A 57,671-nucleotide genomic window follows, 5' to 3' on the forward strand; every position below is an offset into this window, starting at 1 on the left:
CCATGTCTTTTAAAATTGTTAGTTGTCTTTTTAAAGCTGCGGTATTTACCGCTGTCCCTAAAGGACCTAAATCATGATGTAAACAAACTCCTTTAAATTTAGTTATTTTACCGTTTAAACTAAATCCTTTTTTAGGTTCATATTTTATTTCTCTAATTCCAAAATTTGTTGTTATTTCATCTTTTAATTGATTTTTTACATAAAGCTTTGTGACTGCTTTGTATAAATATGGATTTTCTGGACTCCATAAAATAGGGTTTTTTACTTTTATGTTTTGATCGAATTCATTGTTAAAATGAATATCAGATTTGAGTTGATTTACCACATTTCCATTTGCGTCAAAAATTGTAGTTGTTAATGCACCAGACTCATTAGATATTTTTGTTTTTATATTAACTTTAGCTTCACTTTTACTAACAAAAGGAGTTGTAATAAAAGTTCCCCATTGATTAATGCTTTCTTTTTCTTTTATGATTAGACTTACTTTTCTATACAAACCTGCTCCTGGGTACCAACGTGAAGCGTACTCTTTGTTGGTTAATTTTACGGCTAAAGTGTTTTCTCCTGCAATTAAATCTTTAGAAATATTAAAGTAAAAGTAACTATAGCCGTAAGCCCATTCGCCAATTTTTTTTCCATTTAAAAATACTTGAGGCTCACTCATTGCGCCTTCAAACAATAAAATTATTTTTTTGTTGATGTCGGTTTCAGAAATATTAAATTTATTTCTGTACCAAGCAGTTCCTGTGTGTGGTAAAGAACCAGTTCTACCTGTTTTTTCTGTAGCTTCCTTTTCTCTGTTTTGAGTAATTGCGATAACTTGTTTGTCTATTTCTTTATCAAAGGGACCGTATATTGCCCAATCATGAGGAACTGTTACTTTTTGCCAGTTTTTATCATTAAAATTTATTTTTTCGGCATTTTTATTTTCACCTTTATTAAAAGTCCAGTTTTCTGAAAGTTCTATAGTTTTTCTTGTTTGACTAATAATATTAGAGGAAATTAATAATGTCAGTAAAAATATTTTAGACGTTTTTTTAAAGTTCATTTTATTGTTTTATAATTTTGAATAGCAAAACGGAAATCTAATTTTTCAATTTACTTTCGCTCTTTCATGGTAGTTGTGTTGGCGTGGTTAATATAAATAAAAAATACTTTATTTTTAATTGTGAACGTTTCGTTTTTGATAAGTCTATGGTTTGTTTTTTAAGAAGATGTGAAGCTTCTGTTATTACCTGTTTTACTTAATTCTGATTTAAGTAAAAAAAAAAGCATCAAAATTAATTGATGCTTTTATATAATATATTTTAACTGTAAATTGTTTACTTAATAATTACTCTCCATCCGTAAGGATCTTCAGCTTGGTTTGTTTGTATATCAGTAATTGCTTTCTTTAGAATTCCAGCAAAAGGAACTTCTAATTCGGGTAAATCATAATCAGAACCTTGGTATCCAAAACCTGCAATAGGAGAAATCACTGCAGCAGTTCCTGCTCCAAACATTTCTTTTAAACTACCGCTTTGCGCAGCAGCAATTACTTCAGAAACTGTAATTTTTCTAACTTCTACATCAATATTCATGTCCTCTGCAATCTGAATAACACTTTTACGTGTAATTCCGTCTAAGATTCTATCACTTGTAGGGCTTGTGATTAAAGTATCATTAATTCTAATGAAAATATTCATTGCTCCAGCTTCCTCAATATATTCGTGCGTATTATCATCCGTCCAAATAACTTGATTGTAACCTTTGTCTATGGCTAATTGTGTAGGGTAAAACTGAGCAGCATAATTACCACCAGCTTTCGCAAAACCAACACCGCCATTTGCTGCACGAGCATATTTTTCTTCTATTAAAACTTTTACTTTACCAGAAAAATACGCACCAGAAGGAGCAGTACAAATAATAAATTTATATGCATTTGCAGGAGAAGCGTGAAAACCTATTCCAGAAGCAAACATAAAAGGTCTTATGTATAAAGAGCTTCCTTCATTTGTAGGAATCCATTTGTTATCAACTTCTAATAATTTTTTTAAACCTTCCATAAAAACATCTTCAGGAACAGCTGGAATAACCAAACGTTCTGCAGATTTATTTAAGCGCTTCCAGTTTTCTAAAGGTCTAAATAACATGGTGTTATTGTCTGCGTCTTTGTAGGCTTTCATACCTTCAAAAATAGATTGTCCGTAGTGGAAAATCTTTGCAGCTGGGTCTAATGAGATAGGTGCATAAGGTTTAATAACAGGTGTTTGCCACTCGCCATCTATAAAATCACACTCTAACATGTGGTCAGAATATACACTACCAAATGGTAGATTGTTAAAATCTACAGAATCTATCTTCGATTTTTCTATACGTTGAATTTCTATATCAGATTTCATTCTTTTTGATTGAATTATTAGACAAATGTACATAAAATATTCATCGGACGATATAACTAATCATTGCTTTTACTCATTAAAATATGTACTTTTGTTCGATACTCAATAAATTTAGAAAATATGAAATATGTAATATCCTTTTGTTTGGTTATTTTACTTGGTTTTACGGCATGTAAAGAGGGCAAGAAAGCAAACAATGAAACATCAGAACCAAAACAAGAAGTGGTTTATGAATCTTTCGGAGAAAAAATTGAATTAGATAATGCAATTACTTCAGAAGAGTTATTAGCTAAATTTAAAACCATGAAAGCTGGTGATACTATTAATGTGAAATTTGCATCTAGTATTAAAGAAGTTTGTTCTAAAAAAGGATGTTGGATGAAGTTGCCTTTAAGCGAAGAAACAGAAACAATGGTTCGTTTTAAAGATTATGGTTTTTTTATGCCTTTAGATTCTCAAGGAAAAGAAGTAGTTTTAAATGGTAAAGCATTTGTACAAGAAACATCTGTAGAAGAATTGCAACATTACGCAGAAGATGCAGGGAAAACTAAAGAAGAAATAGCACAAATTACCGAGCCTAAAAAAGAATTTACTTTTGAGGCAGATGGTGTTTTAATGAAAAAATAAGAAATTAGTTTCAATAAGTAATAAGTCTACATATTTTGAAAAGAGAAATTCTAATAACTTCCGATGGTTCTACAACCATTAATCTACCTGATTTAAATGAACAATATCATTCTAAAAACGGTTCCATTAATGAGTCTTACCATGTTTTTATTAATAGCGGATTAAAGTTAGTTGCAGCAGAAGAAGTATCTATCTTAGAGATTGGTTTTGGTACAGGTTTAAACTGTTTTATTACTTATTTAGAAGCAAAAAGAAATATAAACTATGTTGGTGTAGAGGCATATCCTGTTACTGCAGGAGAGGTAGAGAATATGAATTTTATTTCTGTTTTAAAAGCAGAAAAAGAAAGTGCTTTGTTCGATAAAATGCACGCTGTTTCTTGGGAAGAAAAGCATCAGATTTCAGATCGTTTTTCGCTAACAAAAAGAAAACAATTTTTTGAAGATATCGAAGATAAAGATGCGTTTAATTTAATTTATTTTGATGCTTTTGGTGCTCGTGTTCAGCCTCAATTATGGACAGTAGAGATTTTTCGTAAAATGTTTGAAGCATTAAAAGAAAACGGAGTTTTAGTAACTTATTCGGCAAAAGGAAGCGTTAGAAGAGCTATGCAAGAAGTTGGTTTAACAGTAGAGCGTTTGCCAGGACCTCCAGGAAAAAGGGAAATGTTAAGAGCAACTAAAATAACTACCAAAACTAACGACTAAAAAAAATAAGATGGAATTCAAAAGAAAATTTGGAAGACAAAAGCAATCAAAACCTACAAAAGGGCTTTTTTTAATTGCTGTTTTAGCTTTCGTTTTAATTCTTTGGTTCAAAGCCGAAGATATTATGAATGCATTATTTTAATTTTATTTAGAAGCTATTTCCTGCTTTTCGCACTCGCTTTTTTTATCCTGAAAAAGGATAAAAAAGAGCTCAGACAATTGCTGCAATCAGGGCTAAACCTGTTTGCAGGCAATATTCATTTACCTAAAGTAGAAATTATTTTTTAAAACGTCTTCCTTTCCAATTGTATTTAAAAAAGAGAGATTTAAAAATAACCAGAAGGCTAAAAAAAGGATATAAAAAACTCGCAAAAAGATACCATTTATAAAAATGTTTTTCCTGTTTAAAAAACTGAATTGTTGGTAAGAATAAAAACAAATCAATAATCAATTTTAAGACAAAAGGGATAAAAAGTGTTTCTAAGTTTCCAAGCAATAAATAGTAAACAACAACAAAGTTGGTCAGTAAAACTAGCAAACCAATTAACTTTACTTTTAAAGAACTAAAATTACCCGTTTTTGCAGCCCATCGTGTTCTTTGGTTTACTAAATCACTCCATGTTTTTACGGGAAATGTAGTAACAATAGCTTCTTTAGATTTTAAATAAAACACACTTTTTTTATCAGCAATTATAAATTTTTCAAACAGAAAAACATCATCTCCGCTGGCAATATTGTTGTTACCTTCAAAACCGTTTAGTTGCAGAAAAGTATCTTTTCTGTAAGCAAAGTTTGCTCCATTACACAAAAAAGGAAAATCCATTCCAAAACCACCAATGGTAGTTCCTTGCATGCTCATAAAATCTAATAATTGAAACTGTTCTAAAAAGTTGTTTTTAGCTTTGTAGTTTACAGGAGCAACTACCATTTTTGCATTATTATTCTGAATAAAGCTATCTAAGCTTTTTAACCAATTTTTAGGTAAAATACAATCTGCGTCTGTGGTAACAATCCAATTGTTTTTTGAAAGAGAAATTGCGGTAGTAATAGCGTCTTTTTTTGGTGAGTTGGAAGTTCTATTGTTTTTTATGATGCGAATGTCAGTTCTAGTGATTTCACTTTTTTGCGAAATTGTATCGAGATCTTCTTGGACTCCTGAGATTTCTCCTTGTTCCTTGTTCGAAATGACAAATTGTTGAATTATTTTAACAGAGTTATCCGTAGAAGCATCGTCAACCAAAATAAACTCTACCAATTCTTTTGGGTAATTCAACTCTGCGATTGATTTTAATAAAATAGGTATGTTTTCAGCTTCATTTCTAAAAGGAATAATTACTGAAAATGAGGTTTTATTTACTGATGCTGTTTTTTTTAATTCTTTAACTTTTTTAAAGCCAATTGCTAACCAAAGAATTAGAATAGCATAAAAAGTAAATATGAAAATTAGTAGCCAAATCATTTTGTAAAACTAGGTTTAAAAGTTAACACAAAATAACTACCAATAATTGCAGGTAAAACAAAATTTAAAACCCACATTAAAGTGGTTGTAGATAGAATTATAAGAGGTTCTATGTTGAAAAACGAAAACATCCAAATAGCTACAGATCCTTTTAAAACAACATCAAATAAAGATAACATTGGTATTGTAGAAGCAATTAAGTATACAGAGGTAATTGACGAAATTGCATCAACATAAGAAATATCAACATTAAAAATGAGTAATAAATAGTAAAACTGATTTGAGAAAACCAAGAATCTAAACATTGATAAAACAGCAACTTTTATATTTAGTGCTAAAGGTATGTTTTTTATAAAACTTCTTGCTTTTTCAAAAGTAAAACCCTTAAAATTAAGTCTTTTGAGTAGAAATAATAAGAAATATATTACAATAAATACTAAGAGTAAAACTTTTAAAATTTGATAAAGATCAACATCAATTTTATGACTAAGAACAAAATAACAGAAACCTATACTTCCAAAAAATAAGGTCATAAGCATTTGATAAAAGTTACCTACTAAATTTAAACCTAATATTTGCTTTCTATGTTGCTTTTTAAAATACAGTGCTTTTGCCCCGTATTCCCCAATTCTGTTGGGTGTAATTAAAGAAGTTGTTAATGAAGCTAAGGATTGCTTTGTGGCTTCAATAAAAGAGATTTGTTTTACATGATCGACAAGTGATCTCCATTTCAAGATTTCTAAAAACCAATTCAATAATGTGAAAACAGATAGAAAAAATATGTTTTTGATGGAAAAAATATCATTTTCTATTAATTTTTTATAAAAAACAGCAAATTTTAGCTGCTCGTTATCAATTAGTTTTGTGTAAATAAAATATCCGCAACCAATTACAATCGATAGTTTTATTATCAACCAAAAGAATTGTTTAGATTTGTATGAAAGCGAATTATACATGGTTTGCAAAGTAACAAATAATCATCAGTAAGTTTGGTGATAAAAACAAAAACAATCTACCACTTTGGCGATAGAAAAAATTATTTTAGGTATTGACCCTGGAACTACAATTATGGGTTTTGGTGTGATAAAAATTGTTGGTAAAAAGATGGAGTTTATTCAAATGAATGAATTAATCTTAAAAAAATACGATGACCATTACCTGAAATTAAAGCTTATTTTTGAGCGTACAATTGAACTGATCGACACATATCATCCAGATGAAATTGCAATTGAAGCTCCTTTTTTTGGGAAGAATGTACAATCGATGTTAAAGTTAGGACGCGCACAAGGTGTTGCGATGGCTGCAGGTTTATCTCGTGAAATTCCGATTACAGAATATTTGCCGAAGAAAATAAAAATGGCAGTTACAGGAAGTGGAAGTGCTAGTAAAGAACAAGTTGCTTTGATGTTAAAATCACTTTTAAACTTAAAAACATTGCCAAAGAATTTAGATGCAACGGATGGTTTGGCAGCTGCAGTTTGCCATTTCTATAATTCAGGAAGGGTAGTTGGAGGAAAGAATTATACAGGTTGGGCGAGTTTTGTGAAACAGAATGAAAAGAGAGTTAAAAAATAATGTCCGGAATCTACATTCACATACCGTTCTGTAAACAAGCATGTTTTTATTGCGACTTTCATTTTTCTACTTCATTGAAGAAAAAAGAAGATATGATTTTGTCTTTAATTAATGAGATTGAAATTAGAAAAGACGAGTTGAAAAATACCATTATAGAAAGCATTTATTTTGGAGGCGGAACTCCGTCTGTTTTAAATACAGATGAAATTCAAGTACTGATTGATGCGGTTTATAGAAATCATACAGTAATTGAGAACCCAGAAATTACGTTAGAAGCAAATCCGGATGATTTATCCGAAGAAAAAATAATAGAACTTTCTAAAACACCAATAAATAGATTAAGTATTGGCGTGCAATCGTTTTTTGAAAAAGATTTAAAACTCATGAACCGTGCGCATAATTCTGACGAAGCTAAAAAATGTCTTGAAATTGCAACTCGCTACTTTAGCAATATTTCTGTCGATTTAATTTATGGAATTCCAGATTGTACAAATGATGAGTGGAGAGATAATATACGAACTGCATTGAGTTTCGGAATTCCACATATATCTAGTTACGCCTTAACGGTCGAGCCAAAAACGGCACTAGCAACATTAATTAAAAAGGGAGAAATTAAAAATGTGGATGATGAAAAAGCAGAGGAACAATTCCATATTTTAATTGAAGAATTAAAGAAAGTAGATTTTGTGCATTACGAGTTGTCTAACTTCGGAAAAGAAGGCTTTTTTAGTCAGAATAATTCTTCTTATTGGCTAGGGAAACCATATTTAGGTATTGGTCCTTCGGCACATTCGTTTAATGGAATCCAACGAAGTTGGAATGTAAGAAATAATGCAAAATATATAAAAGCTATTCAAGAAAATACACTTCCTATAGAAAGAGAAACACTCACAAAAACGGATGGTTATAATGAATATATTATGACAGGTTTAAGGACCATTTGGGGAGTTTCTATAGAGAAAATAGAAAAAGATTTTGGCGGTAAATATGTAAAGTATTTAGAAAAACAAGCCAAAAAACATTTAGAACAAGAATTATTGATTATTGAAAACCGAGTTTTAAGAACCACTCCAAAAGGGAAGTTTTTATCAGACGGAATTTCTTCAGATTTATTTATGGTCAATTAGTTTTTTATTAATGTTAAATGTTTAGATTATATCTAACATAAAGAAAGAAAACTTATATTTGAGTTTGAAGTAAAAACTAAAAATTACGCAAATAAGGTCGGCAAAATATGAAAGCGGTAATAGAGTACAATTCAAGAAAAATAGAAATAAACGTTTCGGAACCTTTAGATATTTCAATTCCTATTGATATGAATAAAGGAAAAGTAAATGCTTGGGGAATTGATGACCCTAAAATTGAAGTAGAAAAATTTGATGATTATGAAGTAAGTGTAGCAAATGGTGCTGTGGTTAACTTTAATAGCATCCAGTTTAACCCGCATTCTCACATAACTCATACAGAATGTGTTGGGCATATTACCAAAGAAGTACACTCTGTAAATCAACATTTAAAATATTTTATTTTTTTAGCAGAAGTAGTTACTATTGCTCCTTTGTTTCATAATGGAGATTTTTTAATTGGAGTGAAGCAATTAAAACATGCTTTACGAAATAAGAAAAGAGATGCTATTGTAATTCGTACTTTACCTAATTTAGATGAAAAAAAGAGTATGAAATACTTTAATACGAATCCAACTTATTTATCTGAAAAAGCTGCAATTTATTTAAAAGAAAAAGGAATAAAACACTTGTTAATTGATTTACCTTCTGTAGATAAGGAAAAAGATGATGGTAAGCTTTTATCGCACAATGCTTTTTGGAATACTAGTGGTAAATTAAGAATGGATGCAACCATTACAGAATTTATATATGTGCCAAATACTATAGAAGACGGTGAGTATTTATTAAACTTAATGATTGCACCATTCGAAAATGATGCAACGCCTAGTAAGCCTATTTTGTATAAAATTATAAAGTAGATTAAGAAAAAACCAAGATGTTATTAAATGAAAAAAGTTAATTTAAAACTTGTTAAGGTTTTAGGATTATCTGTGTTGTCTTTTGGTTTTTATTTTATGATATCGAATTCCGACAAGATAAATTCTATTATAAATACACTGCTAAAAAGTAATTCCAGCAAAGGATTTGGAGTTTATATAGTCATTTATTTAGTGAAATGGTTTTTGTTGATTTTCGGTGTAATATCTTTAATTGTAGTTGGTTCTAGATTTTTTATTAAAAAAGAGCATTAAAACCACTTTTTACGTTTAAAATACCAAACAGAAACTATGGTAACTATTGCCATAACACCCAATAAAATAAAATAACCATATTTAGTTTTTAATTCTGGAATGTTTTCAAAGTTCATTCCGTAAATTCCTGCTAAAAAAGTTAAAGGTATAAAGATTACAGACAAAATAGTAAGCGTTTTCATTACCTCATTTAAACGGTGTCCTTGAATACTAAAAATTAGGTTTATTTTACTTTCTAATTCTTGCAATTCAAAATCGATATTAGAAATTAGGTTATTGGTTTGTTCTTTTAACTCATTAAAGTATTTTACATTAAAATCTTTAATTTCTATTTTTTCTAATTTTATAATGGTATCTCTTAAACTTAAGGTTGCCTTTTTAAAATTGAATAATTCTTGCTTCCTTTTTTCTACTAAAGAAGTAAATTCTGGAGTTGGTTTTATGTGCGTAGAATTTAGTTTATCTGCGCTTAAATCTGCATTTGCTTCATAGGTGTCTTGGTAGTTATCAATTATAGACTCTAATATTAAATATAGTAAATAATCTGTTTTTTTCTTTCTAACAATACCTTTGTTACCTTCTAAACGCTCGCGAATCCAACCAAAATAATCTCCATGTTTTTCTTGAATAGACCATAAAAAGTCTGAAGAAACAATAAAAATCATTTGTTCAGAATCTAATTTCTGACTTTGGGTAATTAAAACTCTGGTGGTTATAAATAGCAAATTATCTAATAAAATTACCTTATTAGGGTGTTCTTCATCGCTTAATAATTTTATTAAAAAATCGTCTAATTTATTTTGATAAATTACTTTTTTATAGGCATCATGAAACTGTATTCCATATGTGTTTAACCATTTAGTGGTAGCTGTATTTTCTGAAAAAACAATTTCTGAAATTCCATTATAAGTTGTTTTTTCGTAGTTCTTTGCAGAATAACTAATTATGGAGGTGTTGTCTAAAAAATCATTTTCAGTCATAAAAAAGTTGTAATTTTGGTTTATAAAGATACTTTTTAAATCTTAATAATAAAGGTTATTTTAATAATTGAGCGAATGCATATAGAACAATTAAGAGATTTTTGCATTTCTAAAAAAGGAGTAACAGAACATTTTCCTTTTGATGAGGTAACGTTAGTTTTTAAAGTGATGGATAAAATGTTTTTATTAACAAGTTTAACTTCTTGGGAGAAAGTAGAAGCTAAAATCAATCTAAAATGCATTCCAGAAAAAGCAATAGAATTAAGAGAGGAGTTTGAAGGGATTACTGCAGGGTATCATATGAGTAAAAAACACTGGAACACTGTTTTATTAAATTCTAGTGATGTTTCAGATGATTTGGCAAAAGAACTCATCAATCATTCTTACGATTTGGTGGTAAAAGGATTGACAAAAAAACTTCAAAAAGAATTAGAAGAATTATAGCTTTCTGAAATGATGGAAAACAATAAAAACGAAATTTTAGAAAAACATTGTTACACAGAATTGGTATATCAACGGATAAATAAAAAGTTAAAAATAGCTTTATCTAAGGATGAAACTGAGAATTTCATCAGAAAGGTTTTAGAAGAAACAGTTATAGAAAACTACCTTAAAAAAGGAAAGAATTTTTATATTTCTAATAAAGATTATAATGTTAGAATTACTGTAAATTCTAATACTTTTAGAATTATCACGGTAGATAGAATTTAAAATATAGTAATTTTTCAATAATGAAAAAGCAAGAACTTAGAAAGATTTACAAACAGAAACGAAATGATTTAACTGAAAGTCAAATTCAGGAATTTCAAGAAAATATTTACGAACAAATTTACGATTTAGAAATTGTTGGTGTTAAAAATGTACACTTGTTTTTGTCTCTCACAAAGTTTAAAGAAATAGATACACAACCAATTATTAATTACTTCAGAAGCATAAAAAAACGAATTGTGGTTAGTAAATCTAACTTAGAAAACAACACACTTTCTCATTTCTATTTAGAAGAAGATACGGTTTTAGAACAAAATAAATACGGAGTTCCAGAACCTGTAAATGCAGAACAAGTAGATGAAAAGGAACTAGATCTTATTTTTGTTCCGTTGTTAATTTCTGATGAATTAAATTACCGAGTTGGTTACGGAAAAGGGTTTTACGATTGTTTTTTATCCAACTGTAAAGAGGACGCAAAATTTATTGGACTCAATTATTTTAAGCCCATTTATCAAATTGAAGATTCTAACGATTTTGATATTCCGCTACATCAAGTAATCTATCCTAAATAAACTTTAAATCGCCTTTAATTCTTTGTAAATTTGTTTTAGAAATAGAAAGCAAATGATTGTACAAGGAAACATAGTTGATATACAGAATAAAAGAATTTACAAAGGAGAAATTGAAGTTGTGAACGGAAAAATTTCGTCTGTAAAAGAAGTAAATCACAACCAAGAAAACTACATTTTACCCGGTTTTATAGATGCACATATTCACATAGAAAGCTCTATGTTGGTTCCTTCGGAATTTGCTAAAATTGCAGTAAAACACGGTACAGTTGCAACGGTTTCTGACCCGCATGAAATTGCCAATGTTTTAGGTGTAAAAGGAGTTGAGTTTATGATTGAAAACGGAAAGAAAGTTCCGTTAAAATTCAATTTTGGTGCGCCAAGTTGTGTGCCAGCAACGTCTTTTGAAAGTGCCGGGGCAATAATAGATGCTGATGATATTAAATTGATGATGGAAAACCCAGACATTAAATATCTGGCGGAAATGATGAATTATCCCGGTGTTTTATTTGATGATGCTGAGGTTTTAGCTAAGATTCAACATGCTAAAAACAATAACAAACCCATTGATGGTCATGCGCCAGGTTTAAGAGGTGATGATGCTACCAAATATATTGCTGCCGGAATTTCTACAGATCATGAGTGTTTTTCTTATGATGAAGCTTTAGAGAAGTTACAGAAAGGAATGAAAGTAATTATTAGAGAAGGTTCTGCTGCCAAAAACTTCGAAGCTTTAATCGATTTATTACCAGAGCATTTCGAAAATATGATGTTTTGTTCAGATGATAAACACCCAGATGATTTATTGCTGGGGCATATCAATCAACTTTGTGAAAGAGCCGTTGCAAAAGGAATTGATGTTTTTAAAGTCTTGCAAGCAGCATGTGTAAATCCTGTAAAACATTATAAGTTAGATGTTGGACTTTTAGAAGAAGGAGACGATGCAGATTTTGTGGTGGTAGATAGTTTAGAAAAATTCAATGTTTTAGAAACCTATATAAATGGAGAATTAGTTGCTAAAAATGGTAAATCTTTTGTAAAACATGTAGATTTTGAAGTATTGAATAACTTTAATACGGATAAAAAAGAAGTTACTGATTTTAGATTTGAATCTTCATCAGAAAAAATTAGAGTAATTGAAGCTTTAGATGGCGAATTGGTTACCAATCAAATTGAAGCAGATGCTTTAATTGTTGATGGGAATTTAGTTTCAAACACAGAAACTGATATTTTAAAAATGACTGTTGTTAATCGTTATCAGAATGATGTGCCAGCAATTGCTTTTATTAAAAACTTCGGAATAAAAGAAGGAGCTATTGCAAGTTCTGTTGGGCACGATTCTCATAATATTATTGCCATCGGAGTTTCTGACGAAGCAATTTGCAAAGCGGTAAATTTAATTATCGAAAATAGCGGTGGAGTTTGTGCTGTAACTGATACGGAAGAAAAAATAGTTTCTTTGCCAGTCGCAGGAATAATGTCTGATAAGCCAGCTGAGGTTATCGGTAAAGCGTATGCAGAACTAGATACAATGGCAAAAGAAATGGGAAGCAAATTACGTGCACCTTATATGAGTTTGTCTTTTATGGCATTGTTGGTAATTCCTGCTTTAAAGTTGTCTGACAAAGGTTTGTTTGATGGAAGTACTTTTAAATTCACTTCTTTAGAGGTTTTTTAGGAGTTTCAAAATAACAAGTTTTAAGGTAATAAAATTTTTAAGCCTAATTGTCATTTCAGCGATAGGGGAAATCTCATAAGGTTGCTCAGTTTTGGGGTATCAATGTTATGTAACTTCTCATTCTTAGAAGTGACAATTTGTTTGGTTATAGCAATACGTATGCAAACAAGTTTAGCCCTGATTGAAGCAATTGTTTGAGCTCTTTTTTATTCCTTTTTAGGATAAAAAAAGCGAGTGCGAAAAGCAGGAAATAGCTTCACGTTAAAATTTTATCAAATTCTTAATTTAATGCTCACTTCTTTGGTTTTTAATTAGCTTTTTTCGTTAAAATATGTACATTTGTACAACAAAAATAAATTATGAGTTTACAAGAAGATTTAGAAAATAGAAGTGGAAATAAATGCGAATTATGTACATCAACAACCAATTTATCAATTTATGATGTAAAGCCAACAATTACTGGTGGAGGTGGAGTAGATGGTAGCGTATTGGCTTGTGAAACTTGTATTACTCAAATAGAGAATCCAGAAGAAACAGATGCAAATCACTGGCGTTGTTTAAACGATTCTATGTGGAGTGAATATAGAGGTGTAAAAGTGGTTGCGTGGAGAATGTTGTCTCGTTTAAGAGCAGAAGGTTGGCCACAAGACTTGTTAGACATGATGTATTTAGAAGATGATGATTTACGTTTTGCTAAAGAATCTGGAGATCATTTAGATGATAGTGAAAAGATTATTCACAGAGATGCAAACGGTGCAATCTTAGAGGCTGGAGATTCTGTGGTTTTAATTAAAGATTTAAAAGTAAAAGGATCTAGTATGGTTGCTAAGCAAGGAACTGCGGTACGTAGAATTTCTTTAGATCATGAAAATGCTAAGTTTATAGAAGGTAAAGTAGGACCAACTCAAATTGTAATTATTACAGATTACGTTAAAAAGATGGCAGAAAAAGAGTAATCTTCTGTTATTTTTAGCGCAGTAGAGTAGTTGGGCGTTTCCTTTCAGGTCGCGCTTTTCACTGTATCTTTTTTCTAAAAAGAAAAAAGGATGCCGTTTCAATCGCTAACGCGCATATTTGCTAATAAATTGAGTTTAAATTTTCTTATTTACAATTTTTAAGAAATTAGACCTTTACATAAAAAAAACCTCGATGTATCGAGGTTTTTTTATGTCTATATTATGCTAACTTTAGTTCTTTTTACTAATTATATATACAGCACCAGAACCCTCTTTATTCTTTTTTATTTTTACAAAAAAAGCGAGTGTGAAAAGCCTGACGCAATTATTCTTTTTTAAATAATTGGGGAATGCCTAAAAAAAATCCGCTCATTGCTGAACGGATTAATTATTTTATTTAGACATCTCTGTAAAATATTTATAGAAATAAGGAATCGTTTCAATCCCTTTTAGGTAATTCCACACTCCAAAATGTTCGTTAGGTGAGTGAATGGCATCAGAATCTAAACCGAAGCCCATTAAAATAGTCTTGCTTTTTAAATGTTGCTCAAATAGGGCAACAATAGGGATACTACCACCGCTTCTTTGAGGAATAGGCGTTTTACCGAAGCTAGTTTCATAGGCTTTGCTAGCTGCTTTGTATGCAATATTGTCTATTGGAGTTACATACCCTTGTCCGCCATGATGTGGTTTTACAAGTACCGTTACAGATTTAGGAGCTATGCTTTCGAAATGTTTTTTGAAGAGCTCTGTAATCTCTTTCCAATCTTGATTTGGCACTAATCTCATAGATATTTTAGCAAATGCTTTGCTTGCAATTACTGTTTTTGCGCCTTCGCCAATGTAACCACCCCAAATTCCGTTTACGTCTAAAGTTGGTCTAATTGCGTTGCGCTCGTTGGTAGAATAACCTGCTTCCCCATGAACATCGTCAATTTTTAAAGCATCTTTATATTTCTCTAAAGAAAAAGGAGCTTTTGCCATTTCTGCTCTTTCTTCGGTAGATAATTCTTCTACCTTATCGTAAAAACCAGGAATGGTAATGTGGTTGTTTTCATCATGTAAAGAGGCAATCATTTTGGTTAAAATATTGATAGGATTTGCAACTGCGCCTCCGTATAAACCAGAATGTAAATCTCTGTTTGGCCCTGTAACTTCTACTTCTACATAACTTAAACCACGTAAACCTGTTGTAATTGAAGGAATGTCATTCGCAATCATTCCGGTATCTGAAATTAAGATTACATCATTGGCTAGTTTTTCTGTGTTTCTTGGTACAAACCAAGCCAAACTTTCAGACCCAACTTCTTCTTCACCTTCAATCATAAACTTTACGTTACAAGGTAGGTTTCCAGTAGAGGTCATGTATTCTAATGCTTTTACATGCATATACATCTGTCCTTTATCGTCACAAGCACCTCTTGCAAAAATGGCTCCTTCTGGATGAATTTCTGTATTTTTAATCACTGGCTCAAATGGAGGAGAGGTCCAAAGTTCTATGGGATCTGCTGGTTGAACATCATAATGACCATAAACTAATACGGTTGGTAAGTTCTTATCGATGATTTTTTCTCCGTAAATAATAGGATATCCTGGAGTTTCGCACATTTCTACGTTGTCGCAACCTGCTTTTTTTAAACTATCTAAAACAAAGTCAGCTGTTAATAGAACATCTTTTTTATATGCCGAATCTGCACTTACAGAAGGGATTTTAAGCAGTTCTATGAGTTCGTTTAAGAAGCGTTGTTTGTTGTCTTTTATGTAAGATTGAATAGTATTCATAAAATATATTTTTATTTCTTCATCAAAAGTAGAAAAATTATTATGAACTGCTTTGCAGTTTGCAAGGAATGTTTATATTTGCAGCCCAATTAAATTGGAAAAGTTGCAGGCGTGGTGGAATTGGTAGACACGCTAGACTTAGGATCTAGTGCCGCGAGGTGTGAGAGTTCGAGTCTCTCCGCCTGTACAATTAACCCTCTAGTCGTTTGATTTAGAGGGTTTTATTTTTTTAGGTGTCAAACAGATGAAGTTGAGAATTTGGAGGTAAGTTTAAAACCTGATAATAATTTTAAAGATTTATCTTTTGAAAAAAAGATCTATGAAGAAAAGGTGAAAATTTTCCTTTTCAAAACCTTTGCGTATTTTTTTAAATGCAATACTCATTTGTGATTCCACTGTTTTTATAGAAATTCCTTTAATTTCTGCTATTTCTTGATATTTAATGCCTTTAATCTTATTCATTTCAAGAATTTGTCTGCATTTAGGGGGTAAGGACTCTATAATTAAATTCATCTTTTTTACCCGATCTTCAAGGGCTTCATTATCTTGATCAATCCGATCTCTTAAAGCATTTTCGTATACGAGATCTAATAAGTTATTCTGTTTTTTATCTTTATTAATACTATCAATAAATCGATTGTAAGCAATGCTATATAAATAGTTTCTTGGAGATTTGTTTATGTCTAATTTCTCTTTATTATTCCATAAATCTATAAAGGATTGCTGTACAATGTCTTCAGAGTTCATTTTATCATGAGTATAAGTGCAGATGTATGCTACTAACCTGTCATAATATAGGTTAAATATATATTTAAAGGCGTTTTCGTCACCTTCTTTTACCCTTTCTGTTGCTTCTAATTCATTCATATATAAATCTTAGTAATATTAATGAAATCATGAATTATTTTAGGCTTTTTGTTGAAAATATTAACAATAATATAAACAAAAGCTTTAACAAGCAATAAAAATTTAGAGATATTCAATTTGTAATTTTAGTTTTCAATTCTAAAGTTGCAAGTATCTTACTGTAATAGATGTTGTTACTCTTTAAAAGATTAGGTGAAATAGTGTGAAAAAACGTTTTAATAAATATAAATTTTGTTATTTTTCTTTGAATTAATCTCAGTGAAATTAAAAAAATATTATTTTTTTTTAGGGGTTTTACTTAAATAGTAAGTAATAATGTATGTAAACCCGTAATTAGGTGTTAAATCGTGAAAAAAATTATAACGAAATTTATTGCAAATACGATAACAAAAGACGAATTGAATCTTTTGTATAAGTGGTTAGAAAATGTAGATAATCAATCTAAGTTTGAAAAATACATTTTAGATTATCATGATTTAAATATGGCTACACTTAAGAATGATGTATACAGAGCTTATGAAAATGTAAAAAAGGTTATTGACAAAGAAAAGAATACTGTAAAGGTGCTTCCGCTATATAGAAGAAATTTTGTGAAATATGCAGCAGCAATCTTAGTGTTAACTTCTTTTAGTTTTTTCTATTTAACCAAAAATACTTTTAATAAAAGTAATGAAGTGTCTATAAGCCCTGGTACAGATAAAGCAACGTTAACGTTAGCAGATGGTTCTCAAATTATTTTAGATAGTGTAGTAAATTATCAAGATATAAAAATTAGTAGTACTGCTAAAGAAATTATATACAAAGCTGCTGAAACTAAAGCAAAAATAATTGAATATAATTATTTAACCATACCAAGTGGTGGGCAATACCATGTTGTACTGTCAGATGGAACAGAGGTTTGGTTAAATTCAGAATCTCAATTAAAATACCCTGTAAATTTTTTAGAAGACAAACCTAGAGTTGTAGAGTTGGTTTATGGGGAAGCTTATTTTGAGGTATCACCAAGTACAAATCACCAAGGAACTAAATTTAATGTAGTTAATAGAAGTCAAACTATAGAGGTTTTAGGTACAAAGTTTAATATTAAAGCGTATAAAGAAGAGCCTAATGTTTCTACTACATTAGTTGAGGGAAGTGTTTCTGTAACTACTAAATTTGATCGTAAATTATTAACTCCAAATCAAAAATCTATTTTTAGTAAAGAAGATAATCAATTAGTTATTCACCAAGTAGAAGCTAATAGTGAAATAGCTTGGATACATGGTGCATTTGTTTTTAAGAAAAAAACATTAAAAGAAATTTCAAAAGTATTATCTCGTTGGTACGATGTAGATTTTGAGTTTTCAAATGATGATATAGCTAGCCAAAAATTTAATGGAGATTTAAGTAAAGATCAAAATCTAGAATCTATTTTATTGTTAATACAGAATACAAATAAAATAAAGTCTTATGAAATTAAAAATAAATCAGTTTTACTGAAATAAAAAAGAGGGAAAAAATAGAAACATTGGACCGTAAATATTTTCCCCTCCTAAATTCAATTCAATCAATTAAATGTTTAACTAATCAAACTTATCCAAATTTATGAAAATTAATTTAACTAACGACCGTTCCATTTTTGGTAAGCGGCTATTAAAAATGATGATGAGAACACTAATCTTTACTTGTTGTTTTACAGTATTCAGTTTGTCTCCAGGAGATTTGGTGTCTCAGGATATCAACATTACTATTGATACAGATAAAATAGTTTCTGTTGATGAAGTTTTTAAGTTGATAAGTGATCAAACTGATTACAATTTTATTTATTCTGAAGATTTTTTTGAAGGCATCTCAAAAGTAAATCTAAAAAAAGGAAAAATCGAAATGTCAAAACTTTTGGGTGATTGTTTATCATCAAATAATTTAAATTTTATATTAAGGGATCCTCATACAATTATAATTAAAGAAGTTACCAAAAAAGAAGTACAAGATTTTAGAATTACAGGTAATATTAAGGATCAACAAGGGTTTTCATTAACAGGTGTTACTGTAAAAGTAAAAAATAAGAATAGAGGAAATTATTCCGATTTTGAGGGTAATTATGACATAAATGCAAGCAAAGGAGATGTTCTTGTTTTTAGTTATATTGGGTTTAAAACTAAAGAAGTAGTTGTTAAAGATAAGAGTATTATTAATGTAATTCTGGAAGAAGACGTTTCTGACTTAGATGAGATTGTAATTACTGGATATCAAACCAAAAATAAACGAGAAACCAGTAGTGCTGTAACGGTGATTAAAGCTAAAGACCTAGATATTGTAGGTATTGCAAGTGTAGAAAATATGATACAAGGGCAAATTGCAGGTGTAAGCGTTGTTACAAGTAGTGCAGAACCTGGAGCTGCTCCAAGAATTCGAGTTAGAGGAACAGCTACACTTAGTGGAAATGCAGAGCCTATTTGGGTTGTAGATGGTGTAATGTTAGAAAACGGAGTTCCTGCAACTCCTGCAGAACTTAATGATCCTGATTTTTTAAAATCATTTAACAGTTCAATAGGCGGTGTTAATCCAAACGATATTGAATCGCTTACCATATTAAAAGATGCATCAGCTACAGCTATTTATGGAACTAGAGCAGCTAACGGTGTTATTGTGGTTACAACAAAAAAAGGAAAAAGTGGTAAGCCTAGAATTTCTTTTAATCATACGACAGGTATTAAACCAAGACCTACTTACGAAGATTTTGATTTAATGAATTCCCAAGAACGTGCTGAGTTTTCATTTGATTTACTTGACGATGGGATAGCTCTACACGGAGGTGTTGGTGTCCCATATTATCAGGGGTTATATAAGAATGGAGGAATTAGTGAAGCTGAATATATTGCAGGAATAAGAAAAACTTCAGAAATGAATGTGGATTGGTTCGATCTATTATTTCGTAATGCAGTAACGAACACTAGTGATATTAGTTTTTCTGGCGGATCTAACAAAAGTAACTATTATGCCTCATTAAGTCATACCAGTGAAGATGGTTTAGATAAAACAACAGGTTACAAAAGTTATAGCGCTATGGCGAAGGTGAATACAGAACTTTCTAGTAGAGTTAATCTTGGACTTATTTTAAATGCATCTAAAAGAGATAGAGAACAAAATTATACCACCAACGCTTTCGATCATGCGTATTCTTCATCTAGATCATTACCTGCATTTAATGATGATGGAAGTTATTATTTTGATGGAAATTATAATTATAATATCCTACATGAGCAAAGTACAACCAACCAAACATCTAAACAGCACGAGATTAGAGCCACTTTAAATCTTGATTATAAGATTACCGATTGGTTAACCTATAACAACCTTATGAGTTATACATACTCAGGTAGTGTAACCCAACAATATGCAACAGATGCTAGTAAATATGTGGCTAGCATTCGAGGTTATAACTTAGGGGCAGGGTCTGCAGATCAAATAGCAGATTCAAGCTTACCTTTTGGAGGTGTATTCAATCAATCTAATTTTTCTCAAGAGTCATATCTTCTTAGAAATTCTTTGAATACTAAATTCAATCCAGTTGAAGATTTGTCTGTGGATATTATGGCAGGAACAGAGTTTAGAAACGTTGTTTATGATGGGTTAAATACTCAAAGTTATGGGTATTTTCATGACAGAGGTAAAATATTTTACAATCCACAAGAATCAGAAGAAAATGGAGAAATCCTTAGAAATACAGTAAGTCGCTCACTTTATGATAGATCATTTATATCGTATTTCTCAACATTTTCTTCAATGTTTAAAAATAAATATGTTATAAATGCTAACATTCGTTTTGATGGTTCTAACCTTTTTGGTTCTAATCCAGATTATAGATACCTGCCGCTTTGGTCGGTTTCAGGTAAATGGCACATTGATCAAGAATCCTTTTTAGACTCGGCAGATTTTGTTGATGCTCTATCTATTAGAGCATCTTACGGACTTAGAGGGAATATTGTAGAAGAAGCTTCTCCTCAAGTGATATCTACAGCATTACCTCCTAATAGATATACAAGTTTACCAGAACAACAAATTATTCAAGCAGCTAACCCAGAGTTAAAATGGGAAACTACGGAAACTGTAAATATTGGAATTGATTTTTCTCTTTTCAATAGAAGATTGTCTGGTGCTATTGATTTATTTAGAGATTTAGGAAATGACTTAATTTCTTATAAAAATGTTTCTAGCGTTACAGGTTTTCAAAATAAAGCCGTGAATTATGCGAACGTAATGAACCAAGGTATGGATTTAGGGTTAAATGCTAAAATTATTAAAAATGATAATTTTTCATACAACTTAGGTATTAATGCATCATTCACTGATAGTGAGGTTACAAAATCTTTTATAGAACCATCTATATCTAGCTTATTATCTTCAACATATACTGTAGGAGAAGTTGTAGAGGGCATGCCTATTAATTCAATGTACTCATATCGTTTTTCAAGAATTAATGAAGAAGGAGCTGCTTTGTTTTTTGATGGAGAAGGTAATGAATATGGTGTAACAGATGCCAATTTCAGAGTCAATATTCAGGATAATAAAGATGCTTTAAAATATGAAGGGTCTAGAGTTCCAACAACAACGTTAGGAATCACAAATAGATTTAACTATAAAAACTTTCAATTATCTTTTTTACTTGTTGCGGGTCTAGATTATAAAATTAGACTTCAAAATCTTGCATTTAATTCAGAATACATTGAAGCTGAATCTAATTTACGTAGAGGTGTTGAAAACAGATGGAGACAACCAGGTGATGAGAGTTTTGCTACTATTCCATGGCTAGGTTCATCATCTTATTTAAGTACGCAAGCAGACATGTTTAATAATAGTGATGCGCAAACAATTAATGGGGATTACGTGAGGTTGAGAAATGTACTACTTCAATATAGTTTACCAAAATCATTAATTGAAAAGGCAGGTTTCTCTAACGCAGTGGTAAAGTTTCAAGTAGATAACTTATTTGTATTGGCTGACAAACGATTACAAGGTATGGATCCTGAAACAGCGAACTTTAATACGTCTTTCTGGGGTGGTTCTCTACCGTTACCAAAAACATTTACATTGGGTATTAGTTTAAATCTGTAATAATGAAAATTGAAAATAATATGAAACATATATATAAAATATTTCAAATAATATCGGTGATACTAATTGTTTTTGGAACAGTATCATGTGAAGACTACCTTGAAGAGGTACCTCAAAATAAGTTGAACCCGTCTACAGTAACAGATTATAGGGAACTTTTAAGTTATGGTTATGTTACAGACACTAGAATTATGCCATATCTTGAAGCGCTTAGTGATGATATAGGCTTTTTTGAAGAGGACAAAATGTATGGCTTAAATGCAGGTATTCCTAGGCCAGATGCGTCAGATGTCTATATGGGAGCTTACATGTTCGACCTATCTCATGAAGAAGTGTTAGGGACAGATATAGCATTTTCAAGTCTTTATAAAAGTATTTATTATACCAATTTGGTGATAAATAATGTAGATAATTCATCATCAGTTACACTTGGAGATGACATGCAAGATTATAAGGATAACCTAAAAGGAGAAGCCTATGTTTTAAGAGCTTTTTCATATTTCTATCTTATTAATTTATACGGGCAACATTACGATCCTGCTACGGCGAGTTCAGATTTTGGAGTTCCAATTACACTTACTACAGCAGCAGAAGACAAGGGTTATCCAAGGGCGACTGTGGAAGAAGTATATAATTTAATGGCAGCAGATCTTGAAAAAGCGGTTGGTTTAATGGAAGCAAATCCTGTTGAAAAATATACTAAAGTATTATTTGATGCTAAAAGTGCTGCTGCTTTTCAAACTAGGGTTGCGCTATATATGCAAAATTGGGATAAAACCATCGAAATTGCTAACGAAGTGTTAAGTGCTAATCCTTCAATTTTTGATTTAAGTACGCTTTCAGATACCTATAATGAAATTGAAGAAGCTAATTTTGATGTGTTTAGAACAGGTACAGATTATACAGATTTAGAAAATCCTAATGTGTTTTTTGGAAACGGTGCAAATGAAAATATTCCTATTCTGTCCATTTGGCCAACAGCAACAACTTTTTCAGTAAGTAAAGAATTAGCTGATTCTTATGAGCCTGGTGATGTGAGAAGGTTTTATTTTATTGGTACACATAATAGAGTATTATGGGGTATAAGTAACACAAAATTAAATTTGATAAAAAATAGAGAAAAAACCCCCTTTGCTACAAGTGGATACTACGGTAGTTTCCAAGGACACAGCAGAGTCCTTAGAACGGAAGAGGTTTTATTAAATAGAGCAGAAGCTTATGTGCAAACAGAAAAACTCCAATTAGCAATAGATGATCTTAATGCACTTAGAATTAAAAAGTTTGATCCTAATTTTTATACTGAATTAACTGTAGCTGGCTTTACAAAAGAAACACTTCTAGACTATATATATACCGAACGTAGAAAAGAACTTTGTTTTGAAGGTCACCGTTGGTTTGATTTAAAACGTACTACACGTCCTGCAATGGATAGAATAGGTTATGATGGTCGTGAGGCTCATTTAGAACAAAATGATCCACGCTATGTATTACAAATTCCGGAGAGTGAAATTCAGGTAAATCCAAGTATAGTACCAGCGCCTAGATAATTAAATAAAATTTAAAACAAAAAAATATGAAATATATAATAAAATTAATGTCGCTCATATTGCTAATAACCTCTTTTGCATCATGTGAAGAAGAAGATGTTCTTGTTTCAGGCTTTAACGGTAGAGACCCATTTCCAATAATTGAGCAAGGTACAACTGAAGCTAGCCAACTTGCTTATGGTTTTCTAGAAGAACATGACTTACACATGTATTATGATCTTGAAGGCGAAGAGGCACTTCAAACAGAATATGGAGCTATGGGTGAACCATCAAAATTTGTTGATGGCGTATTACCAGCAGATGAAGAACGAGCTGTGATTTTCTTAAAGTTAATTGATGAAATGTTCGACCTATTCAGTGATTATAGAGAACTTCAGTTTGCTAGAAGATGGATATTAGTTGGTAATGGGTTTTCTTCTAGTACAGCTGAGAAACTCGATACCTATGGTTATAATAGAGATATCCTTTATTATAATACACAGGGCACACAAATGATTTCTAACGTAAATAATGACTTTGAATTCAACCTATCATTAACCAAAGAAATGCTGCTTTTCGCTTACTTTCATGCATATGTTGATTATGGTTATAATATTCCAGTAGAATTTAGCAGTATTTCTGGAGATTTTTATAGACAGTATACTTTTTCTAGTATTCCATTTCACACATCAGAAACAGAATATGATGAAGAAGGAGCTACAGATGCAGGGTTTGTACATCCATGGGGACCTGTAGGTATTTCGATTAAACCTCATGAAGATTGGGAATCATATATAGTATGGATCATTTCTAGACCAAAAGCAGAACGCGATGTTTGGTTAGATACAAAACCTCTTATTAAGGCTAAATACGATATTGTAGTTGAATCTATGGCTAATAATTTAGGAATGGATTTAGAAGCATTTTCCACGGAATGGCAGTCGGTTGGCATTTAAATTAATGTGAGTAATTAACATAAAAAGCCTCCTAATAAAGGAGGCTTTTTTTAAAATGAAACAATGAAAAAAACAATATTTAGTGTCGTACTGCTCTTGAGTCTTATGGCTTGTTCAAAAGTAACTCCAGTAGAATACGCTTTGTTTTCGGGTAAAATAGAAAACCTAGAAGCTAAGGTAATCACTTTGGAAAAAGTCGATCAATCCTTTAAAAAGGAAATTACGATCGAATCAAATGGTGCTTTTTCTGATACCATTCAGGCGAGTTCTGGACTTTATCTACTTACAGTAGGTAAAAACAGAGTTAATGTCTATTTAGAAAACGAGAATGTTATTAATCTTTCAGCCGATGCTAAAGATTTCAATGGTTCATTAGCGTTTTCGGGTAAAGGAGTTGAGACCACAAATTATATCACATTTAAAAATAAAAAGACAGCGGAATTACGTGGCAATAATAAATCGCTTTACACGTTGGAAGAAGCTGAATTTAAAAAGAAACTCAATGATATAAGTACGATATTGAATACTGTAATAGATACCACAAAAGGTATTGAGCCTGAATTTAAAGCATTAGAAAAAAGGAATATTAATTACACTTATTTATTACAATTGTCTCAATATGTAAATGGAAAGCATGGCTATTGGACAAAAAATAAGAATTATAAACCTTCAGAAGACTTTTTGTCAGAATTAGATGATTTAGATATTAATAATGGAAAAGATTTCGAACTTTCAAATGCATATAAACAACTAGTTACCGGTTATTATGTTAATGAAATTAGAGAGCTAGCTAAAAAAGATTCTATTGAGTTCATGTATGCCAAGGTTAAAGTACATGCAGCTATTCCGAATGAAAGCATTAAGAATGCGCTTATATTTTCTGGAGCTGAATATGGAATAACTAAAATAGAAAACGTAGAAGATTACTATAAAACCTTTATAAATGCTTCTACTAACGAAGAAAACAATGCGAAGCTTACAGCAACTTACAACAAGTTAATAGGTCTTAATAAAGGCAAACCATCACCAAAATTTGTGAATTACCAAAACCATGCTGGTGGCACATTATCTCTAGACGAGCTTAAAGGAAAATATACCTATATCGATATTTGGGCTACTTGGTGTGCACCTTGCTTAGCTGAAGTACCGTACTTAAAAAAGTTAGAAAAAACATATCATGGTAAAAACATTAATTTTTTGAGCGTATCTATTGATGTGCAAAAAGATGTTGAAAAATGGAAACAAATGATTGGTGATAAAGAATTAGGAGGCATTCAAGTCATTACTGATAAAGGTCCAACGGCTGAATTTATTGGAGATTATTTTGTGTCAACCATTCCACGTTTTATCTTAATAGACCCACAAGGCGCCGTAGTTGATAAAGATGCTCCACGCCCCTCAAGTCCTGAATTAATAGATTTATTTAATACGTTAAATATTTAAAAAATATTAATTCGATTAGTACGACTTATTTTTTTAATTACATGTATTTCATTACAAAATCGTCATTAGTAACAAACAAAAAATAACCATCCATAAAATGAAAAAAACAGTTTTTAGTTTCGGACTAGCCTTAAGTCTTATAGCATGTTCAAAGAATGCTCCTGTAGATTATGCTTTAGTTATAGGTAAAATAGATAATCTTGAAGCCAAAGAAGTCACTTTAGTAAAATCAGATCAATCTTTTGAAAAAGAAATTACTATGGAATCAAATGGTATTTTTACCGATACCATTAAGGCAGGTTCTGGGCTTTACGAACTTGTTGTAGGTAAAAACAGAACTAATATCTATTTAGATAACGGGAATGTTATTAACCTTACCGCAGATGCCAAAGATTTTAATAGTACTATTGAATTTGCAGGTAAAGGCTATGAAGCTACAAATTATATACTATTTAAAAATAAAAAAGAAGCTGCTCTTAATACTAAAGATAGAGCGGTTTATAAGTTAGAGGAGCCAGAATTTAAAGCCAAGTTTAAGGAGGTAAAAGACGAACTAAATGCTAGGTTAGATACTACAAAAGGTATAAGCTCTGCATTTAAAACCTTAGAAAAGCGTAATCTTAATTACGAATATTTAAATGAATTAGAGCGTTATGCTTATGGCTATCATAGACAATGGGCTAGAAAGCGAGGTTATAAGCCTTCTGAGAGTTTTTTAGCTGAGTTAGAAGGAGTGGATTTGGATAATGATGTAGATTTTTACGCTTCTAGTGCGTACCAAGAAATGGTGAATCGCTATTACTCTAAGAAAATAAATGTTTTACATAGAGCAGATTCCCTTGAGTATGGCTTAAGAGCTATCACGATATATTCTATCATTCCAAATCAAATTATTAAAAATGATCTTATTTTTAGAAAAGCAGAGTATGATTTATACCAAACCGTAGATTTTGAAGAATTTCACAAAATCTTTATGAGCGCTTCTACTAATGAAGAGAATAATGCTGTAATCACTAAAATATATAATGACTTAATGCGTGTAAATAAGGGGCAACCATCTCCTAAATTTATAGATTACGAAAAGCATTCTGGAGGCACATTATCTCTAGACGATCTTAAAGGGAAATATATCTTTATTGATGTTTGGGCAACTTGGTGCGGACCATGTATTAAAGAACTTCCAGATTTACAACGTATTGAAAAAGAATACCATGGCAAAAACATAAGTTTCTTAAGTATTTCTGTTGATGATGCTAAAGATCATGATAAGTGGAAAGAGATGGTTGTAGATAAGAAATTAGGAGGGATACAATTAATGGCAGATAAGTCTTTTAAATCGCAATTTGTATTAGATTATAATATTAAATCCATTCCACGTTTTATTCTTATAGATCCAAATGGAGTAATTATTTCTCCCAATGCACCAAAACCATCAGATCCGGAGTTGTTAAATCTATTTAAATCTTTAAATATATAGATAACACGGAGTTTTAAGTGTATAAACTTTCATACACAGTTGTTTTAATAGACATATCACAAAATCAAGATATTTTTTAGATAAGGAATATCTTGATTATGATTGTTTTTTTAAACAGCAGCCCTTAAGTAATTACAAAAAACAAACTAAATAATAAGAGATATAGTTTTTGATAAACACTTTAAAAGACTTAGGCCTTGAAGTGAAAAATTAGAAACTGTATTTAAAGAATTAATTAATAATATGAAAAATATACTTGTATTTTTATTTGCCTCATTATTCCTTTCTTGTAATCAAGAAGAGGCTCCTCGCTATGTTATAAATGGAGTTTTTGAAAAAGGAATAGGAGAACAATTACTGTTAGAAGAATTATCTAATCAGAGAGTTATAAAAGTTATTGACTCTGCGCGTGTTGACAGCAATGGTAAGTTTTCTTTTTCCGGAGATTCATTTGGAGAAATAAAAGAGGCGCGATTATCAATTTCGGGTACTAAATTTAGAGAAGACTTTATTATAGAAGATACTATTATTAATGTAACTATTGAACAAAAAAATGTTACGAAACTTTATACAAAGTATATTTTTAATGTTGAAAGAGGTAAAGAAGATGCGATATATGCTAAGCTTAAGGCGAATTATAGTGAACGGAGAACGGTATGGGGCGTAGCAACTAATAGATTGGTTAGAGCTAATGAAGCAAACAAACTTAGTGATGAAGAGTTAGCAATAGCGCGTCAAGAGCTAGATGAAGGTTTTGTTGAAGAAGTTGTAGACACCTTATCTAATTACCCAAATAGTTACGGTACATATTTCTATATAAAAAACTATATGTTAAGGTATGATCCACTTCCGTCGGTAGAAGAAGCATTTAATAACTTGTCTGAGAATATTAAAGCTTCAAAAGAAGCAACGGTGTTTAAAAGTGAAGTAGAAGAAATAAAAAGATCTTTTGTCGGAGGTACTCCTGACGATTTTTCTATCCCTTCTCTAGATGGCGGACAAACTACCTTGTATGAATATAGAGGTAAGGTTTTGTTAGTGGATTGTTGGGCAACTTGGTGTGGGCCTTGTATTGAGGCTATGCCGCATATTGGAGAAATATATAAAGAGTTTAGTCCACAAGGTTTGGAAGTTTTAGGCATATCTTATGATAAGGATGAAACCAGATGGCGTGAATTTTTAAAGAAAAACGAATATATCACTTGGGATCAAGCGTCTTCTTTAAAAGAATGGGCATGTCCATCTTCAAAAGTGTTTTCTGTAACTATGATACCCGCCACTATTTTAATTGATAAAAATGGAGTAGTAGCTGGAAGAAACCTTAAAGGGGAAGAATTAGAAGCGAAAATTAAAGAATTGCTGGCTTTAAATTAGATTTAGGTCATAATATCATATTATGAACATAACTGTTTTTAATAATAACACTAAAACATAATGAAAAAAATAACCATCCTATTTGCTTTTTTATTTAGCATCAGTTTATTGGCGCAAAATATTAATTTCAACGATCCATTACCCGAAAATACACGTATTAAAAAAGGTGTTTTGCCTAACGGGCTTACCTATTATATTTACAATACCGACGTTGTAAAAGATGCGGTGAGTTATTATATTATTCAAAATGTAGGCTCTGTATTAGAGAATGAAGATCAACAGGGTTTAGCTCACTTTCTAGAGCATATGGCTTTTAATGGGACTAAAAATTTTCCAGATAAAGGTATAACAGATAAGTTAGAAAAACACGGCGCCAGTTTTGGTCGAGATATTAATGCTTATACAAATTTTGAAGAAACGGTGTATAATATGAATAACATTCCAGCGACTCCAGATCTTATCGACAATTGTTTATTAGTGCTTCACGATTGGGCTAATTTCTTGTCTTTAAAAGAGGAAGAAATTGATTTAGAGCGTGGCGTGATTAAGGAAGAGTGGAGAACACGCCAAAATGGTTATATGAGAATTTATGAGCAAAAGATGCCTGTATTGTTTAACAACAGTATTTATACAAAGCGTATGCCTATCGGGAAAATGGATGTTGTAGATAATTTTAAATACAAAGCTTTAAGAGATTTTTATCATGATTGGTACCGAACCGATTTACAAGCTATCGCCATTATTGGTGATGTTAATGTTGAAGATATTGAAGCAAAAGTAAAAACGTTATTTTCTACAATTACGGCTGTTGAAAATCCAAGAGAACGCTTTGTTATCACTATTCCAGAAAATGATGAATTAATGTTTAGTTCGGCTATGGATGTTGAGGTGAAATCGACGTCAATAGACTTCGGAATAAGATACCCTAAAAACCTTAAAAAGAAAACTGTTACCGATTTAAAATCGGATTTATTAAGAAGTATTACTGTAACCATGCTTGCCATTCGATTAGGAGAATTGAATGATCATCAAGACTCCCCTTTATTGAGAGCTTCACTAAGCTTTAGCGATATTTCTAGAAGTACAAATACCTTTAGATTATCAATATCACCAAAAGTAAATCAGCAACAAGTGGCTTTTGAGATGGTTTTAAAAGAAGTAAACCGTGCTGTAAAATTTGGGTTTACACAAGGTGAAATGGATAGAGCTATTACCCGATATATAAACTCTTATGAGAATCAAATTGTAAAAATTGAAAACACATCTCACAGAACCATTGAAGGAATGATTCAAAAGAATTATCTGGAAAATGCGAGAATGCGAGATATTGAAAAAGAGTACAATATTGCGAAACAAATTTTTAATACGTTAACTTTAGAAGAAGCACATTTAAAACTCAAATCACTTTATACTACTAAAAATAGATACATTACAGCAACAGCTGTTGACGGAGAAGCAAATATTACAGAAGAAGAAGCATTACAAATTATCTCGGCAGCAGAAAATGACAAAACACTTACCGTTTATGAAGATGAGTTTAGTGGAAAAACGTTATTGGGCGATATGAAAATAAAAAAAGGTAAAATAGTTTCTGAAGAAGAAAACAAAGCTATAGGTTCTACCACATTTGTATTGAGTAATGGTATTAAAGTGCATTATAAGTTTGCAAATAACCCTAAGAATGATGTTACGTTAAATGCAATTAGTTATGGCGGTTTGTCATTAATTGATGCTGCTGATTTAGCTTCTGCTAGCCATATGAATAGTTTAGTTACTGGCTCTGGTTTAGGAGATTATTCTAGAAATGATCTTTCAAAAGTGCTTGCAGGAAAAACGGTAAGAGCAAATTTATCAATTTCTAACCTTACTGAATCTGTTTCAGGGGCTTCATCTACCAAAGATGTTGCCATCATGTTACAAATGGTTCATTTAAAATTTGTAAAACCTCGTTTTGATAAAGACGTTTTTGATGTGCTTATTGCAAACTCAAATAATCAACTCGTTCGTAGAAGTAATAGTTTAAGTCAAAAAATAAAAGACAGCATGCTTGTTACGTTTTACGGCAGCAACAACCCGAAGAAACCGTTGTTTAATAAAGAGTATATAGAATCTATTTCTTTTGAAACCATCCAGGAGGTTTATAAGGAGCGCTTTAAAGATGCATCAGATTTTGAATTCTTTATTGTTGGAGATGTTTCTAAAGAACAATTAAAGCCTTTATTAGAAAGCTATATTGCTAGTCTTCCTACTAAAAAACAAACGGAAATGTATAAAGACAATTCTATAGAATGGTTAAGTAAAACCATTAAAAAAGATTTGTTTTTTAAAATGGAAAACCCAAAAACTACGGTAAGTATTATCTATAAAAATGATGTGGAATATTCACTTAAAAATGCTTTAGTAATGCGAGCTTTTGGTGATATACTTCAGCTTAGATATATGGAAACATTGAGAGAGCAGGAAGGCGGAACTTATGGTACGAGCACTTCGGCAGGTTTATCTAAAAGACCTCAAGAAAAAGGAAGTTTGGAAGTTCGTTTTGATTGTAATCCAGAAAAAGCAGATAAATTAATAGGTATGGTTTATGATGAACTGTCTAAAGTAGCGGCAGGAGAAATTAATACGACTGATTTTGATAAAACCATCACTAACTTTTTAAAAGAACGGGAACAAGCAAAGGGTTACAATCAGTATGATATGAATGTATTGACTAATTTTTACCGTGAGGGATACAATATGAACGATCCTGCAAACTTTGAAGATATCGTTAAAAGTATTTCTGTTAAGGATATTGTGGAGATGGCTAATAAATTAATTGATGGAGGAGATAAAGCTGAAGTAATTATCAAGGCATTAGACTAAAATCATTTATTAAATTACAACAATTAATAAGATGAAAAAAGCAACAAATAATTTATTAATCATCAAATTTTTTATTCTTTTATTTTTTCTATTTGTTAATCAATCAACTCTTAATTCACAAGAAGAGGGACAATCTATTTTTAGCAGTAGATCTTTTGATGATTCTGCTTTTAAAACTTTAGATTTAGAAAAGCAAATTCAAAAAAAATATAAAAAAGTATTAAAAAGTACGGTTACAATAAATAATAGCGCTACCGGTGTTTTAATATCTGAAGATGGATATATTTTAACAGCTGCAAATGTAGTATTAAGAGTAAGGAAAAATGAGAGTAGTATTACGATGAGTGATGGTGCCAGATACAAAGCAAAACACCTAGGGAAAGATGTAAAAGGAGATTATACTCTTATGAAAATAATAGAGAAGGGGACTTGGGATTATTTAGAATTAGGAGATTCTTCTAATTTAGGAAATGATGAAGCTTGCTTAATGTTTAGGTATTCTAACGGATACCAATCTGATAGGGCAGCTTTAATGAGAATCGGTTTTTATAAAGGAACAAAAGAATTGGGGTGCCTAAAGACAAGTTGCATTATGATGCTTGGAGATTCTAGAGGTCCTTTGGTAGATCTAAACGGAAAAGTAATAGGTGTTTGTAGCCATATTGCACCTTCTATAGAAGATAATTTTTACGCGCCTATTAACTTAGTAAAAGAAAACTGGACGAGGTTAATTAACGGAGAAACTTTTAATTTAAGAAAACCAAAAGAAACTCAATTTCTTAAAAACAACAATACTATTCTTTCATCAATCAAAGACAAACTTTTTTCACTAAAAGGAGGTCAAGAATATTTATTAGAAAGCATTGCCAAATCAGCAAAAGACATTCATAACAAAGATTCCTTACTTAAAAAAGCACATTTAAAAAAAGGTGTTTTATTACTTGTTATAACTTAAGTACTTAAGGCAGTCGATAAAGAATTTATTTTTATTAAGCCATAAAATCAGATCATATTATACTATATAAATTACACACTAATTATTTTACCTTCTTTTACTAGACTATGTTTTAATAATGCTTTCATTATTATTTGAATTAACTAAAAAAGTGAAAGAGTAAGGGCTATTGTGAAATAGCCCTTTTTATAAAAGAAACCAATGAAAAAAATAGTTTTATTACTCGCCTTGTTTTTATATTCTATAGGATATTCACAAATTCATGATCCAGTCTCCTGGTCAACATCTGTAGAAAAATTTTCAGATACGGAATATGATCTGATTATTACTTCAGATATTGAAGAAAATTGGCATTTATATTCTCAAACAGTACCAGAAGGAGGTCCAATATCTACTACTTTTTCTTTTGGAGAAGTGTTAGTTTTTGAGTTAGTTGGAAATACTTCTGAAGAAGAAGGGCATATAATAGATGATCCGATTTTTGGAATGAAAATCAAATATTTTGGTAACAAGGCAACGTTTAAACAACGGATAAAAGTTCTTACAGAAAATTCAATAAATATTGAAGGTGAAGTAGAATTTATGGTTTGTAATGATGCCAATTGTTTACCACCAACAACTGTTGATTTAGAGTTTTCAATCAAAGGAAAATTAAACGGAGTAAATTCAAAAGTAACTGAAAAAAAGACTAAAATAAGTAAAAATAATAGTACAGTAATTAAAAGTAAACAACCAAAATCATCAGATAAAGGTTTGTTAACCATTTTTATTATAGCTTTTTTCTCTGGTTTTGCAGCATTGTTAACTCCCTGTGTGTTTCCAATGATTCCTATGACGGTGAGTTTTTTTACCAAGCAAAGTAAAAGTAAGGCTGCTGGTGTTAAAAACGCTCTAATTTATGGTGCATCCATCGTTATTATATATGTACTACTAGGTATTCTTGTTAGTGCTATTTTTGGTGCAGATGCCTTAAATGCCTTATCAACAAATGTGTGGTTTAATATTATTTTCTTCGTATTATTAATCGTTTTTGCTATATCCTTTTTAGGTGCTTTCGAAATAGTATTACCAAGTAGTTGGGGAACAAAAGTTGATGCGCAAGCTGATAGAGGAGGTATAATAGGTATCTTTTTTATGGCACTTGCCTTAGCTATTGTTTCTTTTTCTTGTACAGGTCCTATTGTAGGTACTTTACTTGTAGAGGCTGCTGCAGGAGGTAGTCAAATAGGTCCTATTGTAGGAATGTTAGGTTTTTCATTAGCCTTAGCAATTCCGTTTGCCTTATTTGCCGCTTTTCCTGGTTGGTTAAATTCATTACCAAAATCTGGTGGATGGTTAAATACGGTTAAAGTTGTATTAGGGTTTTTAGAATTAGCATTGGCATTTAAATTTTTATCAAATGCAGATTTAGTATTGCAATTACATTGGTTAGAACGTGAAGTGTTTTTAGCTATTTGGATTGCTATTTTTGGAGTGTTAGCTTTCTACTTATTTGGTAAAATACAATTATCACATGATTCTCCTTTAACACATATTTCTGTAGGAAGACTTAGTTTAGGAATACTTTCTTTAACATTTACAATTTACATGATCCCTGGATTATGGGGTGCACCATTGAATTTGATTAGTGCATTTCCACCGTCACAAAGTTACAGTGAATCACCTTACGGAGTCGGGTTTTCTAAAACAGGAAGTTCACAAAGTAATACAAATCACTCAGTAATACCCGATGGAGCACATTTAATGGCTCCACATGATATTATGGCTTTTAAGGATTATGAAAAAGGGTTGGCGTATGCTAAAAAAGTAGGAAAACCAGTACTCTTAGATTTTACAGGATATGCATGTGTAAATTGCCGTAAGATGGAACAAAATGTTTGGCCAAAAGATAGAATACTTTCAATTTTAAAAAATGAAGTGGTCTTGATTTCTTTATATGTAGATGATAAGAGACCTTTACCTGTAGGAGAAGAAATGGAATCAAAATTAAGACCAGGGAAAAAGTTAAAATATATTGGTCAGAAATGGAGTGAATTTCAAACGATCAAATACCGAGCAAATGCACAACCTTTTTATGTTTTAATGAATCATGAAGAAGAAAATTTAACAAACCCAACAGCTTACACACCAGATGTTGAAGAATATTATGTATGGCTTCAAAAAGGAATTAAAAGTTTTGAAAAATAATATTTTGAATATGAAATAGTTTTGATGTTGTAGTCAAAACTATTTTTTAGTATTATTAGAAATTTAATGCTATAAACCAATTTATTTATTTATTCATGATAAAAAAGTGAAATTAATGCGGTAACACTTGTTAGTTGTTTATAAATTTAATTTTATTGAAAAAATAATATTTATAAACCTAAAACGGGTAAGAATTTTAAAGGCATAATTTTTATTTACTTAACCTAATATTTATATTAAGGTAATCTTAAAAGTATATTCTTGTGGGTTTAAATATACACTATGACAAGAGTAGTATTATTCATTTTTTTTATAACATTACAAACTTTTGGTCAACAAATTAAATTTGATAATTTTTCGATAAACGAGGGTTTATCTAATAATTCTGTAAAAGATATCGAAAATGATATTAATGGAGGTTTATGGATTGCAACTTGGGATGGTTTAAATTATTTTGATGGATATATATTTACTTCCTTTAAACATGACATTAACAACAGTAATTCCATCGCTGGTAACTACATCAGCAAAGTTAAACAAGATATAAAAGGTACAATTTGGATTATTACAGAAGATGCGAAAATAAGCAGATACTTAGGTAATAAAAAATTTAAAAATTACACTTTTAAGAACAAACCAAATGATATCTCTGTTACAAAAGATGGTAATATTTTAGTTCACACTCAAAATAGCTGTTACGAATTTGTTGCTGGTCAATTTAAAGAAACCAATAGACAAACATCAAAAATAAACAACAACGCTTTAAGTAGCATTCTTTTAACAAAATACCCAAACCTTATTATTAATGATGTTTTAAAAGATAAAACAGGTAATATTTGGTATGCCACTCGTAAAAATGGTTTATTCATCATTAAAAATATATTAGACAAAGCCAATAAATATCATATAGAAAATTACACAAAAGACCCTTATTCTAAAGAAAGTTTTAAAAGTAATGAAGTAGAAACTTTACACGAAGATTATTTTGGAAACATTTGGCTTGGCTTAAAAGATGGTGGAATTAGTATGGCGTATTCTAATTCTGATAAGATAGCATCTATTGCACCTCACCCAATAAAATCTCCTAACATTCCTAATGAAACTTTACGTGCAATAACCAAAGATCTACAAGGTAAACTTTGGTTAGGTTATTACACAAAAGGACTATATAATTACAATTCTACTTCTAAAAACTACAAAGAATTTATAATTAAAGAAGCTATCAATGAGCCAGATTGGAAACGTATAAGGTCTTTGTTTACCGCTTCTGATGGAACTATTTGGGCAGGAACTTATGCTGGAATTATTAGAATAGAAAAAAATGGAAATTATAATTTATATAATTCTAAGAACAATAAAAACATACCTAACAATAGAAATTATTCTATTTACGAAGATAGTGATAAACAATTATGGGTTGCTTGCTGGGGTGGAGTTGCTAAATTTAATCTAAACACAAATAATTTTGAGTCTTTTATTGGACAAGAATTAATTCGTAAATATCATATTAGAAATTTAAAATTGATAGATAACGAGCTTATTCTTGCTACAGAAAATAATGGACTACAATTATTAGATATTAGCAAAGGAAAATTAAAAACAATAGAAACCCAAAATAACCTTTCTGATTATCATAAAGAGCAAAAAAACACTTTAAAATCTAATAATAATAATAATAATAATAAAGGTTTAAAATTAATTGATATTAAAAATGGCGAATTACAATCTATAAATACTAATAAAGGTCTTTTAAGTAATAGTATTTATGCTGTTTATAAAGATGAAAAAACAAATTATTATTGGATTGCATCGCTTGGTGGATTAAGTGTTTTTAGTAAAGAAAAAGGTATTATTAAGAATATTACAGAAAAAGAAGGTTTACCTAGCCAATTAATTTACGGTATTTTAGATCATAAAGAACAAGTTTGGTTAAGTACTACTAAAGGAATTGTTGTGATTGATAAAAAAAGTTTTGAAGTAAAAACTTTTCATCCAAAAGGAGGTTGGCAAGTTTCTGAATTTTCTGAAGGCGCTTATTATCAAGATGCTAAAGGTGATTTGTTTTTTGGTGGAATTAATGGTTTAAATTATTTTAATCCTAGTAATATTCAGTTTAATAACACTAAGTCAAAAATTAAATTACTGGTTGATGATAGTGAAAACTTCTCTCCAAATATTATAAAAAGTCATAATGAAAATCAGATTAGTATTGATTTAATTCCGATTAGATTCCCTAAAAAAACAGAGAAAAATATCTATTATAAATTAGAAGGCTTAGATAGTAATTGGACTTTATTAGATATCAATAACAACATAAAATATCAAAATTTAACTTCTGGAAGTTATAATTTTTTACTTAAAGAAGGAAAAGAAAATGAAGAAGAATTACTTTTCTCCTTACAAATAAAAAAGGCTTTTTATAAAACGAACTTATTTTATGTGCTCTTATCAGTATTTATATTAATTACAGCAATAATACTTATCTACCTTAAGAATTTAAGAACAAAATCACTTCAAAAAAACCTAGAAAAAAAGATTTTAATTCGTACAAATGTCATCGAAAATCAAAAAAAAGATTTAGAGGTTATTAACAATCAATTAGATGAAAAAAATAAAGAAATTTTACGTCAAAAAGAGACACTTTTAAAACTACATAACAATCTTAAAAATGAAGATTTTGAAGTCGAAAAATTTAAAACATTTGTTTTATCAGAGTTTCAAGAACCTGTTTCTAAAATTTTACAAACTGCAAATTGTTTGTCAGAAAATTCTGATGATAAAAAAACTATTTTAGAAGAGTCTAACAAAATGGTAAACCTAATTTCTGAATGGAATTATCTAAGCCACGTAAAAGAAATTGGAGCTATTAAGACTTCTGTAATTAATTTATTTCCGGTTTTAAAAAACAGTATTAATAAGTTAGAGGAATCTTTACAAACCAATAAAGTAGATTTTAATTTTAATATAGACACTTCTATTAATTGGGTAGAAATAGATGTTTTACGTTTTCGTTTAATGCTACAATACTTTTTTAATGACATTAATAAATACTCAGATAATAGCAGTAAGTTAAACTTAAAAATCAATTATAAGAATTCTTTTGTAATTATAGAAATTTCCTCTAATAGTGATCTTTTAAAAAATAATTGGTACAGTGTTTTACATTACAGTCCTTATTTTAAAGCGTTACAAACTCTTTTGGTTGATTTAAAAGGAAAACTTATTAATTATAATTTAGACCAAGAATTTAAGGTAGCATTACAAATACCAATTACTAAAATAAACCCGAAGGATAAATCTATAGAAACTATTTCGTGGAAACATTTTAATCAACAAGAAAATTTATCTGCAGACAAAAAAAATGTATTAATCTTTAGTGATGAAGAAAATTTTGCAGCTGCAAATCAAATTTTAGAACATAATAATTATAATTTAATTTTTGAAAACTCTGCAAATAATTTAAACTCGATTACCAAACAAATTCAGATACATATTGTTGTAATCTATCAAGTTTCTTTCTCTAAAGATCTTTTATATTTTATCAATAATTCTGATGCAACAAAAAACAAGAAAATCGCTATAATTTATATATCAGAAGATATTAATTACGAACTAAGAGAACAATCGATTGAGTTTGGTGTAGACACTCTTATTCAGCTTCCGGTAAGTGAATCTTTTATTCAAAAAAAAATAGACTCTTTAATAAATAGAAAATATGTTTCTACTGAAGAAAATAAATTTCAAGAAAAAATATTCGATATTTTAACAGGTAAAGATCTTGTTTTAACGGCTAATGATAAATTATTAAAAAAGAGTTTAGAAGTTATAAAGAAAGAATTACATAACTCTTCTTTTAATGTAGAAATGTTGGTAGACTTATTAGATGTTTCTAGGGTAAAGTGTTATCGATTATTTAAAGAGCGGTTAAAACAATCTCCTTCAGATGTAATTATGTCTCTTAGACTACAAAAAGCAGAAGCTTTGTTAAAAACTAAAAAATTAAACATCTCTGAAATAAGTTTTGAGTGCGGTTATAACGATCCAAAATATTTTGGAAAAGCATTTAAAAAGCATTTTGGAAAAAGCCCTAAAGAGTTTAAAGATCAATTTAACTAAATCGTTTGTTGCTGTAGGATTTTCTTAACGTTAGGGAATTGTTACTGTAACGAAAACACACCTAATCTGCTTCTTTTCTATGCTGATTTGAACGATTAATACTCTTTGATGAAACAAAAACACCCCAACCAACACTTTCTGTAAATTAGTTTTACCACAATTTAAAAATCAAACTAGATGAAAAAAATTTATTTAATTTTAATACTTGCATTAGGTTTTACTTCCTATTCTATTGCGCAAGTTAACGTGTCTGGAACCGTAGTTTCTGATGCAGATGGAATACCAATACCTAATGTTTCTGTTGTTTTAAAAGGACAGCTTAATACAGGAACTATAACAGATTTTGATGGAGTTTTCTCTATCAATTTAAATGATGAAAATGGCGTTTTAATATTTTCATATTTAGGTTATGAGACTAAAGAAGTTCTTTATGCTGGAAACCAAAAATTAAATATCATTTTAAAAGAAGAAGCAAATTCTTTGGATGAGGTGGTTATAGTAGGTTATGGATCTCAAAAAAGATCTGATGTAACTGGAGCAATTTCTTCTGTAAAAAGTGAAGATTTTAACCAAGGAGTTGTTGCAAACGCGGGTCAACTTTTACAAGGTAAAGTTGCTGGTGTAAACGTATCTTCTTCTAGTGGTGAGCCTGGTGCTACACAAGATATTGTTATTAGAGGTGTTGGTAGTTTACGTTCTGGTACTACTCCGCTGTATATTGTAGATGGTTTTGCATTAGATAATTCTGGTAATGGTATTGCTACTAATCCTTTAAACTTTATAAATCCACAAGATATAGAAAGTATAGAGGTTTTAAAAGATGCTTCTTCAACTGCAATTTACGGTTCTAGAGCAGCCAATGGTGTTATTGTAATTACTACTAAGAAAGGAAAAAAAGGAAGAAACAAAGTAAACATAAACGTATCTAGTGGTTTTTCTACGCTAGCAAATAAGGTTGCTGTTTTTACTGCTGATGAATTTAGAGCTAATGTAACTGCCGTAAATGGTACTTTAATTGATGGAGGGGCATCTACAAATTGGCAAGATGAATTAACAAGAACTGCGGTGTCAAAAAACATTAACCTTTCTATGAGTGGAGGTACAGAAAATTCTTCTTATGCAGCTTCTGTAGGTGTCGATGATCAAGAGGGTATTTTAAGAAACAGTAACTTAAAACGTTACTCTGGTCGTTTAAACTTAACTCAAAAAGCAATTGACGATAAATTTAATGTTACTTTTAATTTAACAGCGACTAAATTAGACAATACAAGACCTAATTCTGGTAGTGTTGTAAGTGATATGCTAAGCCTTAACCCAACAGACTCCCCTTATGAAAATGGTGAATTAAAAGGAAACTTAAGTAACGATATTTTAAATCCTTTTATTGGAGAAACAATTTATGGCGATTACACAAACAACAACCGTATTTTGGCTAATATTTCTCCTTCTTATAAAATTGCAAAAGGTTTAACTTATAAATTAAATCTTGGTGTAGATTATTCTATTACAGAAAGAGATGTTCAATACATGCCTTACGCTACAGAAACAAATACAACTTTAGGAAGCTTAAATACAGCCACTACTAAAAACAGCAATACTCTTATAGAGAATACTTTAACGTATAGTTTTCATAAGAAATTAAGTAGTTTTACTTTTCTATTGGGACATACCTACCAACAAACTGAAGTAAATCAAAAACAATTTTATTTAGAAGGTTTTCCAGATAATGGAGTAGAGCCAAGATATCAAATAGAAACGGCAAACCAGCAAACAACTCAGTCTGCTTATGCTACTAAAAATGAGTTGCAATCTTTCTTTGGTAGAATAAATTATACCTTTAATGATAAATATTTAATGACTGCAACAATGCGTGCAGATGGTTCTTCTAAATTTGGTGAGAATAATAAATATGGATATTTTCCTTCTGTTGCCTTAGGATGGAACATCAATAATGAAAATTTCTTGAAGGATTCTGATAACATAAACAACTTAAAATTAAGAGCAAGTTGGGGGCAAACTGGTAGTCAAGAAATTCCTTCTAAAATAACACAAGCTAGTTATACAGAAAGTAATACGGACAACAACACATACCCATTAGATTCTAGCGCATCAGATTTAGGCGGATATCCTTATGGTTCTATCTTTACTCGTTTAGCAAACCCAAATATTCAATGGGAAGTTTCTACACAAGCAAATATTGGTTTAGACTTTGGTTTATTTGGTAACAAGTTAACAGGTACAATCGATTATTTTAGTAAAATTACAGACAACATTTTGTTACAAGTTACTCCTACAGATCCTATTGTTCCGGTTTCTAGTTATTGGACTAACATTCCTAATATGGAAATTAGAAACAACGGGGTTGAAATTGCCTTAGATTACAACAATACTATTAATAAAGACTTCACTTATAATATTGGTGGTAACATTTCTATCACTAAAAACGAAGTTGTAAACTCTCCTTATCAAATATTAACAACTGGTGCCGCACAAGGTTCAGGGCAAACAGGAGCTACAATTAATGGTGTTTTAAACGGAGAAGCTATTGGTACTTTTTATGTTCAAGAATTTACCGGAATTGGAGAAGATGGTTTAAATCAATTTGCAGACATTAATAATGATGGTGAAATTTTAGATGATGACCGTATTGTAGCAGGTAATGCTTTACCTGATTATATTTATGCATTCTACTTAAATTTTAACTACAAAAAATTCGATTTAGGTTTAAATTTTAATGGAGCTGGTGGTAATAAAATTTACAACCACGTTGCTATGTCTTCTTTTAACAAAGGAAATTTAGCCAATTCTTTTAACACGACAGATAGAGCTGTAGAATATTTAGATGAATCTGCAACAAATTCTAACTTAGTTTCTACAAGATATTTAGAGGACGGAGATTTTTTAAGATTAAACAATGCAACTTTAGCTTACAATTTTACGCCAGAAGCATTAGGTCTTGGAGATAGCATTAAAAATCTTCGCTTATCAATTACAGGTCAAAACTTATTTGTGATAACAGATTACAGTGGTTTCGATCCAGAGATTAATACAGGAAGTCCTGTCGGAGGTATTCAAACTTTTGGTATCGACTATTACAGTTATCCAAAAAGTAGAACAATCCTTTTAAGTCTAAATGTAGAATTTTAATAAGACAAAAATGAAAAACATAATAAAAAATACAGTATTTGCAATTAGCATTCTATTAATGTCTAGCTGTAGTGATTTAAAAGAAGAAGTTTTAGATGAGTCTTTAACTGGTGCAGGACAAGCAGAAGCAATTAGTGGAGCAATTGCACCTGCGTACGGACAGGTTGCTTGGACTTGGAGACACACAAACTATTACGGTTTGCAATTAATACCAAGTGATGAGGCAATTTTACCTTACAGAGGAGGTACAGATTGGTATGATGGTGGTAAATTTTTAGCGGCTCATTCTCATTCTATAACTTCTACAAATGATTTGGTAAAAAGTGCTTGGACAGAACTTACAATAAATATTTCTAGAACATTAACTGCTATAGAAGTTCTTACGCCAATGGCTGAAGAAGGAAATACAGAAGCAGAAAGTGCTCTTTATGAAATGAAAGCGCTTAGAGCTTATTTAAATATGTTAACTTTAGATAGTTGGGGACTTGCATTTAAAAAAGAATCTTCTAATGAAAACTCAGAAATTCTTAAAGGGCAAGATGCAGTAGATTATATAGAAAGCGAATTGTTATCTGTTGTTGATGTGATAAATACTGATAAAGGTTCTGGTAGAATGACACAATCTGCCGTTTGGGGATTTTTAGCAAGATTAAATCTAAATGCTGCTGTTTATAGAGATCCTTACGGAACTCCTAATTTTACAACAGAAGACATGGATAAAGTTATTGAATATACAGATAACATTATCAATTCAGGTAAGTTTTCTTTATCTCCAGAATATTTCGATTTATTTAATGATAGTAATAGCAATAATGCAGAATTAATTTTCGCATTAGATCAACGTGGAGTTTTAAAGAATGAACATAGCCGTTGGGCATATTGGTCTTTACCAGGTTCTATGTTTCCTAGGCCAGAATTTACAAATGCAGATGGTACAGATGGTCCTGCAATTACATCAGACTTTTACCAAACTTGGGTAGATGCTTATGGTAGTGTAGATCCTGCAGACGCAGATCCTAGATTTCTTCAGAAAAATACACAAGAAGTTACTTATGGTTTAGATGATCTTACAGGTCTTTCTCCTTTAAATGACGAAGATCATTATTACTGTGTAGGAGCAGAAGATTTTGAAATAGACAGAGGTATTTTAAGAGGAGTAACTTGGGCTGTTAGAAAAGATGAAAATGGTGCTTTTTATACTTGTGATGAAGGTTATAGAATTTATCCTGTAAAGCAAATTAAAGGAAACGGTACAGATAAAAATGTAGATTACGTAAACCTTACTCAACAAGCAGATTTTACAAACGAAGGTAGAGCACACCATACAGGTTATCGAGTTTCTAAATATCAATTTAGCCACACTTCTAATAACGGAAATAACTACAGTAGTGTAGACTTAGTGTTAATGCGTTATGCAGAAATTTACATGATGCGTGCAGAAGCTAAATTAAGAAAAGGAGATGCAGCAGCAGCTTTAGTAGATGTAAATGTTGTTAAAACCTCTAGAAATGCACGAGAACCAATAGCAACTGCTCTTTCATCAATAGATTTAGATGTATTATATAGAGAACTTGGTTTTGAGTTTTATTGGGAGGGTTTAAGAAGAACAAATCAAATCCGTTTTAGTCATTACGAAGATTCATGGACAGAAAAAACAGATACAGATGTAAATAATAGGTTATTTCCTATTCCACAAGTGGCTATAGATGGAGCTTCTAACACGCCAGGGTATTTAGAACAAAATAAAGGATATTAGTTGTTTATTGTTTTATTTTAAGGGAGCTCTTTTATAAAAATAGCTCCCTTTTTCTATTATAATATTAATAAAAATATACTTTCAAATTTTTTAAAAAATGAAGAAAATTATAATACTGAGTTTAATTTCTATGTTTTACATAGGATGTGAAAAAAAATCAGAAAAAAGAACCCAAGAAGAACCGTTAAATATCATTTTTATGATTGGTGATGGTATGGGACTTGCCCAAATTTCTACTGCTTTTTATTTTGGAAAAGAAACGCCTAATTTTGAGCAATTTAAAAATATTGGTTTTATTAAAACACCAAGTACAAGTCATACAATTACAGATTCTGCGGCAGGTGCTACTGCTTTTTCAACAGGAGAAAAAACATATAAAAGAGCCATTGGTATGTCTAAAGATAGTTTGCCTTTGCCTACAATTTTAGAAACTTTACAAAAAGAAGACTATCAGACTGGTTTTGTAACTTTAACACCAGTTACACATGCAACTCCTGCTTCTTTTTATGCACATGTAAAAGATAGAGACTTACATGAAGAAATCGCTTTAGATTTAGTAAAATCTAATGTAGATTTTTTTGTTGGTGGAGGTTTAAAATACTTAAAACGTAGAACTGATAAAAAAGATTTATATACAGCGTTAATTGCAAAAAACTACCAATTAGATTCTGTGAGTTTATCAAAGTTTGATGTAAACAAAAAGAACGGATATTTACTAGCCGAAGAAGGTTTGCCTTCTAAAACAGAGGGTAGAAAAAGTTTTTTACAAGATGCAACTCAATTAGGTTTAGATTATTTTACTAAGAAAGGAAAACCATTCTTTTTTATGATAGAAGGTTCTTATATAGATTGGGGAGGACATGCAATGGATGCAGAGTTATTAAAGCAAGAAGTCTTAGATTTTGACAAAACAATTGGTGTGGTTTTAAGATACATAAAAGAACATCCAAATACACTTTTAGTGGTTACTGCAGATCATGAAACAGGAGGTGTTAGTATTGGTAAATCTTATATGATAGATGAAGAAACCGGAGAAAAATCTGAAGAAGTAGATAATGTTTCTATCAATTTTAACAACGATCAACATAGTGGAACTTTAATTCCGGTTTTTGCAAAAGGGAAAGGTTCAGAAAATTTTCAGGGTATTTATGAAAATAATGAAATTTACCATAAAATGTTTAAAGCAATCAATAATAAATAACTTAAAATGAAATTAAATATAAAAACGTTATTACTTGTAATTGCAGTCTTTTTTGGAGTAAAAAATAAAAGTATTGCTCAAAATAATGCAATTATTCATTCTCACAACGATTACAATCAATCAGTACCTTTTTGGAATGCTTTTGCAAACGGAGCAACTTCTTTTGAAGCTGACATTTTTCTAAAAGACAACAATTTGTTTGTTGCTCATAATTATGAAGATATTTCCCCATCAAAAACATTAGAAGCTTTATATCTAAAGCCATTAGAAACTGTTTTTAATATGGAGTACAAAAAGGAAGAACAATTAATCCTTTTGATTGATATTAAATCTGATGCTTTTAAAACCTTAGAAAAACTTATAGAAGTTCTAAAAAAACATACTTCTATAATTAACAATAAGCAGATTAAAATTGTTGTTTCTGGAAACAGACCAAAAGCTAAAGATTATGTCAATTATCCTGATTTTATCTTTTTTGATTATCAAGAATTAGAAACTTCGGTTTCATCAGAAATTTGGAAAAAAATTGCTATGGTTAGTTTAGATTTTAAACAATTTTCTGAATGGAATGGAAAAGGAAGGTTAACACATGATGATGAAAATCGTATTGTAGAGGTTTTAGAAAAAGCAAATAAAACGAATAAACCTTTTCGTTTTTGGGGAAGTCCAGATTCTAAAAGAGCATGGAGAACTTTATCTGAAATGGGAGTTGCAATCATAAATACAGATCATCCTTTTAAGTGTGTTAATTATTTTAAATCTTTACCAAGCAGGCTGGTAACTTCAACTACTTTTTCTGAAGTTTACAAGCCAAGTTTTAACAACGATCAAAAAGACTTACCTGTTAAAAACATTATTTTATTAATTGGAGATGGAAATGGTTTGGCTCAAATTTCGTCTACAGCACTTGCAAATAATGGCGAATTAACTTTAACTCAATTAAAAAGTATTGGCTTTATAAAAACACAAGCTGCAGACGATTTTACAACAGATTCTGCTGCTGCAGGTACTGCTTTAGCAACCGGAGTTAAAACAAATAACAGAGCAATTGGTACAGGAGTAAATGGAGAGCCTTTAAGAAATATTACAGAAATTTTAAGCGAACAAGGTTTTTCTACAGCATGTATTACTACAGATAATATTTTAGGAGCAACACCCGCTTCATTTTACGCACATGCAAAAGATAGGTCTGATGATTCTATAATTTCTAAAGATTTAATTAATAGTAGACTTAATCTTTTTATTGGAGGTGGAGCTTCTACTTTTAAAAAGACAAACCTTACGGATAACTTTAAAATAGTTTCATCTTTTAATGATTTAAAAAATACTACGGATGACAAAGTAGGTTTTTTTATGTCTGAACATGGTATGAAATGGATTACAGAAGGAAGAGGTAGTGTTTTAGCTGATGCAACCAAAACGGGGCTTAATTTTTTAAGGAAAAAACAAAAACCTTTCTTTTTGATGATTGAAGCTGCAAAGATAGATCACGCAGGTCATTCTAATGATACCGCAGGAATTTTAGCAGAATCGATAGATTTTGATAAAGCAATTACAGAAGCTTTAATATTTGCAGATAATAACCCAGAAACTTTGGTTATTATAACAGCAGATCATGAAACATCTGGTTTTAGCATTCCGCAAGGCGATGTAAAAACACACCAAATAGAAGGTTATTTTGCTTCTTATGATCATACTGCAATTATGGTTCCTATTTTTGCATATGGAGCTAAGTCAAACGAGTTTCAAGGAGTTTATGAAAATAATGAAGTGTTTTCTAAAATCTTAAAAGTTTTAAAATAGATAAAAATAATAGCAAGTATTTTGTATAAGTTGCTTAATAATATTCTTTATGTAAAATCGGTTGTATATAATTATGTAAAGCTATAGGTGTACAAAAAAAATACATTTATAGCTTTATATATGATCCATTTTTTTAATCAAAAAGTATATTTTTTCTTCCAATGAATCAGTCCTTTTGATAACCAATCTTTTTATCATAAACTTTTTAGATATCAATTCAATTTTGAATGTTTAATTTTCTAAATTCCTTGCTTTATGTGTACAGTTTGTTATCTCAGGCAGAGTGAAAGATTATTTAAGGTTTGTCAGTTGTTATTTTAGAAAGACTATGAGAGTTTATTTATGAGATTGCTTCGTGCGATATAATTTCAGTTTATAAATAATGGGTGTGTAACATATTAAAAATAAAAAATCATCTAAAAATTGCTTTTTAGATGATTTCCTTTATTTCTATCAGTCTGTAATTCTTACAAACAATCTTTAATCATTTTTACTGCTTGTTCTGCAGTTATATCTCTTTGAGGAGTTCCAAACATTTCGTAACCAACCATAAATTTCTTTACAGAAGCACTTCTTAATAAAGGTGGATAAAAACTCATGTGGAAATGCCAATGTTTGTTGTCATTACCATCTGTTGGTGCTTGATGAATTCCGCTAGAATATGGAAAAGAAGTATTAAAAATCTTGTCGTATGCTTTTGTCAATACAGAAATTGCTTCTCCGTATTGTAACGTTTCAGCTTCTGTCATTTCTAAGATGTTAGCCAAAGGTCTTTTTGGAACAATCATTGCTTCGAAAGGCCAAATAGCCCAAAACGGAACTAAAACTACAAAACCATCATTTTCAAAAATAATACGTTCTTTCTTTTCTAATTCTTGTGCTAAATAATCACCCAATAAACTACTATTGTTGTTATTGAAGTAGTTTAATTGTTGTGTGTTTTTTTTATCAACTTCGTTTGGTAAAGAAGATTGACTCCAAATTTGTCCGTGAGGGTGTGGATTACTACAACCCATTACTGCACCTTTGTTCTCAAATATTTGAACGTAGTTTATGTTTGGGTTTTCAGACAATTCTTTAAACTCTCTTTGCCATGCAAAAACAACTTTCTGAATTTCTGTAGCCGACATGTCTGCCAAACTTTTTGAGTGATCTGGGCTAAAGCAAATTACCTTACAAATACCAGTTTCACTCTGTGCTTTTAAAAGTCCGTCGTTTACGTTAAAAGTTGGCGAATCATTTTGTAAAGCAGCAAAATCATTTGTAAAAACAAAAACGTCTTTATAATCTGGGTTTACTTCTCCGTTAATTCTTGTGTTTCCTGCACATAAATAACAAGATTCATCATGTGTTGGTCTTTTTTCATTATTAACTTCTTCATTTTGTCCTTGCCAAGGTCTTTTTGCTCTATGAGGTGAAACTAACACCCATTCTCCCGTAAGAATATTAAATCGCTTGTGCGAATAGTCTTGTAAATTTGTATTGCTCATTTTCTTGTGTTGTAATTATTGTTTTACGATATGTGTACCTTCAGAAAGTTCAATAAAATACACTGAACATTCATTATTAAATTCATTTTTATAGGCTTCAGAAGCCGTTTCTGCAAAAGCTTTTGCTTCGCTTTTATCAATTAAATTAATGGTGCAACCACCAAAACCACCGCCCATCATTCTTGCGCCTAAAACGTGTTTGTTTTTCTTAGCTTGTGCTACTAAAAAGTCTAATTCATCGCAACTTACTTTGTATTGATTAGATAAACCTTCGTGAGATTGGTAAATTAAAGCGCCTAACAATTCTAAATCATTGTCTTCAATTGCCTTTGCTGCTTTTATGGTTCTATTATTTTCTTGAATTACAAATAAGGCTTTTTGATAATTTGCAGGTGTCACTTTATCAGCAACAGTTTCTAAATCTGCTTCAGTAGCATCTCTTAGTGCCTTTATGTTTAACAATTCAGATACACTTTCGCAAGCAGAACGTCTGTCATTATAAGCACTGTCAGATAAACTATGTTTAACGTTGGTGTTTATCAACATTAATTGATGATTTTCGAAATCAATTTTATAAGGATTCGATTCTACAGTTCTACAATCTAAATGCAATGCATGGTCTTTAATACCAAACATACTAGCATATTGATCCATAATTCCGCAGTTTACACCTACATAATTATGCTCTGCTTTTTGAGATATTAAAATCATTTCGTGTTTGTTTAAACCTAAATCAAACAATTCATTTAAACCAAAAACAACACTGTTTTCTAAAGCAGCAGAAGAAGACATACCTGCACCTCCAGGAATATTTCCTTTAAAGATGATGTTGAAATTGCCAATCACTTTGTTTTTATTCTGTATTTCTGCAACAACACCAAAAACGTAGTTTTCCCAACTTCCTTCTTTAGAAGGTTTTATTTTATCTAATTCAAATTTTATGGTACTGTCTAAATCTAAAGCGATGGCTGTAGAGTTATTAGCGTCAGTTTTTTGAATAGCAGCAGCAATACCTTTATTTACAGCTGCTGGAAATACAAAACCATCATTATAATCTGTATGTTCTCCAATAATATTAATTCTTCCAGGAGAAAAAATTAATAAAGGCTCCGTTTTAAATTCTTTGATAAATGTCTCTTTAACATCCTTAATTAGTGTTGCACTCATAATTTGCTTCGTTAATTGTTGATTATGTTTATTTTCCAAACAATGGAATATTTTTCATTAGGGTCTAGTGTTTGTAATCCTATTTTATTATTAAAACTATTAGAAACACCTGTGGTTGGCTCAATGGCTATGGTATTTAATCTAGGTGGCGTATATGCTTGTAAATAATTTTTGGTACCTGAAGATTGAAAGTTTAATTGATATTTAGGAGTGTTAAACGCAACTTTGTCAGAATTTAAACCCCAACAATCATCCAATTGTTTTTTCTCGATATCTAAATGTATCATAGAATTTACAGTCTCAGAGCCAGTAGTAATATTACGGTCACCAATAATTAATTGTTGATCACAATCAAAATTTAGAGAACTTTTTGCTAAATTATCACTGATGAAATACGGGTGCCACCCTAAAGTAAACGGAAAAGGTTTAGCGTCGGTATTTCTTACACTAACAGATAAATCTAGCCCATCATTTGTAAAAATATAAGTAACTACAATTGTGTATGTATACGGAAAACCATCATTTCGTATGTTTTCATTATACTCTACAGTTATTTTAGCATTATCTGCAGATGCTTCTTTTGCAATTACTTTAAACGTTTTATTGTACACAAAACCATGCAATGCATTTTGCTCTTCTTCTTGATTTTTTTCTAATTGAAAATCTTCACCATTAAAAGAATATTTTCCATCTTTAATTCTATTTGCAAACGGAAATAAAATAGAAGAGGCAAATGTAGAATCGTATGTCAATGGAGCTAAATCTTGAATAATGGCATTTCCGCCTAAAGTTAGTTCTTGTAAACTAGCTCCTTCATTTAGATGAATTTTACCAAAAACCGTGTTTTCAGTATTTTTTACTTCTAAAATATTTGTTTCTGTGTTATGGTTTATGGTATACAATGTGTTGTTATATTGAGTTTCTAATAATTAATTTATTCGGATTTTCTACTTTGTCTTGTTCTTTGTTCAAAATCATTTTGGCTAACCTTTTTCCCATTTCGTTAAAATCTGTAGTAATGGTGGTAATGCCTCCTTCAACTATTTCCTTTAATAATGTATCGTTATAAGAAATAACGCCAATATCATTTACTAAAGTCATATTCTGACTTTTCATTTTCTTGATAATTCTTAGTAAACTTATATCATCTAGCAATACGTAAAGTTCACCTTTTATTAAAGGAGTTTCTTTTACAGTGCTTAAAATTTCAAAAGGCATTGTGCTTTGTTCGCAGAATTGTGTAAACCCTTTAAGAATGCCTTTAGGTTGTTTTTCTTCTGAGAAGATTAGATTAATTTTATTATATTTTGAAACAAATCCTGAAGCCTTAGTTAGGTTTTTATAGATGGATTTTTCAAAATTTTGATAGATGGATGGATATGCTACCAAATCTTCTGGCACCTGATCTAAAATGTAGACTTTATCATCTGGTAATAATTGAATGCTCTTACTGGTGTTTTCTAAATTAGCAGGCATAATTACATAATAATTATAACTACCAGCATTGTCTTTTATTAGTTTTTTAAAAATAGCTTCATTAAAATGATGAAAGAAAATATCTACTTGAATGGTATCTTCTAAGTTTTCTAAAAAAGAATTATATAAATCTTCTTTAAATGAATTAAGTTCATCAAAAAGTAAAAATATCTTTTGATGCACATTAATATCTTCACTTATAACATAATACCCTTTTCCTACAATAGATTCTATGATACCTCGGTTCTTTAATTCATTAAAGGCCATTAAAACGGTATCTCTAGAAAGTTTATTGTTGTTTTTAATAGTATTAATTGAAGGCAATTGATTTCCTTTTTTTAACAAACCATTTTCTATAGCATTTTCTATAGCATTAATGATTTGCTTATATTTAGGAATGCCTATTTCTTTTTTAACTTCTATCATAATTAATTACAAATATATAATTTTTTCAACAAAAAACCCACCTGACCCTACTAGTTTGATAAAAATGTACTCAGAGGTACATTTCTTTGGGCTTACAGATACATTTTCTGAAATTATATACATATATTTGACTTGTATAAATAATTAACTAAAACAAAAATAATAATTATGAAAGCAGGTTTTGAAATGTGGGACTATATAGTCTTCATTGCGTATGCCATTTTAATTTTAGGTGTAGGTTTATGGGTTTCTCGAGATAAAAAAGGACACCAAAAAAATGCAGAAGATTACTTCTTGGCAAGTAAATCTTTGCCTTGGTGGGCAATTGGTACTTCTTTAATTGCTGCAAATATTTCTGCAGAACAATTTATAGGGATGTCTGGTTCTGGTTTTGCCTTGGGTATTGCAATTGCTTCTTATGAATGGATGGCAGCATTAACTTTAATAATTGTTGGTAAATATTTCTTACCTATTTTTATAGAAAAAGGATTGTATACAATTCCTGAATTTGTTGAAAAACGTTTTTCTACCAACCTTAAAACAATCTTAGCTGTATTTTGGTTAGGTTTATACATATTTGTTAATCTTGCTTCTGTTTTATATTTAGGAGGATTGGCTATTGAAACCATTATGGGAGTAGATATGATGTATGCAATTATTGGTTTGGCATTATTTGCAGCTGCATACTCTTTGTACGGAGGTTTATCTGCGGTAGCATGGACAGATGTTATACAAGTAGTATTTTTAGTGTTAGGTGGTTTGGTTACTACTTATTTAGCTTTAAATACGGTTTCTGGAGGAGAAGGAATGTTAGCAGGTTTTTCTAAAGTATTAGATGCTGCTCCAGAAAAATTTCATATGATATTGGATGAATCTAATGATAACTATGTAAACTTACCTGGTATTTGGGTATTGGTTGGTGGTTTATGGGTTGCAAACTTATATTATTGGGGATTCAACCAATATATTATTCAAAGAACTTTAGCTGCTAAATCTTTAAAAGAATCTCAAAAAGGGATTTTATTAGCAGCATTTTTAAAATTGATTATTCCTTTAATTGTTGTAATTCCTGGTATTGCAGCGTATGTAATGGTAAACGACCCAGCTATTATGGCTAATTTAGGTGAAGTAGGTATGTTAAATGTGCCTTCTGCCGAACAAGCTGATAAAGCATATCCTTGGTTACTACAATTTTTACCTACAGGATTAAAAGGTGTTGCTTTTGCTGCTTTAGCTGCTGCTATTGTTTCTTCTTTAGCTTCGATGTTGAATTCTACATCTACCATTTTTACAATGGATATTTATAAGCAATACATCAACAAAAATGCAGATGATAAAACTACGGTAAATGTGGGGAGAATTTCTGCTGCAGTTGCTTTAATAATTGCTGTTATTGTAGCGCCACTTTTAGGGGGTATCGATCAAGCATTTCAATTTATTCAAGAGTACACAGGTATTGTAAGTCCAGGTATTTTAGCTGTATTTATTTTAGGTTTGTTTTATAAGAAAACAACTAATAATGCAGCGATTTGGGGAGCTATTTTATCTATTCCAATTGCATTAACATTGAAATTCATTCCAATAGCAGTATTTGAGCCTTGGATGCATCAAATGGGAATTACAGCTGTCTTAACGCTTATTATCATTATGGTTATGAGTAATATTCAAAACAAAGGGAAAGATGATCCTAAAGGGATTGATTTTGGCTCAGATTTATTTAAAACAACTCCGTTGTTTAACTTAGGTTCTATTGCCGTTTGTATTTTAGTAACTGTACTATATTGTTTATTCTGGTAGGAATTACCAAATAGTTTATATAAAAAATCGTCTAAAGAAATTTAGACGATTTTTTTTTACCTAATTTTTAGGTTTTAGAATTGATAGCTTGTAAAGAAAATAAGACGCTGAAACATGTTTAGCGTGACAAGCTTGAATCCTTTTATTAAGTATTTTTATGTTCTTAACTTTTTTTAAGAGCTATCTCTTCAAAGTCGTCACTTTTTTCGGAAGCGTCAAACAAATGTTGGGCTTCTTTTGGAGGTACGGTTAGTTTTCGTTTAGTTAAATCTATCCAAGCTCCATATACTTTTATAATTGCTGATAATTGACCAGCTTCATTAAAAACTTGATGTGTAATTTTCCAACGTTCACCATTTTTAGATAAACCAGAAATCTTAAAGTCTACAGAGATATTTTCTCCCAAATGGATTTCTTTTCTAAAAGAAGTTTCTTCGGTAAATAAAATAGGACCAAGGTTGTGTTTTGTAAATTCTGCTATAGAGAAATTTTGATCTCTAAAATATCGTACTCTTACTTCTGCAGCATAATCATTATATGCTGTGTGACGCATGTGTCTGTTTGGGTCAAAGTCAGACCATTTTGTGTGAAATGTTACTTTAAAACTCATGTTAGCTCTTTTTGAAACAAAAAACCTGATAACATTAGACAATATTATCAGGCTTGTTGTTATTTAATATTTGGTAATTATTGTTTTACTATTTCGTTTTTGGTATTCATTTTTAACTCACTTAAAACGTTTATAGCTTCAAAAACATAGACATCTTTCGATAAATTTTTATGCCATGCCAATCGTTTTTCAGCTAGTGCTGTATCCTTTTTAATTAATGAAAGTTCGTAAGTTGGAGAGTTAAATGTTAAATCTGATTTATAATCAAAAACAGATTTAAATTTTTCTGCATCTTTTTCATTGGCTACATTTACTTCTTCAAATTGTTTATAGTTTAAAGAGTAAGAATTATCGTCTTGCTTCTTTTTTAACCATTTAGCATATTCGTTTATCAACTTAAATTTAGAATCTGTAGCAATTCTTTGTTTACTGTTATTAACAACATCATTAAAATTTTGGTACGAATTTGTTTGCACGTAATCTGCCTGCTTTACTTTGTCCCAAACCAATGCGCCATCCAAATCTCTTTCGCCAAATTTCATGTAACTATATCTGTCTGGCATTGCAATATCTGAATATACTCCTTCAATTTGAGTAGAACCACCATTAACCCTATAGAATTTTTGAATAGTCATTTTTAGAGCTCCTAAATCTTTATCGTATTTTGTAAATTGGTTAATAGGTAATACACTTTGCACGGTTCCTTTTCCATATGTTTGGTTACCGCCCATAATTACTGCTCTTTTATAATCTTGCATTGCTGCAGCAAAAATTTCTGAAGCTGAGGCAGAAAATTCATTTACAAGAACAACTACTGCTCCTTCCCATTGAATTTTTGGATCAATATCTTTTTTAATAATTGGATCTTCACCTCTATATTTTACTTGTACAATTGGACCTTCATTAATAAACAATCCACTAATTTCAATGGCTGTTTTTAAAGAACCACCTCCATTATTTCTTAGGTCTACAATTAAGCCAGTAACACCTTCACTTTTTAAGCGTTCTATTTCTTGCTCCATATCTTTTGCAGAATCTCTATAACTTTCCTCATTAAAATCGATATAAAACTTAGGTAAATCTATAATTCCGAATTTTTTACCATCTTTTTCTACAATACTAGATTTTACAAAAGTTTCTTCTAGTTCTACAACGTCTCTAGTAATAGAAATTACTTTGTTGGTACCGTCTAATTTTTTCTTAACGGTTAATTTAACTTCTGTACCTTTTTTTCCTTTGATAAATTTTATAGCATCATCTAAACGCATCCCAACAATATCTAATGGCTCTTCATCTCCTTGAGCAACTTCTAGAATAATATCACCAGGTTCTAAGCTACCTTCTTTCCATGCAGGACCTCCAGAAACCAATTCAAAAATTTCGGTATAAATTCCCTTTTTTACTAAACGCGCTCCAATTCCTTCTAGTTTACCAGACATGTCTTGGTCAAAACGTTCTTTTATACTTGGCGCCATATAGGTTGTGTGAGGGTCAAAAGCACCCACAACACTGTTTAGAAAAGTAGAAAACCAATCTTCATGTTCTAGCTCTTCAATTCTAACATATAAATCGTCCATATTTTTAAGAACTTCTGCACGTGCCTCTTTTTCAAGTTCATCAAAACTTTTTGTTTTGTGATTTTTGTTTTTTAGTACGTCCGCTTTTTGTTTGTCTAACTTATCTTGAATTCTAATAAGAGTACTTAATTTTAATTGCTTACGCCAGTAGTCTATCAGCTCGTTTTCATTTTTAGCGAAAGGAACTTTTTCATAATCTACATCAATGGTTTCCGTTTTGTTAAAGTTAAAAGGTTGTTTTAACAAATCACCATAATATGATTTTGCATTTTTAATTTTACTAGTAAATCGTTCATAAACCAAATTATAGAAAGAGACATCTTCTTTTAAAAGTTGATTGTCGATTTCATATTTGAATTTAGAAAAATCTTTCATATCCTTTTGAGTAAAATACCTTTTACTTGGGTCTAAACCATCAATGAATTCGGTATACACATATTCAGAAAAATCATCATTCATGTCTTTTACAACAAAATGACTTCTGGTAAGTATATTTCTAAGAATGTAAACTAAAATTTTATCTTTTTCAGGATCTGAATTGGTATCCGTATTAGCGGCTTGAGTTTGCAAGCTAGTTGCAAATAGAAGTATTGCTAATAAAAATGTGGTGATTTTATATTTTGTCTTCATATTTAGGTATGTCGTTTTTTAAATTCTAAAATTACTAGTTGTGCTTTGCTAAACTACTAAAATAATGCCAAAATTATTTAGGAACTACTAGTCTTATTCGTTTTTGTGAATGGATTAAACACTATTTCTTCTTTTGGTTCAATTTTTAAATTTCAAAATAGCTTTCGTTTCTACAATATTACGTAAAAAAGAGAAATTGTATTCTTTACAAAATGTTAAAAAGGAATCGTATAAAATCAATTATATTTGCTTAAAATAATTTAGAATTTAAAGTTCAATTTTTTAATTGAAAACTACCTTTAATTCTAAATTTTGAACTTTAAACAATGATGATGCAAAACAAACCATTAATTTTAATTACGAATGATGATGGAATTACAGCTCCTGGTTTAAGAGCTTTAATTAGAATAATGAATAAAATTGGTGAAGTTGTTGTGGTGGCTCCTGATAGTCCGCAAAGCGGAATGGGGCATGCAATTACGGTTGATAATGTTTTAACTTGTAATGCCATAACTATAGATGATGGTCCGCAATTAGAATACACTTGTTCTGGTACGCCTGCAGATTGTGTAAAAATGGCGGTAAATGAAATTTTAAATAGAAAACCAGATTTATGTGTTTCAGGAATTAATCATGGTTCTAATGCATCTATTAGTGTTATTTATTCTGGTACTATGAGTGCTGCAATAGAAGCAGGAATAGAAGGTATACCGGCTATTGGTTTTTCTTTATTAGATTTTAAATGGCATGCAGATTTTAAACAATCTGAAGAATATATAAAAAAGATTACTTTAAATGCGTTGCTAAACGGAATTCCAGAAGGCGTTGTCTTAAACGTAAATATTCCGAAGTTAAAAAAGGAAGAAATAAAAGGGATTAAAATTTGTAGACAAGCTAATGGAGTTTGGAAAGAGATTTTTGATAAACGAAAAAACCCTATGGGTAAAGAATATTACTGGCTTTCTGGTGAGTTTATTAATAAAGATAAAGGTCAAGATACAGATCTTTTTGCCTTAGAAAGTGGTTATATTTCTGTAGTACCTGTACAATTCGATATGACTGCACATCACATGATTCAAAAATTAAACGCTTGGGAACTGTAAAAAAACATATTTTAATAGGCGTATTGGTTTCCTTATTTGCCACTTTTGGAGGTATATTTTTATATTTAGAATATATTTCTAAATTTGGTTTTTACGAGACCATCGATTTAATTAAAGAAGGAGAATTGTATGGTAAAGTATTGTCTTTAGCTGCAATTCCTAATTTATTTGTGTTCTTTATTTTTATCAAAAAGAAACAAGACAACAAAGCAAAAGGAGTTTTATTGGCAACTATTTTAATTGCACTAACTACTTTAGTTTTAAAGTTTTTCTAACAGAGATAATGTCTCCTCGAGCGCAGTCGAGAGGTTTAATTAGGTCTCGACTGCGCTCGACCAAACAAGTAAAAACTTATGAAATATTACATAATTGCTGGTGAAGCTTCAGGAGATTTACATGGCTCTAACCTAATGAAAGCATTGTATAAAGAAGATGCAAATGCAGACATTCGGTTTTGGGGTGGAGATCTAATGCAAAATGTTGGCGGAACTTTGGTTAGTCATTATAAAGAAAGAGCTTTTATGGGCTTTTTTGAAGTTATAATGAATCTTTCTAAGGTATTGGGTTTTATTAAAATTTGCAAAAAAGATATTGCCCAATTTAAGCCAGATGTACTTATTTTAATCGATAACTCTGGGTTTAATTTACGTGTTGCTAAATGGGCAAAAGAGCAAGGTTTTAAAACCAATTATTATATTTCTCCACAAGTTTGGGCAAGTAGAGCAAGTAGAGTAAAAGATATTAAAAGAGATATCGATAAAATGTTTGTAATCCTTCCTTTCGAAAAAGAATTTTATGAAAAATACGACTATAATGTAACTTTTGTTGGGCATCCTTTAATTGACGGAATTGCAGGTAGAAAACAAGTAAAAGAAGCTGCTTTTAGAAAAGAATATAACTTAACAGACAAACCTATTATTGCTTTGTTACCCGGAAGTAGAAAGCAAGAAAT

At 30.5% G+C, this 57,671-nt stretch carries 43 protein-coding genes and 1 tRNA gene (2 of these 44 cut by a window edge); 31 read left to right on the plus strand and 13 right to left on the minus strand.

All coding sequences use genetic code 11. The annotated features are described in order from the left end of the window. Both H0I28_RS15865 and H0I28_RS15870 read right to left on the minus strand, forming a co-directional pair. Window positions 1–1,048: the start of a DUF4982 domain-containing protein gene (locus H0I28_RS15865; protein ID WP_218759718.1), read on the minus strand. Its footprint begins 1,385 nt before the window's first position; the window shows 1,048 of its 2,433 coding nt (coding positions 1–1,048); it begins with the start codon at window positions 1,046–1,048; its stop codon lies off the left edge, out of view. 274 nt (window positions 1,049–1,322) lie between these two features. Continuing rightward, complete coding sequence (locus tag H0I28_RS15870; protein WP_218759719.1) at window positions 1,323–2,381, minus strand: branched-chain amino acid aminotransferase; 1,059 nt, start codon at window positions 2,379–2,381, stop codon at window positions 1,323–1,325. A 120-nt stretch (window positions 2,382–2,501) separates the two neighbouring features. On the opposite strand from H0I28_RS15870, the gene H0I28_RS15875 reads away from it, so the two are divergent. Genes H0I28_RS15875 through H0I28_RS17680 form a run of 3 tightly spaced genes read left to right on the plus strand, consistent with a single transcriptional unit; the run spans window position 2,502 to window position 3,857 of the window. Further along, window positions 2,502–3,008: a DUF4920 domain-containing protein gene (locus H0I28_RS15875; protein ID WP_218759720.1), complete on the plus strand. Its 507-nt coding sequence runs from the start codon at window positions 2,502–2,504 to the stop codon at window positions 3,006–3,008. 35 nt (window positions 3,009–3,043) lie between these two features. Beyond that, window positions 3,044–3,715: a tRNA (5-methylaminomethyl-2-thiouridine)(34)-methyltransferase MnmD gene (gene mnmD, locus H0I28_RS15880; RefSeq protein WP_218759721.1), complete on the plus strand. Its 672-nt coding sequence runs from the start codon at window positions 3,044–3,046 to the stop codon at window positions 3,713–3,715. A 10-nt stretch (window positions 3,716–3,725) separates the two neighbouring features. Further along, window positions 3,726–3,857, plus strand: coding sequence for a hypothetical protein (locus tag H0I28_RS17680; RefSeq protein ID WP_262887957.1), 132 nt, complete (start codon window positions 3,726–3,728; stop codon window positions 3,855–3,857). 135 nt (window positions 3,858–3,992) lie between these two features. Here the strand turns inward: H0I28_RS17680 and H0I28_RS15885 are convergent, their stop codons facing one another. Both H0I28_RS15885 and H0I28_RS15890 read right to left on the minus strand, forming a co-directional pair. Further along, window positions 3,993–5,174 carry a glycosyltransferase gene (locus H0I28_RS15885; protein ID WP_218759722.1) on the minus strand — a complete coding sequence of 394 codons (1,182 nt, stop codon included), beginning with the start codon at window positions 5,172–5,174 and terminating at the stop codon, window positions 3,993–3,995. Further along, window positions 5,171–6,088 (minus strand): flippase-like domain-containing protein, encoded by a 918-nt coding sequence (locus H0I28_RS15890; RefSeq protein ID WP_254712798.1) that lies wholly within the window; start codon window positions 6,086–6,088, stop codon window positions 5,171–5,173. The genes H0I28_RS15885 and H0I28_RS15890 overlap by 4 nt, the downstream gene beginning before the upstream one ends. 106 nt (window positions 6,089–6,194) lie before the next feature. Here H0I28_RS15890 and ruvC point away from each other — a divergent pair, with 106 nt between their 5' ends. The 3 genes from ruvC (at window position 6,195) to H0I28_RS15905 (ending at window position 8,733) form a co-directional block, all read left to right on the plus strand. Beyond that, window positions 6,195–6,749, plus strand: a complete 555-nt coding sequence (gene ruvC / locus H0I28_RS15895; RefSeq protein ID WP_218759724.1) for a crossover junction endodeoxyribonuclease RuvC — start codon at window positions 6,195–6,197, stop codon at window positions 6,747–6,749. Beyond that, a complete protein-coding gene (gene hemW, locus H0I28_RS15900) occupies window positions 6,749–7,876 on the plus strand; it encodes a radical SAM family heme chaperone HemW (RefSeq protein ID WP_218759725.1) in 1,128 nt (375 codons plus the stop codon). Before ruvC ends, hemW begins: the two co-directional genes overlap by 1 nt. Before the next feature lie 107 nt (window positions 7,877–7,983). Then, complete coding sequence (locus H0I28_RS15905; RefSeq protein WP_218732396.1) at window positions 7,984–8,733, plus strand: cyclase family protein; 750 nt, start codon at window positions 7,984–7,986, stop codon at window positions 8,731–8,733. Between the two features lie 269 nt (window positions 8,734–9,002). On the opposite strand, the gene H0I28_RS15910 is transcribed toward H0I28_RS15905, so the two are convergent. Beyond that, window positions 9,003–9,986: a magnesium and cobalt transport protein CorA gene (locus H0I28_RS15910; RefSeq protein ID WP_218732397.1), complete on the minus strand. Its 984-nt coding sequence runs from the start codon at window positions 9,984–9,986 to the stop codon at window positions 9,003–9,005. 75 nt (window positions 9,987–10,061) lie between these two features. Between H0I28_RS15910 and H0I28_RS15915 the strand changes: the two genes are divergently transcribed. From H0I28_RS15915 to H0I28_RS15935, 5 genes are all read left to right on the plus strand, one after another. Further along, window positions 10,062–10,430: an MmcQ/YjbR family DNA-binding protein gene (locus tag H0I28_RS15915; RefSeq protein ID WP_218759727.1), complete on the plus strand. Its 369-nt coding sequence runs from the start codon at window positions 10,062–10,064 to the stop codon at window positions 10,428–10,430. A gap of 12 nt (window positions 10,431–10,442) precedes the next feature. Further along, complete coding sequence (locus tag H0I28_RS15920) at window positions 10,443–10,697, plus strand: DUF3781 domain-containing protein (RefSeq protein ID WP_218732399.1); 255 nt, start codon at window positions 10,443–10,445, stop codon at window positions 10,695–10,697. Between the two features lie 20 nt (window positions 10,698–10,717). Continuing rightward, window positions 10,718–11,266, plus strand: coding sequence for a 5-formyltetrahydrofolate cyclo-ligase (locus H0I28_RS15925; protein ID WP_218759729.1), 549 nt, complete (start codon window positions 10,718–10,720; stop codon window positions 11,264–11,266). A gap of 52 nt (window positions 11,267–11,318) precedes the next feature. Beyond that, window positions 11,319–12,941: an adenine deaminase gene (ade, locus tag H0I28_RS15930; RefSeq protein WP_218759730.1), complete on the plus strand. Its 1,623-nt coding sequence runs from the start codon at window positions 11,319–11,321 to the stop codon at window positions 12,939–12,941. A 359-nt stretch (window positions 12,942–13,300) separates the two neighbouring features. After that, window positions 13,301–13,897 carry an alkylphosphonate utilization protein gene (locus tag H0I28_RS15935; protein WP_218732402.1) on the plus strand — a complete coding sequence of 199 codons (597 nt, stop codon included), beginning with the start codon at window positions 13,301–13,303 and terminating at the stop codon, window positions 13,895–13,897. 393 nt (window positions 13,898–14,290) lie between these two features. Here H0I28_RS15935 and H0I28_RS15940 read toward each other — a convergent pair whose 3' ends face one another. After that, a complete protein-coding gene (locus H0I28_RS15940) occupies window positions 14,291–15,679 on the minus strand; it encodes a dipeptidase (RefSeq protein WP_218759731.1) in 1,389 nt (462 codons plus the stop codon). A 105-nt stretch (window positions 15,680–15,784) separates the two neighbouring features. On the opposite strand from H0I28_RS15940, the gene H0I28_RS15945 reads away from it, so the two are divergent. After that, window positions 15,785–15,866 (plus strand) — tRNA-Leu (locus H0I28_RS15945). 110 nt (window positions 15,867–15,976) lie between these two features. Here the strand turns inward: H0I28_RS15945 and H0I28_RS15950 are convergent. Then, window positions 15,977–16,546 carry an RNA polymerase sigma factor gene (locus tag H0I28_RS15950; RefSeq protein ID WP_218759732.1) on the minus strand — a complete coding sequence of 190 codons (570 nt, stop codon included), beginning with the start codon at window positions 16,544–16,546 and terminating at the stop codon, window positions 15,977–15,979. 347 nt (window positions 16,547–16,893) lie between these two features. Here H0I28_RS15950 and H0I28_RS15955 point away from each other — a divergent pair, with 347 nt between their 5' ends. The 15 genes from H0I28_RS15955 (at window position 16,894) to H0I28_RS16025 (ending at window position 46,443) form a co-directional block, all read left to right on the plus strand. After that, window positions 16,894–18,030 (plus strand): FecR family protein, encoded by a 1,137-nt coding sequence (locus H0I28_RS15955; protein WP_218759733.1) that lies wholly within the window; start codon window positions 16,894–16,896, stop codon window positions 18,028–18,030. A 100-nt stretch (window positions 18,031–18,130) separates the two neighbouring features. Beyond that, window positions 18,131–21,640 carry a SusC/RagA family TonB-linked outer membrane protein gene (locus H0I28_RS15960; RefSeq protein WP_218759734.1) on the plus strand — a complete coding sequence of 1,170 codons (3,510 nt, stop codon included), beginning with the start codon at window positions 18,131–18,133 and terminating at the stop codon, window positions 21,638–21,640. Window positions 21,641–21,660: 20 nt separating this feature from the next. Further along, the gene (locus H0I28_RS15965; protein ID WP_218759735.1) at window positions 21,661–23,187 is read left to right on the plus strand and encodes a RagB/SusD family nutrient uptake outer membrane protein; all 1,527 of its coding nucleotides are present in this window, start codon (window positions 21,661–21,663) and stop codon (window positions 23,185–23,187) included. A gap of 47 nt (window positions 23,188–23,234) precedes the next feature. Beyond that, entirely contained in the window at window positions 23,235–24,122 is an 888-nt protein-coding gene (locus tag H0I28_RS15970) for a hypothetical protein (RefSeq protein WP_218759736.1), read from the plus strand. Between the two features lie 105 nt (window positions 24,123–24,227). Then, window positions 24,228–25,565, plus strand: coding sequence for a TlpA disulfide reductase family protein (locus tag H0I28_RS15975; RefSeq protein WP_218759737.1), 1,338 nt, complete (start codon window positions 24,228–24,230; stop codon window positions 25,563–25,565). Window positions 25,566–25,662: 97 nt separating this feature from the next. Beyond that, a complete protein-coding gene (locus H0I28_RS15980) occupies window positions 25,663–27,042 on the plus strand; it encodes a TlpA disulfide reductase family protein (protein ID WP_218759738.1) in 1,380 nt (459 codons plus the stop codon). A gap of 243 nt (window positions 27,043–27,285) precedes the next feature. Further along, window positions 27,286–28,416, plus strand: a complete 1,131-nt coding sequence (locus H0I28_RS15985; RefSeq protein ID WP_218759739.1) for a TlpA disulfide reductase family protein — start codon at window positions 27,286–27,288, stop codon at window positions 28,414–28,416. A 60-nt stretch (window positions 28,417–28,476) separates the two neighbouring features. Next, window positions 28,477–31,278: a pitrilysin family protein gene (locus H0I28_RS15990; protein WP_218759740.1), complete on the plus strand. Its 2,802-nt coding sequence runs from the start codon at window positions 28,477–28,479 to the stop codon at window positions 31,276–31,278. Window positions 31,279–31,309: 31 nt separating this feature from the next. After that, window positions 31,310–32,233, plus strand: a complete 924-nt coding sequence (locus H0I28_RS15995) for a serine protease (RefSeq protein WP_218759742.1) — start codon at window positions 31,310–31,312, stop codon at window positions 32,231–32,233. Between the two features lie 201 nt (window positions 32,234–32,434). After that, complete coding sequence (locus H0I28_RS16000) at window positions 32,435–34,420, plus strand: cytochrome c biogenesis protein CcdA (protein WP_218759744.1); 1,986 nt, start codon at window positions 32,435–32,437, stop codon at window positions 34,418–34,420. Between the two features lie 282 nt (window positions 34,421–34,702). Then, window positions 34,703–38,536: a two-component regulator propeller domain-containing protein gene (locus H0I28_RS16005; protein WP_218759746.1), complete on the plus strand. Its 3,834-nt coding sequence runs from the start codon at window positions 34,703–34,705 to the stop codon at window positions 38,534–38,536. 177 nt (window positions 38,537–38,713) lie between these two features. Further along, window positions 38,714–41,683, plus strand: a complete 2,970-nt coding sequence (locus H0I28_RS16010; protein WP_218759747.1) for a TonB-dependent receptor — start codon at window positions 38,714–38,716, stop codon at window positions 41,681–41,683. A gap of 10 nt (window positions 41,684–41,693) precedes the next feature. Beyond that, window positions 41,694–43,439: a RagB/SusD family nutrient uptake outer membrane protein gene (locus tag H0I28_RS16015; RefSeq protein WP_218759748.1), complete on the plus strand. Its 1,746-nt coding sequence runs from the start codon at window positions 41,694–41,696 to the stop codon at window positions 43,437–43,439. Window positions 43,440–43,536: 97 nt separating this feature from the next. Then, window positions 43,537–44,640: an alkaline phosphatase gene (locus H0I28_RS16020; protein ID WP_218759749.1), complete on the plus strand. Its 1,104-nt coding sequence runs from the start codon at window positions 43,537–43,539 to the stop codon at window positions 44,638–44,640. A 6-nt stretch (window positions 44,641–44,646) separates the two neighbouring features. Beyond that, window positions 44,647–46,443, plus strand: a complete 1,797-nt coding sequence (locus H0I28_RS16025) for an alkaline phosphatase (RefSeq protein WP_218759750.1) — start codon at window positions 44,647–44,649, stop codon at window positions 46,441–46,443. A 467-nt stretch (window positions 46,444–46,910) separates the two neighbouring features. On the opposite strand, the gene H0I28_RS16030 is transcribed toward H0I28_RS16025, so the two are convergent. From H0I28_RS16030 to H0I28_RS16045, 4 genes are read right to left on the minus strand one after another with little or no spacing between them, the layout of a single operon-like run. Next, window positions 46,911–47,933, minus strand: a complete 1,023-nt coding sequence (locus H0I28_RS16030) for a UDP-glucose--hexose-1-phosphate uridylyltransferase (protein WP_218759751.1) — start codon at window positions 47,931–47,933, stop codon at window positions 46,911–46,913. Window positions 47,934–47,948: 15 nt separating this feature from the next. Next, entirely contained in the window at window positions 47,949–49,100 is a 1,152-nt protein-coding gene (galK, locus tag H0I28_RS16035) for a galactokinase (protein ID WP_218759752.1), read from the minus strand. Window positions 49,101–49,111: 11 nt separating this feature from the next. After that, a complete protein-coding gene (locus H0I28_RS16040) occupies window positions 49,112–50,002 on the minus strand; it encodes an aldose 1-epimerase (protein ID WP_218759753.1) in 891 nt (296 codons plus the stop codon). Between the two features lie 7 nt (window positions 50,003–50,009). Next, complete coding sequence (locus H0I28_RS16045; protein ID WP_218759754.1) at window positions 50,010–51,002, minus strand: GntR family transcriptional regulator; 993 nt, start codon at window positions 51,000–51,002, stop codon at window positions 50,010–50,012. 168 nt (window positions 51,003–51,170) lie between these two features. Here H0I28_RS16045 and H0I28_RS16050 point away from each other — a divergent pair, with 168 nt between their 5' ends. Next, window positions 51,171–52,799 carry a sodium/sugar symporter gene (locus H0I28_RS16050; protein ID WP_218759755.1) on the plus strand — a complete coding sequence of 543 codons (1,629 nt, stop codon included), beginning with the start codon at window positions 51,171–51,173 and terminating at the stop codon, window positions 52,797–52,799. 163 nt (window positions 52,800–52,962) lie between these two features. On the opposite strand, the gene H0I28_RS16055 is transcribed toward H0I28_RS16050, so the two are convergent. Both H0I28_RS16055 and H0I28_RS16060 read right to left on the minus strand, forming a co-directional pair. Further along, entirely contained in the window at window positions 52,963–53,409 is a 447-nt protein-coding gene (locus H0I28_RS16055) for a thioesterase family protein (protein WP_218732420.1), read from the minus strand. A gap of 77 nt (window positions 53,410–53,486) precedes the next feature. Next, window positions 53,487–55,616, minus strand: a complete 2,130-nt coding sequence (locus H0I28_RS16060) for a carboxy terminal-processing peptidase (protein WP_218759757.1) — start codon at window positions 55,614–55,616, stop codon at window positions 53,487–53,489. Window positions 55,617–55,948: 332 nt separating this feature from the next. On the opposite strand from H0I28_RS16060, the gene surE reads away from it, so the two are divergent. From surE to lpxB, 3 genes are all read left to right on the plus strand, one after another. After that, on the plus strand, window positions 55,949–56,719 hold the full coding sequence (surE, locus tag H0I28_RS16065; protein ID WP_218761824.1) for a 5'/3'-nucleotidase SurE: 771 nt from the start codon (window positions 55,949–55,951) through the stop codon (window positions 56,717–56,719). Next, window positions 56,707–56,994: a hypothetical protein gene (locus H0I28_RS16070; RefSeq protein WP_165733801.1), complete on the plus strand. Its 288-nt coding sequence runs from the start codon at window positions 56,707–56,709 to the stop codon at window positions 56,992–56,994. Before surE ends, H0I28_RS16070 begins: the two co-directional genes overlap by 13 nt. A 78-nt stretch (window positions 56,995–57,072) precedes the next feature. Further along, window positions 57,073–57,671 carry the 5' portion of a lipid-A-disaccharide synthase gene (lpxB, locus tag H0I28_RS16075; protein WP_218759759.1) on the plus strand. It continues 523 nt past the right edge of the window, so the window shows 599 of its 1,122 coding nt (coding positions 1–599); the start codon lies at window positions 57,073–57,075; its stop codon lies beyond the right edge, outside the window.

Origin of the sequence: Polaribacter sp. AHE13PA (assembly GCF_019278505.1) — a bacterium.
Lineage (GTDB): Bacteria > Bacteroidota > Bacteroidia > Flavobacteriales > Flavobacteriaceae > Polaribacter.

Coding starts and splice junctions, on each gene's coding strand:
- H0I28_RS15870 (WP_218759719.1), bottom strand. CDS start 2,381: ATGAAATCTGATATAGAAATTCAACGTATAGAAAAATCGAAGATAGAT.
- H0I28_RS15875 (WP_218759720.1), top strand. CDS start 2,502: ATGAAATATGTAATATCCTTTTGTTTGGTTATTTTACTTGGTTTTACG.
- H0I28_RS17680 (WP_262887957.1), top strand. CDS start 3,726: ATGGAATTCAAAAGAAAATTTGGAAGACAAAAGCAATCAAAACCTACA.
- H0I28_RS15885 (WP_218759722.1), bottom strand. CDS start 5,174: ATGATTTGGCTACTAATTTTCATATTTACTTTTTATGCTATTCTAATT.
- hemW (WP_218759725.1), top strand. CDS start 6,749: ATGTCCGGAATCTACATTCACATACCGTTCTGTAAACAAGCATGTTTT.
- H0I28_RS15905 (WP_218732396.1), top strand. CDS start 7,984: ATGAAAGCGGTAATAGAGTACAATTCAAGAAAAATAGAAATAAACGTT.
- H0I28_RS15910 (WP_218732397.1), bottom strand. CDS start 9,986: ATGACTGAAAATGATTTTTTAGACAACACCTCCATAATTAGTTATTCT.
- H0I28_RS15915 (WP_218759727.1), top strand. CDS start 10,062: ATGCATATAGAACAATTAAGAGATTTTTGCATTTCTAAAAAAGGAGTA.
- H0I28_RS15920 (WP_218732399.1), top strand. CDS start 10,443: ATGGAAAACAATAAAAACGAAATTTTAGAAAAACATTGTTACACAGAA.
- H0I28_RS15925 (WP_218759729.1), top strand. CDS start 10,718: ATGAAAAAGCAAGAACTTAGAAAGATTTACAAACAGAAACGAAATGAT.
- ade (WP_218759730.1), top strand. CDS start 11,319: ATGATTGTACAAGGAAACATAGTTGATATACAGAATAAAAGAATTTAC.
- H0I28_RS15935 (WP_218732402.1), top strand. CDS start 13,301: ATGAGTTTACAAGAAGATTTAGAAAATAGAAGTGGAAATAAATGCGAA.
- H0I28_RS15940 (WP_218759731.1), bottom strand. CDS start 15,679: ATGAATACTATTCAATCTTACATAAAAGACAACAAACAACGCTTCTTA.
- H0I28_RS15950 (WP_218759732.1), bottom strand. CDS start 16,546: ATGAATGAATTAGAAGCAACAGAAAGGGTAAAAGAAGGTGACGAAAAC.
- H0I28_RS15960 (WP_218759734.1), top strand. CDS start 18,131: ATGAAAATTAATTTAACTAACGACCGTTCCATTTTTGGTAAGCGGCTA.
- H0I28_RS15965 (WP_218759735.1), top strand. CDS start 21,661: ATGAAACATATATATAAAATATTTCAAATAATATCGGTGATACTAATT.
- H0I28_RS15970 (WP_218759736.1), top strand. CDS start 23,235: ATGTCGCTCATATTGCTAATAACCTCTTTTGCATCATGTGAAGAAGAA.
- H0I28_RS15975 (WP_218759737.1), top strand. CDS start 24,228: ATGGCTTGTTCAAAAGTAACTCCAGTAGAATACGCTTTGTTTTCGGGT.
- H0I28_RS15980 (WP_218759738.1), top strand. CDS start 25,663: ATGAAAAAAACAGTTTTTAGTTTCGGACTAGCCTTAAGTCTTATAGCA.
- H0I28_RS15985 (WP_218759739.1), top strand. CDS start 27,286: ATGAAAAATATACTTGTATTTTTATTTGCCTCATTATTCCTTTCTTGT.
- H0I28_RS15990 (WP_218759740.1), top strand. CDS start 28,477: ATGAAAAAAATAACCATCCTATTTGCTTTTTTATTTAGCATCAGTTTA.
- H0I28_RS15995 (WP_218759742.1), top strand. CDS start 31,310: ATGAAAAAAGCAACAAATAATTTATTAATCATCAAATTTTTTATTCTT.
- H0I28_RS16000 (WP_218759744.1), top strand. CDS start 32,435: ATGAAAAAAATAGTTTTATTACTCGCCTTGTTTTTATATTCTATAGGA.
- H0I28_RS16005 (WP_218759746.1), top strand. CDS start 34,703: ATGACAAGAGTAGTATTATTCATTTTTTTTATAACATTACAAACTTTT.
- H0I28_RS16010 (WP_218759747.1), top strand. CDS start 38,714: ATGAAAAAAATTTATTTAATTTTAATACTTGCATTAGGTTTTACTTCC.
- H0I28_RS16015 (WP_218759748.1), top strand. CDS start 41,694: ATGAAAAACATAATAAAAAATACAGTATTTGCAATTAGCATTCTATTA.
- H0I28_RS16020 (WP_218759749.1), top strand. CDS start 43,537: ATGAAGAAAATTATAATACTGAGTTTAATTTCTATGTTTTACATAGGA.
- H0I28_RS16025 (WP_218759750.1), top strand. CDS start 44,647: ATGAAATTAAATATAAAAACGTTATTACTTGTAATTGCAGTCTTTTTT.
- H0I28_RS16030 (WP_218759751.1), bottom strand. CDS start 47,933: ATGAGCAATACAAATTTACAAGACTATTCGCACAAGCGATTTAATATT.
- galK (WP_218759752.1), bottom strand. CDS start 49,100: ATGAGTGCAACACTAATTAAGGATGTTAAAGAGACATTTATCAAAGAA.
- H0I28_RS16045 (WP_218759754.1), bottom strand. CDS start 51,002: ATGATAGAAGTTAAAAAAGAAATAGGCATTCCTAAATATAAGCAAATC.
- H0I28_RS16050 (WP_218759755.1), top strand. CDS start 51,171: ATGAAAGCAGGTTTTGAAATGTGGGACTATATAGTCTTCATTGCGTAT.
- H0I28_RS16055 (WP_218732420.1), bottom strand. CDS start 53,409: ATGAGTTTTAAAGTAACATTTCACACAAAATGGTCTGACTTTGACCCA.
- H0I28_RS16060 (WP_218759757.1), bottom strand. CDS start 55,616: ATGAAGACAAAATATAAAATCACCACATTTTTATTAGCAATACTTCTA.
- surE (WP_218761824.1), top strand. CDS start 55,949: ATGCAAAACAAACCATTAATTTTAATTACGAATGATGATGGAATTACA.